General features: G+C 41.4%; 38 protein-coding genes (1 of these 38 running past the window's edge). 25 read left to right on the forward strand and 13 right to left on the reverse strand.

Annotated elements, in window-relative coordinates; all coding sequences use genetic code 11:
* The 3 genes from AC6CH7_RS22740 to AC6CH7_RS22750 all read left to right on the forward strand — a co-directional run.
* Nucleotides 1-331: transketolase C-terminal domain-containing protein (locus tag AC6CH7_RS22740; protein WP_498264884.1), on the forward strand; the 331-nt coding region annotated here is incomplete at its 5' end.
* A 138-nt stretch (nucleotides 332-469) separates the two neighbouring features.
* Nucleotides 470-2,083 (forward strand): xylulokinase, encoded by a 1,614-nt coding sequence (locus AC6CH7_RS22745; protein ID WP_498264885.1) that lies wholly within the window; start codon nucleotides 470-472, stop codon nucleotides 2,081-2,083.
* A 226-nt stretch (nucleotides 2,084-2,309) separates the two neighbouring features.
* A complete protein-coding gene (locus AC6CH7_RS22750) occupies nucleotides 2,310-2,507 on the forward strand; it encodes a hypothetical protein (protein WP_498264886.1) in 198 nt (65 codons plus the stop codon).
* Nucleotides 2,508-3,071: 564 nt separating this feature from the next.
* Here AC6CH7_RS22750 and AC6CH7_RS22755 read toward each other — a convergent pair.
* Nucleotides 3,072-3,518 (reverse strand): SRPBCC family protein, encoded by a 447-nt coding sequence (locus tag AC6CH7_RS22755; protein ID WP_498264887.1) that lies wholly within the window; start codon nucleotides 3,516-3,518, stop codon nucleotides 3,072-3,074.
* 2 nt (nucleotides 3,519-3,520) lie between these two features.
* A complete protein-coding gene (locus AC6CH7_RS22760; protein WP_498264888.1) occupies nucleotides 3,521-3,874 on the reverse strand; it encodes an ArsR/SmtB family transcription factor in 354 nt (117 codons plus the stop codon).
* A 167-nt stretch (nucleotides 3,875-4,041) separates the two neighbouring features.
* Between AC6CH7_RS22760 and AC6CH7_RS22765 the strand changes: the two genes are divergently transcribed.
* Nucleotides 4,042-5,097 (forward strand): L-dopachrome tautomerase-related protein, encoded by a 1,056-nt coding sequence (locus AC6CH7_RS22765; RefSeq protein WP_498264889.1) that lies wholly within the window; start codon nucleotides 4,042-4,044, stop codon nucleotides 5,095-5,097.
* Between the two features lie 153 nt (nucleotides 5,098-5,250).
* Here AC6CH7_RS22765 and AC6CH7_RS22770 read toward each other — a convergent pair whose 3' ends face one another.
* Nucleotides 5,251-5,628, reverse strand: a complete 378-nt coding sequence (locus AC6CH7_RS22770) for a DoxX family membrane protein (protein WP_498264890.1) — start codon at nucleotides 5,626-5,628, stop codon at nucleotides 5,251-5,253.
* Nucleotides 5,629-6,054: 426 nt separating this feature from the next.
* On the opposite strand from AC6CH7_RS22770, the gene AC6CH7_RS22775 reads away from it, so the two are divergent.
* The 4 genes from AC6CH7_RS22775 (at nucleotide 6,055) to AC6CH7_RS22790 (ending at nucleotide 13,593) form a co-directional block, all read left to right on the forward strand.
* Nucleotides 6,055-9,102, forward strand: a complete 3,048-nt coding sequence (locus tag AC6CH7_RS22775; RefSeq protein WP_498264891.1) for a SusC/RagA family TonB-linked outer membrane protein — start codon at nucleotides 6,055-6,057, stop codon at nucleotides 9,100-9,102.
* A 15-nt stretch (nucleotides 9,103-9,117) separates the two neighbouring features.
* On the forward strand, nucleotides 9,118-10,725 hold the full coding sequence (locus tag AC6CH7_RS22780; RefSeq protein WP_498264892.1) for a SusD/RagB family nutrient-binding outer membrane lipoprotein: 1,608 nt from the start codon (nucleotides 9,118-9,120) through the stop codon (nucleotides 10,723-10,725).
* 135 nt (nucleotides 10,726-10,860) lie between these two features.
* Nucleotides 10,861-11,946 (forward strand): T6SS phospholipase effector Tle1-like catalytic domain-containing protein, encoded by a 1,086-nt coding sequence (locus tag AC6CH7_RS22785; RefSeq protein WP_498264893.1) that lies wholly within the window; start codon nucleotides 10,861-10,863, stop codon nucleotides 11,944-11,946.
* A gap of 144 nt (nucleotides 11,947-12,090) precedes the next feature.
* The gene (locus tag AC6CH7_RS22790; RefSeq protein ID WP_498264894.1) at nucleotides 12,091-13,593 is read left to right on the forward strand and encodes an alpha-L-fucosidase; all 1,503 of its coding nucleotides are present in this window, start codon (nucleotides 12,091-12,093) and stop codon (nucleotides 13,591-13,593) included.
* Between the two features lie 24 nt (nucleotides 13,594-13,617).
* Here the strand turns inward: AC6CH7_RS22790 and AC6CH7_RS22795 are convergent, their stop codons facing one another.
* Nucleotides 13,618-14,205 (reverse strand): Crp/Fnr family transcriptional regulator, encoded by a 588-nt coding sequence (locus tag AC6CH7_RS22795; protein WP_498264895.1) that lies wholly within the window; start codon nucleotides 14,203-14,205, stop codon nucleotides 13,618-13,620.
* A 110-nt stretch (nucleotides 14,206-14,315) separates the two neighbouring features.
* The gene (locus AC6CH7_RS22800; RefSeq protein ID WP_498264896.1) at nucleotides 14,316-14,780 is read right to left on the reverse strand and encodes a hypothetical protein; all 465 of its coding nucleotides are present in this window, start codon (nucleotides 14,778-14,780) and stop codon (nucleotides 14,316-14,318) included.
* Nucleotides 14,781-14,954: 174 nt separating this feature from the next.
* On the opposite strand from AC6CH7_RS22800, the gene AC6CH7_RS22805 reads away from it, so the two are divergent.
* Nucleotides 14,955-16,337 carry an SGNH/GDSL hydrolase family protein gene (locus AC6CH7_RS22805; RefSeq protein WP_498264897.1) on the forward strand — a complete coding sequence of 461 codons (1,383 nt, stop codon included), beginning with the start codon at nucleotides 14,955-14,957 and terminating at the stop codon, nucleotides 16,335-16,337.
* A 75-nt stretch (nucleotides 16,338-16,412) separates the two neighbouring features.
* Here AC6CH7_RS22805 and AC6CH7_RS22810 read toward each other — a convergent pair whose 3' ends face one another.
* Nucleotides 16,413-16,871, reverse strand: a complete 459-nt coding sequence (locus tag AC6CH7_RS22810; protein ID WP_498264898.1) for a ferritin-like domain-containing protein — start codon at nucleotides 16,869-16,871, stop codon at nucleotides 16,413-16,415.
* 335 nt (nucleotides 16,872-17,206) lie between these two features.
* Here AC6CH7_RS22810 and AC6CH7_RS22815 point away from each other — a divergent pair, with 335 nt between their 5' ends.
* Nucleotides 17,207-17,413: a hypothetical protein gene (locus AC6CH7_RS22815; protein ID WP_498264899.1), complete on the forward strand. Its 207-nt coding sequence runs from the start codon at nucleotides 17,207-17,209 to the stop codon at nucleotides 17,411-17,413.
* Between the two features lie 18 nt (nucleotides 17,414-17,431).
* Here the strand turns inward: AC6CH7_RS22815 and AC6CH7_RS22820 are convergent, their stop codons facing one another.
* Complete coding sequence (locus AC6CH7_RS22820; RefSeq protein WP_498264900.1) at nucleotides 17,432-18,496, reverse strand: DUF2652 domain-containing protein; 1,065 nt, start codon at nucleotides 18,494-18,496, stop codon at nucleotides 17,432-17,434.
* 148 nt (nucleotides 18,497-18,644) lie between these two features.
* Here AC6CH7_RS22820 and AC6CH7_RS22825 point away from each other — a divergent pair, with 148 nt between their 5' ends.
* The gene (locus AC6CH7_RS22825) at nucleotides 18,645-21,077 is read left to right on the forward strand and encodes a TonB-dependent receptor domain-containing protein (RefSeq protein ID WP_498264901.1); all 2,433 of its coding nucleotides are present in this window, start codon (nucleotides 18,645-18,647) and stop codon (nucleotides 21,075-21,077) included.
* A gap of 123 nt (nucleotides 21,078-21,200) precedes the next feature.
* On the opposite strand, the gene AC6CH7_RS22830 is transcribed toward AC6CH7_RS22825, so the two are convergent.
* The 6 genes from AC6CH7_RS22830 to AC6CH7_RS22855 all read right to left on the reverse strand — a co-directional run bounded on the left by AC6CH7_RS22830 (nucleotide 21,201) and on the right by AC6CH7_RS22855 (nucleotide 29,000).
* Nucleotides 21,201-22,886 (reverse strand): sodium/sugar symporter, encoded by a 1,686-nt coding sequence (locus AC6CH7_RS22830; protein WP_498264902.1) that lies wholly within the window; start codon nucleotides 22,884-22,886, stop codon nucleotides 21,201-21,203.
* Between the two features lie 73 nt (nucleotides 22,887-22,959).
* A complete protein-coding gene (araA, locus tag AC6CH7_RS22835; protein ID WP_498264903.1) occupies nucleotides 22,960-24,450 on the reverse strand; it encodes an L-arabinose isomerase in 1,491 nt (496 codons plus the stop codon).
* Nucleotides 24,451-24,466: 16 nt separating this feature from the next.
* On the reverse strand, nucleotides 24,467-25,840 hold the full coding sequence (locus AC6CH7_RS22840; protein WP_498264904.1) for a glycoside hydrolase family 27 protein: 1,374 nt from the start codon (nucleotides 25,838-25,840) through the stop codon (nucleotides 24,467-24,469).
* Complete coding sequence (locus tag AC6CH7_RS22845; protein ID WP_498264905.1) at nucleotides 25,812-26,510, reverse strand: L-ribulose-5-phosphate 4-epimerase; 699 nt, start codon at nucleotides 26,508-26,510, stop codon at nucleotides 25,812-25,814. The genes AC6CH7_RS22840 and AC6CH7_RS22845 overlap by 29 nt, the downstream gene beginning before the upstream one ends.
* Nucleotides 26,507-28,207 carry a ribulokinase gene (locus AC6CH7_RS22850; RefSeq protein WP_498264906.1) on the reverse strand — a complete coding sequence of 567 codons (1,701 nt, stop codon included), beginning with the start codon at nucleotides 28,205-28,207 and terminating at the stop codon, nucleotides 26,507-26,509. Before AC6CH7_RS22850 ends, AC6CH7_RS22845 begins: the two co-directional genes overlap by 4 nt.
* A gap of 85 nt (nucleotides 28,208-28,292) precedes the next feature.
* On the reverse strand, nucleotides 28,293-29,000 hold the full coding sequence (locus AC6CH7_RS22855) for an NUDIX hydrolase (RefSeq protein ID WP_498264907.1): 708 nt from the start codon (nucleotides 28,998-29,000) through the stop codon (nucleotides 28,293-28,295).
* A 277-nt stretch (nucleotides 29,001-29,277) separates the two neighbouring features.
* Here AC6CH7_RS22855 and AC6CH7_RS22860 point away from each other — a divergent pair, with 277 nt between their 5' ends.
* The 14 genes from AC6CH7_RS22860 to AC6CH7_RS22925 form a co-directional block, all read left to right on the forward strand.
* Complete coding sequence (locus AC6CH7_RS22860) at nucleotides 29,278-31,260, forward strand: alpha-L-arabinofuranosidase family protein (RefSeq protein WP_498264908.1); 1,983 nt, start codon at nucleotides 29,278-29,280, stop codon at nucleotides 31,258-31,260.
* A gap of 1 nt (nucleotide 31,261) precedes the next feature.
* Nucleotides 31,262-33,655 (forward strand): beta-L-arabinofuranosidase domain-containing protein, encoded by a 2,394-nt coding sequence (locus tag AC6CH7_RS22865; protein ID WP_498264909.1) that lies wholly within the window; start codon nucleotides 31,262-31,264, stop codon nucleotides 33,653-33,655.
* A gap of 16 nt (nucleotides 33,656-33,671) precedes the next feature.
* A complete protein-coding gene (locus AC6CH7_RS22870) occupies nucleotides 33,672-35,831 on the forward strand; it encodes a glycoside hydrolase family 43 protein (RefSeq protein WP_498264910.1) in 2,160 nt (719 codons plus the stop codon).
* Nucleotides 35,832-36,475: 644 nt separating this feature from the next.
* On the forward strand, nucleotides 36,476-39,613 hold the full coding sequence (locus AC6CH7_RS22875; protein WP_498264911.1) for a SusC/RagA family TonB-linked outer membrane protein: 3,138 nt from the start codon (nucleotides 36,476-36,478) through the stop codon (nucleotides 39,611-39,613).
* A gap of 18 nt (nucleotides 39,614-39,631) precedes the next feature.
* The gene (locus AC6CH7_RS22880) at nucleotides 39,632-41,269 is read left to right on the forward strand and encodes a RagB/SusD family nutrient uptake outer membrane protein (RefSeq protein WP_498264912.1); all 1,638 of its coding nucleotides are present in this window, start codon (nucleotides 39,632-39,634) and stop codon (nucleotides 41,267-41,269) included.
* Between the two features lie 300 nt (nucleotides 41,270-41,569).
* A complete protein-coding gene (locus AC6CH7_RS22885; protein WP_498264913.1) occupies nucleotides 41,570-43,957 on the forward strand; it encodes a glycoside hydrolase family 127 protein in 2,388 nt (795 codons plus the stop codon).
* Between the two features lie 25 nt (nucleotides 43,958-43,982).
* Nucleotides 43,983-45,380: an aminopeptidase P family protein gene (locus AC6CH7_RS22890; RefSeq protein WP_498264914.1), complete on the forward strand. Its 1,398-nt coding sequence runs from the start codon at nucleotides 43,983-43,985 to the stop codon at nucleotides 45,378-45,380.
* Nucleotides 45,381-45,536: 156 nt separating this feature from the next.
* Complete coding sequence (locus AC6CH7_RS22895; protein WP_498264915.1) at nucleotides 45,537-48,512, forward strand: SusC/RagA family TonB-linked outer membrane protein; 2,976 nt, start codon at nucleotides 45,537-45,539, stop codon at nucleotides 48,510-48,512.
* A 12-nt stretch (nucleotides 48,513-48,524) separates the two neighbouring features.
* Nucleotides 48,525-50,126, forward strand: coding sequence for a RagB/SusD family nutrient uptake outer membrane protein (locus tag AC6CH7_RS22900; RefSeq protein WP_498264916.1), 1,602 nt, complete (start codon nucleotides 48,525-48,527; stop codon nucleotides 50,124-50,126).
* Between the two features lie 188 nt (nucleotides 50,127-50,314).
* Complete coding sequence (locus AC6CH7_RS22905; protein ID WP_498264917.1) at nucleotides 50,315-51,217, forward strand: AraC family transcriptional regulator; 903 nt, start codon at nucleotides 50,315-50,317, stop codon at nucleotides 51,215-51,217.
* 25 nt (nucleotides 51,218-51,242) lie between these two features.
* Nucleotides 51,243-53,015 (forward strand): DUF885 family protein, encoded by a 1,773-nt coding sequence (locus AC6CH7_RS22910; RefSeq protein ID WP_498264918.1) that lies wholly within the window; start codon nucleotides 51,243-51,245, stop codon nucleotides 53,013-53,015.
* 28 nt (nucleotides 53,016-53,043) lie between these two features.
* The gene (locus AC6CH7_RS22915) at nucleotides 53,044-54,462 is read left to right on the forward strand and encodes an APC family permease (protein WP_498264919.1); all 1,419 of its coding nucleotides are present in this window, start codon (nucleotides 53,044-53,046) and stop codon (nucleotides 54,460-54,462) included.
* Nucleotides 54,452-56,731, forward strand: a complete 2,280-nt coding sequence (locus tag AC6CH7_RS22920) for a S9 family peptidase (protein WP_498264920.1) — start codon at nucleotides 54,452-54,454, stop codon at nucleotides 56,729-56,731. Before AC6CH7_RS22915 ends, AC6CH7_RS22920 begins: the two co-directional genes overlap by 11 nt.
* Nucleotides 56,732-56,952: 221 nt before the next feature.
* On the forward strand, nucleotides 56,953-57,671 hold the beginning of the coding sequence (locus AC6CH7_RS22925; protein WP_498264921.1) for a sulfatase family protein. 790 nt of this gene lie beyond the right edge of the window; 719 of the gene's 1,509 nt are visible here — the first part of the coding sequence; its start codon is at nucleotides 56,953-56,955; the stop codon falls past the right edge of the window.

The raw sequence follows: 57,671 nt of genomic DNA on the forward strand, positions 1-57,671 counted from the left end.
AGAAGCCGGCGAAAAACTAGCAGAAATGGGAATTGATGCTGAAATTATCAATATCCACACCATTAAACCTTTGGACGAAGCAGCAGTGCTGAAATCTGTAAAGAAAACAGGATGTGTGGTTACCTGCGAAGAGCACAATAAGTTTGGTGGATTAGGAGAAAGCATCGCAAGATTACTTTCAACTGAACTTCCTTCTCCTCAGGAATTTGTTGCTGTTAACGACAGCTTTGGAGAAAGTGGTACTCCTGATCAGTTAATGACTAAATACGGATTAGATTCAATTAATATTATTGAAGCAGCTCAAAAAGTAATTAAAAGAGCAAAAAAATAATTACTTCTTAGCAGGGCATTTTCGGCCAACGCTGGTTGGCCGGAAATTACTCATTTGCCCTGATTTTATTGTTTCAGATTGTCCTGTTACCATGACTCCGTGAGCCGCGTCACTAGTCATTTATATAATTACATCATTATGGATAAAAATATCAAACAGACGATAGTCAGGGGGGGAACCTCGCTTGGCATCGAATTTGGATCGACACGAATCAAGGCTGTACTGATTGATCACAGTTTTGAAATCATTGCTTCCAGTAGCTATGAGTGGGAAAATCAATTGATAGATGGGTATTGGACCTACGATCTCAATGAAATGATTAACGGGTTGCAAAAAAGCTATCGCCAATTAAATCAAGAGGTTGAACGGAAATACGGCATACCACTGCAAAAGATTGGGTCAATTGGATGTTCTGCCATGATGCAGGGTTATATTGCACTAGATCAGGCGGGAGCGTTATTGGTCCCGTTCCGTACCTGGCGCAATTCCACAACGGGGACAGCTGCAACTGAGCTAACCGAGAAATTCCAGTTTAAAATCCCCCAACGCTGGAGCATTGCGCATTTGTACCAAGCGATTCTGAACGATGAGGAGCACGTCCCTAAAATAGGTTATGTTACTACGTTGTCGGGTTATATTCATTGGCTGTTGACTGGCAACAAGGCTATTGGTGTGGGAGATGCCTCGGGTATGTTCCCCATCGATGGATCTGCAAAACAATATAATGAAGGTATGCTAAAGCATTTTGCGGATTTAATTGCAGATAAAGACTACCCTTGGGACCTTAGAACTATCTTGCCCAAAGTTTATACGGCAGGCGAATGTGCTGGGTACCTCAATGAAGCTGGTGCCCGACTATTAGATCCATCAGGCAACCTGCAAGCAGGTATTCCGCTATGTCCTCCGGAAGGTGACGGCGGAACAGGAATGGTCGCGACAAATAGCGTCAGAAAGTCTACTGGCAACATTTCCGTTGGCACCTCTATTTTTGCAATGATAGTACTAAATAAAGAGCTGTCTACTGTATATCCTGAGATTGACATCATGAATACGCCTGATGGCAGCCCTGTCGGTCTGGTTCTTGCCAACAACTGTTCCAGTGATATTAATGCATGGCTTAGCTTGTTCCGTGAATTTTACGAAGCAATGGGGCTGAAACCCGATATGAACCAAATATTTAGCGTCCTGTTTAACAAAGCACTGGAAGCTGACGCTGATGGCGGCGGCTTACTAAGCTACGGCTACTATTCAGGTGAGAACATCACCGGGTTTGTAAAAGGCCGCCCGCTGTTTGTTCGCTCTCCAGAAAGCCATTTCAATCTGGCAAATTTCATGAGAGTACATCTGTTTACCGCATTTGCCGCACTAAGACTCGGGATGGATATTTTGACACAGAAGGAGCAGGTAACGATTGACCGTATTTTGGCGCATGGCGGACTGTTTAAAACGCCGCTAGTCGGTCAAAAAATGTGTGCTGCTGCACTGAATGTTCCCGTTTCGGTCTTGTCAACGGCTGGTGAGGGCGGTGCATGGGGGATGGCAATTTTAGCATCCTTTATGGTTAATAAAGAGCAGCACGAGGGCTTGGCTGATTATCTTACCACTAAAGTGTTCAATAATAAGGAAGGACAAGAGGTTTATCCTGACAGCGCAGATGTCGATGGCTTTGCCTTGTTTATGGAGCGTTACATTAAAGGTCTGGCAATTGAGCAGGCAGCGGTAGATCATTTTTCGGAAAATTGGAAGAAATGATATTTTGCAACAATTCGGCATATACCTGTGGTTTTAGCAAAAAGTGGTTTTCCCCCGGGGAAAGTTGTTATAAAAAAGATGCTCGCCAGCAAGACTTTTCTATAATGTGGAGAAGGGATTTGCCTGAGGTTGAAGGGGGGGGGTCATCGGTTTTGCTTTATTTAACTTATCGAATGTTTTGCCTAAATTCTTAACTTTAGTGCATCTACATGACTGAAAAATTCAAATGAAAAACGTGGTTACTTTAAGCGCTCTGGTATTCATGTTCGGGCTGGCAAAAGCGCAATCTAATCGGGAATATATAGATATCCGCTGGCCAAAAGCTGAACGGTGGGAACTTGACGAGAAATTATCTATGCAAACTGATTTTTCTCGTCGACGACAAGAAGGAAAGCTGGCAAAAAATGGTGATGATATTAAATGACGACATCACAAAAGATACCATTACGATGATTTGATTCATTTTCTAATATTGCATTAAGGAGTAGATTTAGTATGAAAATTCGTCATCTCGACATTAGTAGAGGTCTCTTGCCTGTCCTATTCAAGAGATCTCTCCTGACGGCACTTATTGTGGAACTAGTCAATCAGGATGATCGAATAAAGAATTGCTATACGTATTTCCATATCTAATATTCATGCTGATATTATATGGAACTTTGATTGAGGTAATTAGAAGCTTTTTAAAAGCAAAAGCCTGGTACCCGCTACATCCATTTAACGAGGTACTGGTATACCCATAACAACGAATAAGTGAGCCCACGCTTTCACACGTGAGCACCTTCACCTACCCCTTTGTTGTTATATAAAAAATACCAGTTTTCGTTAAACAAAGTTCTTGGTGCTAAATGCTCCAAATGTTTTGAAGATTCGGCAAAAATATATATTAGTCAATTACATACATATATTGTTTGGACTAATATATATAGGTTTGAATGAAACAAACTAGATGCTAAAAATTCTAATTTTTGAATCTATCCATTAAGGCTTATGGCTGATTGATATCCTGCTCCAGATATTTTTTTAGCGACTCTCCAAGTATAAAATTCCAACCGTCATTAAAGCTGGTAACAGCGAAATTCGGGCTGTCTTTAGGGAAGCTGCCAAGCCCTTCATGGGTCAGCTTTAACCGGGTTTTTTGTGCGCCTTCATTAAAAAGCTCCCAGGTGACCACGGAATATCCGTCGTTATGTTCAGGGTAAGTCCAGCTGTAACTTAGCTTATTAGGCGGATCCACAAAAATCACTTCGCATACATGGAGGTATTGCTCGTTTTCATCACCCCCGCTAAATTGGAATTTGAATCCCTTTTCTGCCTTGAATTCTTCAAGTTCAAAGTACCATTCTCTCATCTGATCCTTATTGGTAATGGCTTTCCATACCTTTTCAATTGGTGCATTATAGCTGCGTTCTACAATTAATGGTTTTGTTTCCATAATTACTTGTGTTTAATTGGGTTATCTCCTGATAATTTGTCGTTTTCCCCGTGCTCCAGAAAGTCGCCAAGGGCATCTAGTTTATGGTTCCAGAATTTCCTGTATCGATTCAGCCATTTGTCGATTTCTTTTAACTTATGTACATCAGCTCTGCAATAGCGCTCCCGGCCGTCCTGTTTCACAGTTATCAACCCGCACTCTTCCAGAATTTTGATGTGTTTGGATATGGCTGGCCGGGTGATACTGAAATGTCGGGCAACGGCATTGAGGTTCAACGACTGATCACTCAATAAATCGATAATCTCGCGCCTGGTGGGGTCGGAGATTGCCTGAAATACATCTCTTCTTAATTCCATATATTTGAAACCATGTGGTTACAAATATATAGGATACCATTTGGTTACACAAATTTAAAATCAATTTTTTGGCAATCATTTATATATTTATCGTTTCATGAAATTCGCCAGGATATCAATATGTTAAGAATTGTGTAATTTAGAAGATATTGAATAATCCCTTCAAGATGAAAGTAGTTTTATGCTTAATTGTAATTAGCATGGCTTTAAACGTGCGATCTCAATCTTACCATTCAGATAAATTGGAAGTAGCAGCTGAGTTTGGTCAGTCACAGCCTATCGGTGTTAGCGTTTCCTCCACTAACAGGGTCTTCGTTTCATTTCCCAAAAGAGAACCCTACCGGTATGGATTAATTGAGATTGTAAATGGAAAGTATATTGCCTATCCCGATGAGAGCTGGAACCGGAAAGAGGGAAAGGAAACAGAAACCTTTTTAAACGTTCAGGACATTTACATCGATACGAAAGACCAACTGTGGGTATTGGACCCTAAACCTGATCAGCATAAATTTAAACTGGTACAGATAGACCTTAAAAGTAATCAGGTGAAAAGAGTTTATCGGTTTGACGACCTGGCAAAAGATAAATCAGCATTAAATGATGTTAGAGTCGATACAGATAAACAACTAGCTTATCTTTCAGATCCCGGTCAGGCTGCGATTGTGGTACTAGATCTTAAAAGCGGTAAAACAAGGCTGGCACTTCAAAATAGGCCTCAAACATTGGCCGTTCCTGGATTTAGTTTGTCTTACGATGGAAAGACAATGGCAGACAAAAGTGGCAATATCTTTAAATCCAATGTAAATGGGATTGCAATAACTAAGGACAATAAATTCTTTTATTTCAGATCAATCAACACCATGCATCTTTATCGCATAGAAACAGAATATCTTGCAGATGCAAAATTAACAGCTGATGAATTGTCTAAATATGTTCAGGATTTAGGCGAAACAGGAGTTTGCCATGGTATGGAATCCGATAAAACTGGCAACATCTATCTCACTTCTTCTACAGATTATAGTATAAAATATTTTACCCCAAATGGCGAGCTTATCACACTGGTACAGGATAGTAGGTTAATATGGCCCGATTCCTTAGGAATTGGCAGCGACGGATATTTGTATTTCTCTTGTGCTCAGATGAACCGTTTGCCACAATGGAATGATGGGATGAATAAGACGAGCTATCCCTATCGCATTTATCGGGTAAAACTTCCAAAATAACCTTGGCTATTGTAAACAATAAATTACAAACAATTATATCCGGTTTTAGTCTGATGACTTTCAACAAAATATAATATCATGATTGAATTATCTCTGTAATAATCAAGCTGAAGATTGAGCATTGATAATTTAAATCTGGTGCTTAGATCAGCCCTACCTAATTAGCGGTAAATACTTGGCTCTATTGTCATAAATGATCCAAACTAACACTATTGCAAATGCTGCTGCGATAGGAAATCCGCTGGCGTCTGTAACCGTATTTGTTAATAAAATCCCTACCATTACCGGGAAAATAACTAAAGCACCCAATGCCCTTGTTTTTGGAAAAATGATCAATAATCCGCCCAGGATTTCGGCGACGGCTATCAGATGCATTAACCAGGTTACTGCCATCATTCCGGTCATTGCTTTGATCAACTCATCCGATATTTTCTCAGGCATAGGCATGTAATGAAAAAACTTGTCCAGGCCGGCGTTGATAAAGAAGAGTCCGAATATCAGGCTTAGAACGAATGTGATTTTCTGTTTCATGGTCTTAATTTTTAAGTCTTGCTAATAGTTTATCTGGTTTTTCAAGGCTACTCGTTGTGGTCAGTAAGGGGTGTCTTCCAATGTGCCCGCGGCAAATCTGGCTTGAACCTAACGTTTTCATCACAAAAAGCATCTCAACTAATAAATATATCTCTTTTTTCAATATATAATACTTTTAAACTAAAAAAAGACCTTGTAGAAATAAAAATGCAGGTATTTGCGGCTTTAAGCGAGAAATAAAGCGTTGGACTACTTGAAATAGTTTGTTGCTCGCTACTTTTTATTAAAATTATTATTGATATTTACTATAAGGATTACTATTCTGCGGGTTAATGCGTGTTATGTGGATCCCTGCGAGCCAAACAAAACCAACCAACAACCATTATTTAACTAAAACAGTTTAAATTTTACTAAAATTGGTATTTTATGAAAAGAAAACTACTCTTGTTATTTCTGTGTATAGGATTGTGTATTACACATGTCACCGCCCAGCAGATAACCGTATCAGGTAAAGTCACCTCGGCAAATGACAACAGCCCACTGCCGGGTGTTTCAGTGAAAATCAAAAACAAGTCCGGCGGATCCAGTACCAATGAATCGGGCAATTATTCCATCAGCGCGCAAACTGGGGATGTGCTGGTCTTTAGTTTTATCGGTACCATAAGCCAGGAGGTTCAGGTAACAGGAAACAAGGTGATCAATGTAAAGCTGGCTGAGGACAGCAGGATCTTAAATGAGGTTGCGGTGACGGCCTTTGGTGTAAAACAGGAAGTGAGGGGGCTGGGTTTTTCTACACAAAATGTTAAGGCCCAGGATATCGTAGATTCTCAACAGCCCAATATCGTAAATGCATTACAAGGTAAGGTTGCAGGGGTGCAGATCACCAATTCCAGCGGTGCTGCTGGTTCATCTGCCAACATCATGATCAGGGGAGGGAGTTCACTGAGCGGCAGTAATCAGCCCTTGTTTATCCTGGATGGTATTCCTGTAGATAACAGTACTCCCGTATCCCAGGGTGGCTTGGTGGCTTCAGTGGCTCCAGCCTCAAACCGGGCAATAGACATCAATCCGGAGGATATTGAAACGATCACTGTTTTGAAAGGACCTGCAGCTGCAGCGTTATATGGAATCAGGGCAGCTTCAGGAGCGATTGTTATTACCACCAAAAAAGGCTCGGGAGGGGCCGCCAGGATTGTGTATCAGAATAGTTTTTCATTTGATCACATCAACAAGCTTCCTGAACTTCAGTCGCAGTTCAAACAAGGTGAGCAGGGGGCAGCCAATGCAACAGCATTGGGCTCCTGGGGACCAGCATTTTCTGCAGGGGAACCAGTCTATGATAACCTGGGTGGTATTTTTAAAAATGCCTTTGCACAAACACACGATGTTTCGGTAAGTGGCAGCACAGACAATTCCCATTATTATACTTCCGGATCTTTTTTGGAACAGGGATCGATTATTGACAATTCAACTTTCGGGAAAAAATCGTTCAGGATAAATGCAGATACCAAAGTTGGAGAAAAATTAACCGTGGGAGCAAGTGCTAATTATATCCGTACAGACAGGAAGTACCTTTCTCAAGGAAGCTTTAATGGTATTATGGGAGCGCTTTCCTGGCCCCGAAGTCTAGATATGAAAGATTATCTGAATACTGATGGCTCACAAAAAATTATCAACTCTACAGGAACAGACAATCCTTACTGGACCATAAGCAACAAGCCTTTTACCAGTAAGGTGAACAGGATAATTGTACAGGGTAATCTGGATTATAATCCCTTTAGCTTTTTAAACTTTACCTATAGGATAGGTACAGACTATTATACAGAGAACTTTAAATCTGTAAGGATGCCGGGAACATTGGAACCCAATGTAATCAAAGGGTCTATTGCGCAATCTGTCGCCAATAACCAGATCACTACCTCAACAGCTATTCTGACAGGTAAAAAGAAAATAGGAGCAGACATTAATCTTAGCCTTTCTATCGGAAATAATATAGAAGTCAGCGCTTTGCAGACCGCTACCTCCAGTGCACTTAATTTTATTGACCCTACATTTGCCAGTCTTAATAATACTAAGCCTTCTGATAGAACCACTTCAGAAGATTTGAGACGCAGAAGGATATTCAGCTGGTTTGGAGATTTTAATGTGGATTGGAAAGGGATCGCTTATCTGAATTTTAAGGGAAGGAATGACTGGTCATCTACTTTACCGGTAAAAGATCAATCGTTTTTTTACCCTTCGTTAAGTGGGGCAGTGATTTTGACCGACCTGTTAAAAGAAATGGGGGCCAAATCTGATGACCGTGTTTTTTCATATGGTAAAATAAGGGCAGCTTATTCTAATGTGGGCAAGGATGCCCCGCCATATTCACTCACTACCTTATTGGCTACCCTAACAAATGATTTCACTATTAATCCACGAGGATTTATTATCAACTCAAATAATGCTTTCGGTAACCCGTTGCTGGTGCCTGAGTTTACACGTGCCTTTGAAGTAGGAGCAGACCTTAGGTTCATTAAAAACCGTTTGGGTATAGATGTGACCTATTATTCAAGCAAGTCTGATAACCAGATTTTGCAGTTGCGCACACCACCATCTTCAGGCTCTTTTTTAGCAACCCTAAACGGAGGGGCGATACGAAATAAGGGGATAGAGGTGATACTGAATGGAAGACCAATAGTTGGTAATGATTTTAAATGGTCAATAGACGTCAACTTTGCGCACAATACCTCTGTTGTTAAGGCATTACCCGCAAAAATTGACAGGATTGAACTGTCTGATGCCTGGGCCGCATCTAACGTAGCACAGGGAGCTGCTTTTTTAGACGGTAGTTTATTTGGTATAAATGGAAATATTTGGAAACGAAACGCACAGGGACAACTGTTGCTGAACAATGCGGGTTATCCACAAGTTCAGACAGCCCTGGCTAATATTGGCGACAGAAATCCTGATTTTACAATGGGAATAACCAATACTTTCAATTATAAGGACTTTATGTTCTCGTTTATGGTCGATGTCCGTTCCGGCGGACAGGTATTCAATGCAACAGAGAATGCCTTGGTAAGATCAGGCCTGAGCCTGAAAACCCTGGATAGAGGAACCAGGGTATTTGAGGGGATCATTGAATCTACCGGTGCTCAGAATACAATTGCAGTTCCTTTAAACCAGAATTACTATCAGACCATTTACGCCAATCAGGGTTACGATTTTGTAGAAGATGGAAGCTGGGTAAGACTGAGATATGCTACACTTAGCTACAATATGCCTACAAAGTACTTGGGTAAATTAAAAATCAAAGGACTTTCATTTACAGTAACAGGTCGTAACCTGTTACTGATCACAGATTATTCCGGTGTTGATCCGGAAGTTTCAGGTAGTGGCGCAGGAGTAGGTGGAACGGGTTCTTTTGGTTTTGATAATCTGGGTGTTCCGGCTACCAGAGGGTTTGATTTAGGTTTAAAATTAACATTGTAATAAGGAGGACTAATTATGAATACGATATGTAAAAAAGGGCTGGTTTGTCTGGTTTTGGTCGCTGCCATTATAGCCCCTTCATGTAAGAAATTTCTGGATGTAAATACAGATCCGAATAACCCCACTAAGGTAACTGCAGCAAACAGGCTGGTTGGTGCCATTACCACTTCTAATGGTGCTGCAATGTGGCGCGGAGGCAGGGAGATTGCCGGCCTAACTCAGTATGGGGTAACCAAACTTTTAACCGGAACCAACCTGAATGCAGAGACCTGGCGCTTTACCGCAAGCTATTTTGCCTGGCAAAATACCTATGTGTTTACGATGCCAAATTGTATCGATCTGATCAATCTGGGAGAAGAAGAGGGGAGCCCGTCTTTTGTTGGCGCCGGAAAAACTTTATTGGCCATGAACTTTGGGCTGCTTGCCGATCAGTATGGTGCCATTGTAATTGATGAATTTTATAATGGGAAGACCCAGCTTTCTTTGACACCTAAAATGCAGGACCAGCAAACCGTTTATCAACGGATAGATAAATTGCTGGATGAAGCCATTGTTGCATTTAATAATCCGACAAACAATACTACCTTAAATTCTGCTGCAGGTGACATCATATATCAGGGAAATGTAGATAAATGGAAACGTTTTGCCTGGGCCCTGAAAGCCCGGTACCTAAACCATCTTTCTAAAAAAGGAGCGCTTTATAATGCTGCAAAGATTATTGAAGCCTGCGGAAATGCCTTTAATGCTGATGGAATGGATGCCGAATTTCCATATCTGGCTGGCGCATTGCCGACTGATGAAAACCCATGGTACAGCTGGGGCGGATTTACCGTGCCGGTTGGCGCTAAGCCCAATGACAATAGCTATAATCCAAGATACTTCGCCTGGAGCCAGTTTTTTGTAAATATGCTTACAACATTGCCTGTCACCAATACCAGCCTTCAGGATCCAAGGATCAGCAAGATCATGCAGCCAGCCATTTCTGACGGTCAATACAGGGGTCTAAGGTCTGGGGGTGGCTTGGTTGGGGGACAAGGTATTTTAGCTAGTGGGCAGAATGGCGATGCTACAAAAAAGAACGCTGATGATTATGGGCTCTTTAGCAACAGCGGTTTCTACACCAAGCAAACTTCACCTTTTCCCTTCATCACTTACTCTGAAGTGAAATTGATTGAGTCGGAAGCTCGATTGAGATCGGGGGATATACCGGGAGCATTGGCGGCCTATGAGGAAGGTGTGAAATCTAACATGCGCAAGCTTGGGGTTACAGGTCCCGAAATTACTACTTACTGGATGGCGCAGCTGGCTGACGGCTTGAATGCGCATTTTGCGAACCTGACCCAAGGTTTAAGTCATATCATGAGACAGAAATACATTTCATTATGTTTAAATCCGGAAACCTGGGTAGATATGCGCAGGTCCGATTTTAGCCAGGCCATATACGGGCCTTCGCTGGTTAGGCCTTTAAACCTGAATACTGTTATATTTGATGCCAATAACCCAACTCAATGGATTAGAGGGATGGTTTACGAAAGTAATGAACAGACTCGTAACCCGGATAATGTTGGAGATAATTCTGAAAAATATCGATTGCTGACACCACTTTGGTGGGATACAAACTAATTGTGTAGCCTGCGCCTTTTGAATTAGGGGCGCAGGCTATTTCATGGATGCCAGTAGTCATAAATAACTATTGTAGTTGTGGTAAGGGATTGCTATGTTACCTAATGTTGAGTGTATTGATACTGGCTTTAGGAAATGAACGAGGCAAAGAATAAGAGAATTGTGATCTGTTGCGACGGCACCTGGAACGAACCCGGTAAAACCGATAAAGGCCTCCGGGTAAAAACCAATGTACAGAAGACCTTCGAGAGCATCTGTAACATTGGTAAAGATGGTGTAATGCAGATCAAATATTATACCGACGGGGTGGGTACCTCGGGGAGTAAACTTCGCAGGCTGATTGATGGTGCAACGGGATTTGGACTGGATGAGAATATTCTGAATGCTTATAAGTTTCTGGTCTGGAACTATCTTCCAGGGGATGAGATATACTTTTTCGGTTTCAGTCGGGGTGCTTATACCGCAAGAAGCATTGCAGGCCTGATCCGAAATTGCGGGATCATTAGGAACGATGACCTGACTTTGGCCAAAACAGCATATACACATTACCGTAGCAGAAACGAAGGCTGGGCACCTAACGGGAAGAAGGCCACGGACTTCAGAAAACAGAACAGCCACGAAACCAATATCAAATTCATTGGCGTTTGGGATACAGTGGGCTCACTTGGTATCCCGTTTTCAATCTTTAACCTGTATAACCATAGGAAATACCGTTTCCATGATACCGACCTTAGTTCGTATGTAGATAATGCTTTTCAGGCCCTTGCGATTGATGAACACCGGATGAGTTTTGAACCGGCCATATGGATTCAGCAGGGAGATTCACTTCAAAAAAATCCGGCACAGGTACTTGAACAGCGCTGGTTTCCTGGCGTACACTCCAATATAGGAGGGGGGTATCCGGATGCCGGAATAAGTGATATTGCCTTCAGATGGATGGTTAATCGTGCAAAAAAAACAGGACTCGCCTTTGATGAAAATATGCTCTCCAGGATCATCCTGGAAGACCCCGAGAATGGGGTATTATATGACTCACTGGGCTTTTGGTTTAAGTTGCTACCGAAAGTGAGGCGGGAATTGAGCAGACTGCCACAGTATTACCAGCGTGTGGACGCTTCTGCATTTTACCGCTGGCATAAAGATTCAGGTTACAGAGCCGAAAACCTGAATCGCGTGATTGATGAACTGAGCAGCGATGCGGCTGATAGTTATTGGTGCTGATCATCACATGGCTAGCATTTCGTCGGATAATTCATGAACTTAGCCATTTAGTCTATTTCTTATAACATGAATCTCATTTAATTTAGCTTTTTAATACTAAGCAATTAATATCAATCCTTTTACGTCAGATACCATTCACACCATATGAAACTTATAAGAAAGCAAATATTTACAATACTCCTATTGGCTTTGGCATGTAATTGCTGTGTTGCCCAATTATTGGTTCCGGCTACGAAACCTAATTCAGCACAACAGGCTATGATTAAAAGAGGTTATGGCATGTTTATCCACTTTGGTATTAATACATTTAACAATACGGAATGGTCTGACGGAACGTTGCCATTAGAGAGTTATAACCCTACAAATCTTGATCCTGATCAGTGGGTGCTCACCGCAAAAAAGGCGGGTTTCCGTTATGTCTTGCTGGTTACTAAGCACCATGATGGATTTTGTTTATGGGATAGTAAATATACAACTTATGATGTGGCCTCATCTCCCGTAAAAATGGATGTAGTAAAAGCAGTGTCGGATGCCTGTAAGAAATATGGAATCCAGTTTGCAGTTTATTATTCATTGTGGGACAGGAAAGAGCCTTCCTATAAGGATAAAGACCCGCAAAAATACATTAACTACATGCTCAGCCAGTTGACAGAATTGTTCACTAATTACGGAACAATTGGTGAGTTATGGCTGGATGGGGGATGGGATAAAAAGCCATCGGACTGGGGTATTGATCAGGTTTATAGTTTGGTAAAAAAATACAATCCTGATTGTGCGGTGAGTGTTAACCATACCATTGTAAATGAAGAAGGAAAACGCAACTACACGCCGCCAGCCAACATGACTGAGGATAATAAGTATTTCTTTCAGTACTTCCCTTCTGATTTTCGTTTATGGGACCCGGAATTAGCGGCCAAATCAGATAAGAAACAGTATCTGCACCAAGGGAAGTCGTATTACCTGCCTTTTGAACATACCATTTGTATCAGTAAGCGATTGAACTGGTTTGAAAAATCAGAACCACTACCAACCAGAGATTTAGATGAACTGGAGGAACTGTTTTACTGGAGTACAGACAATGACAATTGTCTGGTGATGAATGTTCCTCCGGATCAGACCGGGCGCATACGTGAATATGTGGTTAATACTGCCATTGGACTGGGTAAAAGACTTAATCTATCTTTGAATAAGGCCTTACCTAAAAATGGTAGATTCATTTCAATGAACAAGCCGGTTATAGCAAATAGCGTTTGGGATGATAAAAACGGGCAATATGCAGGTAATGCTATTAACGACGGGAAAATGAATAGTCGTTGGGCAGCTAAAGATACACTGGCTACTGTCGAAATGGAGTTAAATCCCTCAGAGTCGTTTAATAAGATCAGCATATTTGAATATCAGGATACAAAGAGATTACCTGATGGCTTTTCTCAGATAAGAGTATCGCGTATACAACAGTATAGTATCGATATTATGCAAAATGGGCAATGGAGAACCGTTTACCTTTCTGACGAACCTATGGGAGATTGTAAGGTGATTAGATTGCCATTGAGTTATACTGCAAGCAAGTTGAGACTGAGAGTACTCAAAGCAACTGCTCCACCTTCAATTTATGAATTGAGCGTGATCAACATGCCTGCAAATTAATATTTCTGTTCTTCTTATTAGAGCTTACCTTTTTATCCGTTTTCTGATCCGACTCAACGAAGGATTCGCTATACCCAAAAAAGAGGAGATATGATATGCGGGAATCCGTTCAATGATATTCGGATGTTCCTCCAATAACCTGAGGTATCGTTCTTCATGTGAGAAAAACATGAATTCCTCGGCGCGTGTCTGTGCATAAGCAAAAAACAATTCTGCCAGCAGCCTTCCGAATTTCAGCCAGTTGTTATTGGATTCATAAAGGTTGTTGAGATCTTTATAGGAAATAAAGACAATTTCAGCATCTTCCATAGCTTCTATGAAGTGCCAGCAAGGATTTTGAGAGATAAAACTTCTAAAAGAAACAACGAACTGATTCTCAGAAAAAAAGAAAATATTTTTGTCCGCTTTCGCTTTTGGGTCATGGTAATAAATACGAAAAATCCCTTTTATCACTGGCCCGAGGTCGTTGCAAACCATACTCTGCATATTGAAAAAATCGCCTTTATTGATTTTTCGCGGTTTCCAGAATGCCTGACCCTCCTCAATGTCTTTATCTGTCAACCCAGCGAAATCCCGCAGATGCTGTGCTATGATCTGGTTTTTTTCAGTCATGATCGTCTTATTAATAGATGAAGTGTTTTTACTGCTATTAATCCTAGCCTGCAAAACAACTCAACGAACAGGACCGGATCAAAAACTGATTCTAAGCCATTTGCAAGGGACTAAAACGGTCTGAAATACGGTCGGCTTGTCAATGGTGAAAATGCCCAGGGAACCGATGACAGTATAATTAAAAGGCCGGCACTAAACCACAATGCCATTGTTTGAAACTTTTCGCGGTCTGTTAGTTTGCGTTTTGCCCTGGCCGATCCGATGGTGATCACCACAATTGCTATTACCATCATCAGGCTGTGCTCCATGCCGAAAAAACGGATTTCCCTGCGATGAACTGCGTCATTGAAGTTGTGCAAAAAATAATTGACAATCGGGCTGATGAAGTAAAGCACAAGACCGAAAATAAGTTGGATATGTGCAATGGTCGCCGTCCAATGTCTCACGGCATTATCAACTCTGGAGAAACTTCTTTTTGAACTCCAGCCGCTAAAGGCTCGGAAAATGGCAAAAAGTAAACTTGCCAATACCACCCAGCGAACCAGAGAATGTAGTGCTAATACTGTTGAGTACATTTTATGTTATTGATCATTATTTGTTGAAGGAGCTAAAGTAAAACAAAAGTATATTGTACAGTGATCATTCTAAAATATCTAGAATGAATTGTTAAAAAAAGATGTATTGAGTAGTTTGCAAAAAAATAGCCATCTGCCGGGCAAAACCCCGCTAGCAAAAATTAATATATGATCATGAAAAAAATTATACTTGTTTTATTATTGGCTGTTTTAAGTAACACAACAACCAAAGCGCAGGTTCTTCAACCTTTTGCAGATGGAGATCGGGTGGCCTTTTTGGGGAATAGTATTACCGAGGCGGGATACTACGGATCCAATATTTGGCTGTATTACATGACACATTTTCCAGAGCGGAAGATTTCAATAATTAATGATGGGATAGGAGGCGACGTAGTAGGCCAAATGAACGACCGTTTTGAGCAGGATGTATTGCCGAAAAAGCCGAATATTGTGGTCCTTACCTTTGGCATGAACGATAGCGGTTATGCTGAGTTTAATGCAACAAATGCCGAGGAAACAGCAAAAAAGCGTGTAGCAAAATCACAGCAGAATTTCGTTCTGCTTACAGACAAGTTGAAGGCTCAAACCAAGATCAAACCTGTGATGATGTCCTCGTCGCCTTATGACGAGACCATGGAAAACAAGAATAATTATTTCAAGGGCAAAAGCAAGGCAATGCAACAGATCATCGCCTTTCAGCAAGAAGCCGCAAAAAATAACAGATGGGCCTATGTAGATCTGTTTCATCCCATGACCGAAATCAACGTTAGGGAGCAAAAGAAAAAACCTGATTTTACCATCACAGGTCCAGATCGTATCCATCCGGGCAGGGGTGGCCACTTGGTGATGGCAGCATTATTTCTTAAAAGCCAGGGCCTGGCGGGAAAACCCGTGGCCAGTGTTCACATCGATACAAAGAAAGGACTTGTTGAGGCAGAGAATGCAAAAGTTAACATCAATAAAAAAAGTGAGCAGGGATTAAGTTTCAACTATTTTGCCAATGCATTACCTTTTCCAATAGATTCTGTTAATGGGGTATGGGAAAATCCACAAACGCAGGCAGATGTATTGGCTGTATATCCTTTTATCCAGGAGTTCAATCAGGAAAATTTAAAGATCGAAAACCTGGAAAAAGGAAATTATCACCTGATGATCGATGGTGAAAAAATAAGGACATTTAGTGCTGATACACTTGCAAAGGGTATCAACATGGCTTTGTTGAGCAATACGCCACAATACCAGCAAGCGGTTTCGATCATGTATCTTAACGATTTAAGGCTGGAACTGGAGAAAAAGATAAGGGAGTATTATTGGTTGCACTTTAACTATTTCAAAGCACAAAACATGTTGTTTGATGATTCGCAGCAGGCATTTGAAAAAGTAGCTGAAAAAGCTAAAACAGACTGGTTTGTGAGAAGCAAGATGGGAACTTATCAAACTGCCCGTTTTCCGGAAGTACGGAAAATGTGGGAAGATAATATCAAACAATTAACCGAGAGGATCTACCAGATCAATAGGCCGAAATCGCACCTTGTAGAAATTGTGCAAGTGAAATAAGAAAATTGAAATCGTTATAACAAAGCCACCCATTAGGTGGCTTTGTTAGGAGAATACCCCCGAAAATAAAATTGCTTAATTCATTGATCTTGCAGCATCACGTAATGCCTTAATTGCATCATGTGCAGACTTAATCTCTGAGGCCTGGCTGCTAACGGTTTCTAATGCTGAACCGCTAAGCTCACCATTTTCCAATGCCACTTTGTAGGCTGCTTTTATAGCATCTTCTCCACGCTCAGCCTCAGAAAGTATGCTGGCACGGTCACTGCCACCAAAGAGCGATTTTACATCGATCCAGGCGCGATGTAGGGTACCTGCAACGCTGTTGCCTGTTTCCACATCTTCACCATATCCTGCGACAATCGCAGTCAATTCCTGGCTGAATTTACGGCTCTGGGTACTATACTCCTGGAATAAAGCTTTCAAATCCACATTTTCATCTTTGATGTCCGCTATAGCTTTTTCAAATCCCGCGATGCGGTCGTTGTTGATCTCTGTGAGATCGTTTAATACTGATATTGATTTTGTGCTCATGGTAAATAGTTTTAGGGTGATAGAACAACTGAAAACGCCGGCAGTTTTAAATAAAAAATTAATCTTAGATTTTGCTGAGGTTTTAAGCTTAGGCTAAAAGTCGCATTAGTCCCTACAAATGGTTCGGCCAGGCTTATAACCAAAGGTGTTTCATAGGTGTTAAGCTATTGCTTTCACGATTGTGTATCGTCCTGATATAGCTTTAAAAAAACACATGTTTCAATTATGCTTATAAGGTACAAAGATTAATATTTTTTAAAAAGCACTTTGTAATACAAAGTTATTTAATTACCTTCATATCGAAATAATTTGAAAAATCTTAACCATTATCAATCATGAGAAACAAAGCAGGTAAAATTAGCGGGTTTATCGTAGGGACAACAGGCTTCCTTTTGATGTTTAAAATGATTTTCCTTAGAAATATTCCTCCCTCAGATGAGCTGGCACCAGGAGTCGTAGTGATCACAGCTGGATTAATTGGATTGTTATTTGCCTTTATAGGCTCATTAATTCAAAACTATCTTGTTGGCAAGAGCACCTGAATGGTATTTTAGGACAGATTACAAAGGAATCTTTTTTAATAGCGGAATGATATTTTCTAATGACCTTTGAAGCATAGCTTCCTGTTCTTTTTGACCCGATGATCTTAAAAGAAAATCTGTAATCCAATTGCTGGCTTTATAGACATCTATGGTAAGTTTTGTTTCCTTGTCCGCTACTTTTATCAGCGTGAAGTAAGTCACCTGATCCCCTTTTTCGTCTGTTTCACTAAATTCAATTTTATCATCCGTATAGGAGTAGCTGCTCGAATAGTAAATTGTTTTTCCATTAGTTAATGTCCACTTGCTTTTCATACCCACCCGTGGTAAAAAGTGATTCAGTTCCTCTATTTTTTTTACGCCTTCCCACCAAAGGTGACGAAATTCAAATGCACCTGAAGCATGAAATAAGGTAATGATGTCAGTTTCGTATACTCTTGAAACGGAGTGTGTTTTCTTTTTGCCGGAAAGGTCTAATGGAGGTAAAGGGTCATCAGGTATTTCGTTTTTTAACTGGCTTAACTGTGTGTAATGAAAGTGTATTTCCCCGGCTTCTGTCTGCTTCATACTGTCAGTCCAACTCATCCAGTCTGTAAAATCAGCGGGTTGCTGATCATCCAGAAGGTCTTTGGTTACCAACCAATATTCATGTTGCGCGATGTCGTTCTTTAAAAGCTGGTGTGCCACAATAACATCTTTACCAATTAGTTTACTGAAATTCTTTACATTATATCCAGCAAATTCACCGTAGTGTGTAATTACTTTTAAAGAAAGGTTGGCAGCAGAAATACAGGCCTTGCACTGGCAATACCTCCTTTGGTCATAAGCCATAAGATTTTTGTGAAACAGGCAAAACATCTTTTCTACCTGCTTATACAACTCTTTAAGTTGCGGCGGTTCGCCAAATTTGTAAAAAAGAATGGCATCGCCTTCTATTTCGGAAACTTCCAGGCCTATTTGATTTGCATTAATGAGCAATTCAAGCAATTCCTGTATGATTACGCGGCTGTGGTTAATTTCTGATTCTGTTACAAATCGCGTGAAGCCACTAATATCAGGGATAAAAAGCAGACCTTTTGTTTCCATTTCATATTAAAGTTACAAACAATAAACCATTAGATAATCATCAGCACAGATCTAAGTTTGATAAACAGCTTTCGAAAAGAATTTTACATTTCCTGTGTAACCTATTCGCGTAGAATTCATCTTATTGTTATAAATACACACGTCAATAATGAAAACACATTTACTTTTTGTACTCTTTTTATGCTTATATATTTTGCCATTTGAAGCCACTGCGCAACAAAATGGCAAAATAACCGGAACGGTTAGGGATGATAAGCAAACCCTGCCTTCGGTAAGCGTACTTTTATATACGGCTAAAGATTCTGTATTGGTTACCACAGGAATGACCGATGGAGCCGGCAAATTTAATCTTCCAGCTGCTCCCGGGTCTTACTATGTTTTATCCACTTTTGTTGGTTATAACAAAGTGAAAACACCGGTATTTGAGCTTAAGGGCTCCACATATGAGCTGCCGGCAATCGTGCTTAAGGAAAATACGAATAAACTCAATGAGGTGAGTATTACGGCATCAAAGCCTGTTTTGGAACGAAAAGGGGATAAACTGATTTTCAATATTGAGGCTACACCCTCCGCCGCAGGACTTAATGGTCTGGAGGTGCTCAGAAAGGCTCCCGGAGTTACCATTGATCATAATGAGAATATCTCTCTTGCCGGCAAAGGCAATGTACTGGTGACTATCGACGGCAAACAGACTTATTTGAGTAGCGCCGAAGTAATAAGCCTGCTTAAGTCGATGCCAAGTTCAGAGATCGAAAGTATTGAGATCATCAACAATCCTGGCGCGCGATATGATGCAAATAGTACGGGTGGAATCATCAACATCAAAACAAAGAAAAGCCTTGCCATTGGCTTTAACGGTAATTTGACGCTCGGTGCTGGTTATAATAAACGTTTGCAAGCCAATCCAGGTGTTAATCTGAATTATCGCAGGCAATTTTTTAATGTGTTTGGGTCCTATGACTACAATAGATGGCCTTTTCAGGAGAACCTTACCATTGACAGGGTAACACCTGGTATGAATTCAAAACAATTGTATTTTAGCCAGAGAAATAAAGACACCTCGGTTTTTGCATCGAATAATTTTAAAATTGGAACAGATTTGTTTCTGACCAAAAACCATACACTTGGTGTTTTGTTTAAGGGTAATTTGAATGGATTTGATCAAAATGGTTTTAGCAGAATTGCTATTGGCGATTCGTTTGCAAAACCAGATTCTATATTGCAAACTCCAGGTAAAAACTCAACAGATCGCACAAATTTTTCGTACAATATCAACTATAAGGGGATATTGGATACTGCAGGGCAGGAAATTACTATTGATGCCGACTACTCAACATTTAATGGAAATAATAAGGCGAGTTTTGTAAACCGCTTTTTCCTTCCTGATGGAACTTTTTTTAAGGACGGACAGATATATAGGAATTTTTCGCCTTCGGATATCAACATTAAAGCCATTAAAGCAGATTATGTATTACCCCTTAGCAAAATGTTCAAGCTTGAAACAGGTATCAAGGTAGCCAGTGTGAAAAGTGATAACAATTTTGTGTATGAGAATGATGTTAATGGAGAGTGGATACAGGACAACAACCGTAGTAACCGCTTTAAGTACGACGAACAGGTAAGCGCAGCTTATGCCATTCTGAACATCAGTACAGGTAAGTTCTCGGTGCAAACCGGTCTTCGTGCAGAACGCACTCGATCTACAGGTAATTCGGTTACGATAAATCAGTTGAATAAGCGAACCTATACTGATTTTTTCCCTTCGGTAACATTTAGCCGAAATTTCGATGCGGACAACGTTGCAAGTTTATCTTATTCGAGAAAGATTAACAGGCCAAATTATCAGAACCTTAATCCATTTATTTTTTACCTTGATCAGTATACTTACAACGAGGGTAATCCTAATCTTAAACCGGAATACTCTACAAATTTTGAAGCGACTTATTTATGGAAGCAAAAATATAGCGTGGCGCTTGCCTATTCGCACACTTCGGATGTAATCACACAGATCTTATTGCAGAATGAAGCCAAAAAATCGATGTACCAGACGGTACTTAACCTTGCTTCTAATGATGTGGTATCACTTACGCTAAATTTCCCCGTAAAAATAAGTAAATGGTGGAACCTGAATAACAATCTGGTGGGTTATCATAAACAAATCCAGGCACCGGATCTTAACGGAACAGATCTTAACTCAAAGCAATTCAGCGCAAGTTTGTATACTCAGAATAATTTTACGCTAAACAAGCTCTTCAGCGCAGATGCTTCGATATATGCCAGTACCGCACAGATCGATGGGGGATTTAAAGTAAAAAGTATGCTAACTGCTGATGCTGGCCTGCGTTACAGCTTTCCAAACCAGAATGGTAATTTGAAACTCGGAGTTGGCGATATTTTTCATAGCCAGAGGAGCAGGGTATTTAGTACGTTGCCTGGTAACGTATACAGCCTGGAGCAATGGGGTACTTCGACTAATGTGAGGTTAACTTTAACATATCGTTTTGGAAAAACCAGTGTTAAGTCTGAAAGAAGCAGGCAGACAGGGCTTGATGCGGAACAAAAGAGACTGGGAGGAAAATAATACACAATACGTGGAAACATTGATGAGGGTGTGTTCTATGCTGAAAAACAAGCACAGGCTTAAGTTTTTTAACATAGAATACACCCTCATTTTTATAAAGTTACATGGCTAGTGAAGTATAGCCTACCAAAATTTCACATATAATGCAGCAATGATCAATAGCGTAACCACGATCAAAGCCAGGGTAGATGGAGAAACTTTGAACATGGATTTATCCAGTTCAAATGCTTTAGGATTTACTTTAGGACCAGCCAAACTCATTGCAATCATAATGGCCATGGTAAAGAAGAAAGAAAGACCCATACAAATATGGAATGGAATCTCAAAACCACCTTTGCCATTAGGATAGGCCGTATATAAGAAAGTATCGTTACCCAGCAGGCTTGGTGCCATTTCGTTGAAGAATACCGAAAACAGGAAACCTGCCAGTACGCCCGCGATGGCTGCACTACCAGTGGTTCTTTTCCAGAACATCCCAAGAATAAACATGGCAAATACACCTGGACTGATGAATCCGGTATATTTCTGAATGAAAGTAAAACCACCTTCGCCACCAATGCCTAACAAATCATTCCAGGTAAAGAGAACTGCCAGGATCATACCTATAAATACCGTTGATCTGCCAACTAATACCAGGTTCTTTTCTTCTGTACCTTTCTTGAAATATTTTGCATAAATATCGAGGGTAAAGATGGTGGAGATACTGTTTACTTTACCGGCAAGTGAAGCTACAATAGCTGCGGTAAGTGCCGCTACGGATAGTCCCTTAAGGCCTGTAGGTAAAAAGGTAAGGATGGCTGAATATGCACCATCTTTGCCGCCGATCAATTGAGGCAGGTGCCCACCTTTGTACAATACATAAGCTGCAATACCAGGCAACATGACGATCAATGGCATCATCAGCTTCAAAAGGCCAGCGAAAAGTATTCCCGTTCTTGCGGTTTGCAGATCTGCACCAAGTGCGCGCTGAGTGATATACTGGTTACATCCCCAATAGTTGAGGTTGATGATCCAGATACCAGCCACGTAAGAAGCCAGTCCAGGAAAAGTCAGGTATTTGCTGATCTCATTTTGGGTGGATTCTGCAGTTGGTTTTGGAATGATCATTTTGAAGTGCTCTGGGGCCTGTTCCATTAAAACATTGAAACCGGCAATGGCATTGGCGCCAACACCGAACTTCTCGCCGACAACTGTCAGTGCGATGTATGTGGTTACTAAACCACCAAAAATCAATACCGCCACCTGGATTACGTCTGTATAGGCAACTACTTTCATTCCCCCTAAAGAGATGATCAGTGCAAATACCGCAAGCCCGATCATAATCACATGCAGGTAATCCCCGCCTGTGAGTCCGTTAATGGCTACTGCACCCAAATAAAGAATAGACGTCAGGTTTACAAAGACGTATAAAAACAGCCAGAAAATGGCCATGATCAATGCTACCGACTCATTGTACCTGGTCTTTAGAAATTGCGGCATGGTGTAGATCTTGTTCTTAAGGTATACCGGAATGAACCATACGGCTACAATAATAAGCGCGATTGCGGCAATCCACTCGTACGCGGCCACTGCAATACCAAGAAAAAAACCTTCACCACTCATACCAATAAATTGCTCGGCAGAAATGTTAGAGGCGATAAGGGAGGCACCAATAGCCCACCAGGTGAGCGTTCCTTCTGCTAGAAAGAATGCTTTGGCATCATGCTCATTCTTTTTACGCTGGCGATAGATAAAATATCCATAACCGGAAACGATTAAAAAGTAGATGATGAAAACTACATAATCTGTAGTTACTAAATTGTTGTTCATATTGGGCTTATTTGGTTGTTTTGAACAAATGGTTAATGTGCCGGTAAATTACGTTTATCCGGCACATCTTCCTTTATTTATAAAAGATTTCATTCCATTGAAGTTCGTTTCTGAACTGGTTGATCCTGGTATCCGCTCCAATGTTTACGTATTCTATACCTGCAATGTTTGCAAAATCCAGTAAATGCGCTGTTGTCAGATTCTGGCTGTATGCCGTATGGTGTGCACCTCCGGCGTAGATCCAGGCTGCGCAGCCAGTCTTCATATCAGGGAGCGGCTTCCATAACACCTGTGCTACAGGGAGTTTTGGTAGCTTATGCTTGGGTTCCACTGCTTCTACCTCGTTTACGAGTAGCCGAAAGCGATTACCCATATCGATAATTGAAGCATTGAGTGCATTTCCGCCGGCTACAGTGAATACTAGTCTGGCAGGATCTGCTTTCCCGCCGATACCAAGGGGATGTACTTCAAGTCGTGGTTTTTCGTTGGCCAACGATGCATCTACTTCCAGCATGTGAGAACCTAATACCATTGAATTGGCGGGATCAAAGTGGTAGGTATAGTCCTCCATAAAGGCGTTTGCTCCAGGTAGTCCGGCACCCATTACTTTACAAGCACGTACTAGTGCAGCGGTTTTCCAGTCGCCTTCTCCGGCAAATCCATATCCTGCGGCCATTAATCGCTGTGCGGCAATGCCCGGTAGTTGAATCATACCATGCAGATCTTCAAAAGTATCGCTAAAACCTTTAAAACCACCGTCTTCCAGGAATTTCTTAAGACCCAGTTCTATCTTTGCAGCTTCATAAACAGAAGCATGTCTCTCCCCCCCACGGTGGAGGTCAGTTGTCATAAGGTAGCTTGCTTCATATTCTGTCAGCAGCTCTTGGATAGCTTCCTCTGGGATGCTGTTGATAACGGCAACAAGGTCACCAATGCCATAAGTATTGACCTGGAAACCAAACTTGAGTTCAGCCTCTACTTTATCTCCATCGGTAACGGCTACATAGCGCATATTGTCGCCAAAGCGCGCAAATTTCGCACCTTGCCAGTCATGCCAGCCAGCCGCGGCTCGTGTCCAGGTGTCAATTTCACTTAATACTTCCTGATCCTGCCAATGTCCAACCACTACTTTTCGGTCCTTGCGCATCCTGGTTACTATAAAGCCAAATTCACGATCTCCATGAGCACTCTGGTTCAGGTTCATGAAATCCATATCAATGGTGTCCCAGGGAATATCTCTGTTGAATTGGGTGTGTAGGTGTAATAAAGGCTTCTGAAGAATATTCAGTCCTCTTATCCACATTTTTGCAGGTGAGAAAGTATGCATCCATGTGATTACGCCAATGCAATTGGTGGTTAAGTTGGCCTGTTGCAAGGTTTCAAATATCTCCTCAGGTGTTTTTACTATTGGTTTATAAACAACTCTAACGGGAATTTGCGGAGCAGCATCTAGTGAGGATGCCACTTGTTTTGCGTGGTCAGCTACTTGCCTTAACGTCTCTTCTCCATACAGGTGCTGACTACCCGTGATGAACCAAATTTCTAATTCTTTTAAGTTTATCATATCTTAATGCTGTGTTTTACTTAATTGCTGAAATGCGGAACAGACCTGCTCCATGTTTATTGATTGCCGCTGTATATGTTCCTTTGGCCGTGCCCTTGTTCCTCTTGCTCCAAAGGTCTCTCACTCTGCAGGCCCCGGTAAACCCAAGCTCATTCAAGTTTACAGAAATGTTTACTGCCTGATTGCCATCGCCCGGGTTAAACAAAGCGACGTATTTATCCCCGGTTTTTGGATCATCTGCCACCCAGCAGATCCCACCCTCATTACGAAACAGTTGTTTGTTATTGGTGCTGTTGTTTAGGATATTGAGCACCTCTGTATTGTTTAGTAGTGAAAGGGTAAATGCATCATTACTCGGCAGGTCACCCCCAAACATTAATGGTGAACGGAATATCGTCCACAGTGTCATCAGTGTGTATTGCTCATCTTTGGTAAATGCCGTCATTCTTGGATTTCCTCGTTCTGCGCGGATTCCAATTTTCCCAAGAGGAAGCATGTCTCCATCAGGCCAGGCACCAGGTGCACGATATTTGTTCCATCGCTCAAATACATCAAAATGATCTTTCAGCATGGGCCAGTTGTCCCAGAAATCGTCTACTGTGCGCCACATATTGGCGTGACCCTGCACATGGGTAGCGCTTGCAATAGGTGTTTCTCCGGGCGAAGTACTCAGCACGATCTTTCTGCCTGTGAGTGCAATTGCTTTGCGGATCATTTCTACCTCCCCGGTATGATAAGGTCTGGAAAGGTCATCCACCTTAATGAAATCTACACCCCACGATGCATATAGCTTAAACAGCGAGTTGTAATATTCCTGCGCTCCATCACGTCCGGCTACCACAGTGTACATGTCATGTAGCCACTTACATTGCAGGTCTGTGCTGTAAATGTCTTTGGCGGTAGCTTTGCTCCCCATGATGGGTAGATTACGCTTTACGGCCTCCACCGGGATGCCCCGCATGATGTGGATACCAAATTTCAATCCCTTTTTATGGATGTAGTCTGCAAGGGGCTTAAATCCTTTACCGCCTGCTGCGGAAGGGAAGCGGTTTACTGCTGGTTGAAACCTGCCGTATTCATCCAGTACATAATCTGGATCCGTCTCATTATAGCCATGTGCTTTGTCGTTTCCAACATACCAGCGAATGTCTACCACCACATACTCCCATCCAAAAGCTTTCAGATTTTTAGACATATAATCCGCATTGCTTTTCACTTCAGCTTCCACTACCGTGGGGCCAAAGCAATCCCAACTGTTCCATCCCATCGGAGGGGTCTTAGCCCAATCATGAAAATCTTTTTGCTGCGCATTCACGCCCACAAGGACACCAATCAGGAGTACCCCTGTTAATATTATTTTTTTACTGACCATAATAACTGTCCGGGCCATGTTTACGTTCAAAATGCTTTTTTATTAATGCATCTTTTAATTTTGGTGATTGCATATTGATTTGCCTTGTCAGCAGGGCCATATGTGCAATTGATTCCAGTACGGCACTATTATACACTGCTTTTTCTGCTGTTTTACCCCAGGTAAACGGGGCATGATTTCCCACCAGTATCATTTCAACTTCATGATGACTATAACCGAGCGCTTTAAAATGATTGATGATCTGAAAACCCGTTTCGTATTCATAGTTTCCTTTAATCATCTCATCACTCATTGGTGGCGCACAGGGTACATCCACAGTAAGGTGATCGGCATGGGTAGTACCAAAAATGGGGATGTCCATTTGTGCCTGTGCCCAGGACGTGGCATAGGTTGAATGGGTATGTACAATGCCATTGATTCCTTCCCAATGTTTGTATAACACAGCGTGGGTTTTGGTGTCAGAAGATGGTCTGAGCGTTCCCTCTACGGTATTTCCGTCAAAGTCAACGATAACCATTTTATCTGGTGAAAGATCTTTGTATGGTACCCCACTTGGTTTGATAGCGAAAACACCTTCATTTCTGTCGGCTGCGCTAACATTTCCAAAAGTGAATAACACAAGGCCTAGCCTTGGTAACTCCATGTTGGCCTCATAGGCAGTTTCACGTATTATTTTATAAATGCTCATGACACATAAGGTTTGATTTCTCTCTTATTGTATTTCTCCAGATGTCTGCCTAAAGCCAGGTATTCCTGGTAATGCTGGCGATACATCCTTCGTTTGTTCAGATTGGGCTGATATTCTGCTTCGAATCCTGTTCCCATCGCGTCCATTGCAGTTTCAATATTTGAATGGATACCTGCTGCTACAGCGGCAAACATGGCTGCTCCGAGGGCACAGGTGTGCTCAAACCGGTGGATTTTTATTGGCATTTCTAATACATCGGCCATCATTTGCATGATGTAAGGTGATTTTTGGGCTACTCCGCCTATGCCAATTATTCCTTTTACAGGTACGCCCTGGTCTTCGAACCTGTCTACTATACTCTTTGCCCCAAAACAGGTCGCTGCAGCTAAGGCACGGAAAAATTTTGGTGCGTCGGTTCCCAGGCTTAAACCGGCTATGGCTCCTTTAAGTTCCTGGTTGGCATCAGGAGTTCGTCTTCCATTTAACCAGTCCACGGCAAGCTCTGCGTAATCTGCGTCGCCTAATTGTTCAGCCTGCTGGCTTAGACGGGAAATAATTTTTGCTTCCAGCTCATCTTTTAAAGCAATGGCTGTAGCCTGATCGATTAAAGCAGATTCAGTGAGCAGATGATTCAATGGCCAGCTGATTAAGTTTTTGAACCATGCATATACATCACCAAAGGCCGATTGACCCGCTTCAAGACCCATTGTCCCCGGGATAACTGAGCCATTTACTTGTCCGCAAATGCCTTTTACCAGTTTGCCTTCCAGGTCTTGCAAGGGGGCAACAAGAATGTCACAGGTACTTGTCCCCATGATTTTGCAAAGGTGATAGGGTAATATCTGTCCACCAACAGCGCCCATGTGTGCATCAAATGCGCCTACGCCAACAACAACATCTGTTGATAATCCTAATCTCTCGGCCCATTCCTCACTTAATCTTCCAGCAGGTTCGTCTGAAGTATAGGTGTCCTGAAATAGTCTTTCGGTAAATCCAGACAATAGGGGGTCTAATTTGCTGAAAAATTCATCAGGTGGAAGACCGTTAAACTCTTCTGCCCAAAGGGCTTTATGTCCTGCTGCACAGCGGCTCCTTTTCATCTTTCTGGCGTCATCGCCTCCGGTTAGCAAGAAAGGGATCCAGTCACAATGCTCTACCCATGAAAAGGTCGCATCACGAACAGCAGGATCTGCTCTTAACACATGAAGCAGTTTCGCCCAGAACCATTCTGAAGAGTAGATTCCACCCACGTATTTAAGGTAGTTTGTTTTAAATTTTGTAGCGTGCTCATTGATCTGCGCTGCTTCTTTGATTCCTGTATGATCTTTCCACAATACAAACATGGCATTTGGATTTTCTTCAAAGCCAGGAGTGAGGGCAAGGGGTGTTCCTGTTTTGTCAACTGCTACCGGAGTAGAACCTGTGGTATCCACGGCAATTCCTTTTATGGAATCAGCTATTGTTGTACCGCCCGCTTTTGCGATGCACTCTTTAATGGTATGCTCCAATCCCTCAATGTAATCGAGTGGATGTTGTCTGAACTGATTTACTGATGGCTCACAATAGAGATTTTTTTGCCACCTTTTGTAATAATAAACTGAAGAGGATACCTCTGCTCCATTTTCTGCATTAACAATTACAGAGCGAACAGAATCCGATCCGTAATCTATACCGATGACATATTTGGTTAAATTCATAGTAATTGTAATAAACGTCTAATTAACGTTTATTTTTTTAACAAAAGAAAATTATTATGAAATTATTTTTTCATTATTTTGATTATCAGCTAATAAGATTCTCTGGGTTGGGTATGAAATTTAAAAAGGATTGGAATTTAGCTTTGTATTTAGTCTTATCCAGCGTATAATAAAAAGCCCCACGTTTGGAACTGGACTTGTCTTTTTCAGTAAGTTTGATTAATAAGTCCGTTGAATTGACTTTGCGGATAAAATTCCGGTTATCAATTTTGGCATTATAAACCTGTTCATATAAATTCTGTAATTGCGGGATGGTGAATTTGGTCGGCATCAGCTCAAACAGAATGGGGTGTAGTGCGGCTTTATAACGTATCCTTTTTTTGGCTTCCTCAACCATATTGTTGTGGTCAAAGATAAGAGATGGAGCTTCATTGATGAGGAACCATTCGGCATGATACCTGTCACTGATCTGTGTTTTGTAAGTATTGATGTCTATTAATGCAAAGTAAGCTACTGATACGGTACGTTCAATTGGGTCTCGTTCCGGGTTTCCATAAGCGCTCAGCTGTTCCAGGTAAACATCCTTTAGTCCTGTAAGTTCAAACAGGATGCGTTCGGCTGCACCGTCCAGGGTTTCCTTCTTTCCCACAAAGCCACCCATTAGGCTCCATTGATCTTTTGCTGGTTGAAATCCTCTTTTAATCAATAATATTTGTAGTTGGTCGCCGTCAAAGCCAAAAATGATGCAGTCGACTGCAACCAGAACGCGCACTTGGTCAGAATAGGTTATCATGTTGAGGGGATCGTTTGTCAAAAGTAGTTTACTTGGTTTTCTTGAGTTATAAAAGCAATTTATAAAAATAATTAGCAAAGCTACAAAATTAATAATCGTTAATTTGACGTTTAATTTAAAATTCCTACATTAGCCCTTAGCTGAGCTGAAAATCCCCGGATTTCCTCGGTGAAGACAACCTGACAACAAGCAATGATAACCAAGTATGCGTTTTTACAATTTCGGTTAAGAATTATTGGGTGGGTTGTATCCATAATAACTGAAAGTATAACATAAGATGAAATACAAAAGCAATTTAATCGCTCTGCTCATTGCGGGGACTTTTTTTAAGGCGAGTGCACAACAAGCGGAGGTTATTGTGGTCAACGCAGCTAAATCTGAAGGAAAAATATCACCAACGATGTGGGGTGTTTTTTTTGAAGACATCAACATGGGAGCAGATGGTGGTATTTATGCCGAAATGGTAAAGAACCGGTCTTTTGAATTTTTAAAGCCATTGATGGGCTGGTCTGTAAAAGGGGATAAGATCAGAGAAGGTGACCTGCTTGTGCTGAATAGACAAGATGCTCACCTTGCTAATCCAAGGTTTCTTAGAGCGGCTATAAAAGATGCTGCAAAAGGACAGGCCGGGCTGACCAATGAGGGATTCAAAGGTGGGATGGGCATAAAAAAAGACCTTGAATATGAGTTTTCCCTGATGTACCGACAGCAGAATCCAGGAATCACATTGCACGTAGAATTGGTAGATGAGCAAAATAATATCTTAGGTACTGGTGTATTAAAACCGACTGATGTATCAGGGAAATGGGCGAAACAAGAGGTGAGTTTTAGCGCTAGCACTACAGCAGCAAAAGCTAAGATGAACATCTGGTTTGAAGGAAATGGCGTGTTGGATATGGATATGATCTCTTTATTTCCTGCAGATACCTGGAAGGGCCGTAAGAAAGGCATGCGAGCAGATATGATACAGATGCTGGCAGACATGAAGCCGGGTTTCATCCGTTTTCCGGGTGGTTGTATTGTAGAAGGAACCGATCTGGCCAACAGGTATCAGTGGAAGAAAACAATAGGACCAATAGAGGAGCGTCAATTAATCATGAACCGTTGGAATACGGAGTTTGCGCATCGTCCTTCACCTGATTACTTTCAAACCTTTGGACTGGGCTTTTTTGAGTATTTCCAATTGGCAGAAGATATAGGAGCTGAGCCATTACCAATTCTGAACTGTGGAATGGCATGTCAATTCAATACTGCCGAAGTAGTTCCTTTGGATCAGTTGGATCCTTATGTACAGGATGCTTTGGATCTGATTGAGTTTGCCAATGGTGATATCTCCTCTGAATGGGGTAAGATCCGGGCATCAATGGGACATGCTGAGCCCTTTAATTTGAAGTATTTGGGTGTAGGCAATGAGAATTGGGGACCACAGTATATTGAACGTGCCAAAGCCTTTCAAAAGGCTATCAAAGCAAAATATCCAAAGATAAACCTGATTTACAGTTCGGGTACAGATCCGGATAGTGAGCGATTCCATTTTCTGGACAAAGAACTGCGTACAATGGGGGCAGATATCATAGATGAACATTATTACCGTTCTCCTGAATGGTTTTTGAAAAATGCCTCCCGATATGACAGTTACGACCGTAAGGGAGCAAAGGTTTTTGCGGGTGAGTATGCTGCCCATGTAGATGGAAAAACTACAGGAAGTAACCGGAACATCTGGCAGGCGGCAATTGCCGAAGCAGCCTTTATGACCGGGCTGGAACGTAATGCCGCTGTGGTAAATATGGCATCTTATGCACCTTTGTTTGCCAATACAGAAGGTTGGCAGTGGGCTCCTGATTTAATTTGGGCAGACAATATGAATATCTATGGTACGCCAAATTACTACGTTCAAAAGTTGTTTTCTACCAACAAAGGAACCCAGGTAGTCTCCGCGCTGGCAGAAGGGAAATGGCTCTCCGGTCAGGATGGGTTGTATGTATCGGCAGTGGTCGACAGTGTGAAGAAAGAACTGATCGTGAAGCTGGTCAATACCAAGGAGACTGTGCAGGACAAACAACTTTCTTTGGAAGGATTAAAATCATTAGCAAGCGAAGCTCAATTGACTATATTGAAAGGTCTTTTAACTGATCAAAACACGATCGATAGCCCGTTCGCTATTGCTCCCACAGAGTTAAAGCTCAAATTAAAAGGGAAAACTGCTGCACTGAAATTGCCTGCAAATTCGTTTGTCATGTTGAAAGTTAGTTATCAATAAAATGGCTGGTAAGCAAACAATTCGAAGGTTTTTGAAATATGGCTTCTGCTTGTCGCTCAGTATTTCCTGGGGCTTATTATTTGCGCAGCAAAAGTATCCTTTTAAGCTGTTTAAATCACAAGAAGTAAGGTTGCTGGATGGTGTTTTTAAGCAAGCACAACAGACAGATCTGGATTATATGCTGGCACTGGATGTTGACCGCTTATTGATGCCTTATCTGAGAGAAGCAGGATTAAAGCCAACTGTACAAAGTTACCCTAATTGGGAAAATACCGGGTTGGATGGGCATATCGGTGGACATTATTTGACCGCATTGTCGTTGATGTATGCAGCTACCGGTGATCAAAGGATAGAAAAGCGGCTGAAAGACATGCTGGCGGAACTAAAGAAATGCCAGGATGTGAGTCCAACAGGCTACATCGGCGGGGTGCCAGGCAGTGTCAAATTATGGGAGGAAATCGCCCGGGGAAAAATAGACGCCGGAACTTTTAGCCTCAATGGTAAATGGGTGCCACTTTACAATATCCATAAGCTATTTGCTGGATTGCGTGACGCTTATCTGTATACAGGCGATGTTGAGGCAAAAAAAATGCTGATCAAATACTGCGATTGGTTTGTTTGGTTAACTTCTAAATTGAATGACCAGCAGATTCAGCAAATGCTGAAATCTGAGCATGGAGGCATCAATGAAGTATTGGCCGATGTATACGAAATCACTGGAGATCAGAAATACCTAAAATTGGCTTATCAGTTCTCAGATCATTCCATCCTGGATCCGTTGGCTCAGGGTAAAGATCAGTTGAATGGGATTCATGCCAACACACAAATACCAAAGGTAATTGGATTCAAGCGCATAGCTGATCTGAATAGAGACAGCGTTTATCAAAAAGCAGCTTCGTTCTTTTGGAATGAAGTGGTACACCATCGGACAGTAGCGAATGGAGGTAATAGTGTGAGGGAACACTTTAATCCATTAAACGACTTTTCGGGAATGATCAATAGTGTAGAAGGACCTGAAACCTGCAACAGCTATAATATGCTCAAACTCACAAAACTATTTTATGAGTCAGAGGGTCTGGCTGGTTATATCGATTATTACGAACGTACCGTTTACAACCATATTTTATCCTCGCAACATCCAGACAAAGGAGGGTTTGTCTATTTCACTCCTATGAGACCCGGACATTACCGGGTGTATTCCCAACCTGAAACGAGTTTTTGGTGTTGCGTAGGATCAGGGTTGGAAAATCACGCCAAATACAATGAGTTGATCTATGCGTTTCAGGATGATATGCTTTACCTGAACCTATTTATCCCTTCCAGTTTAAACTGGAAAGAGAAAGGACTAAGTTTTGAACAGCAGACTCAATTTCCGGAATCAGAAAAAACAATTTTTACCATGACCAGCGGAAAAGCGAGCCATTTTACCTTGAAAGTCAGGTATCCTGTATGGGTTTCGGCAGGAACGATGCAGGTGTTGGTGAATGGAAAAGCGGTAGCGGTTAATGCAAAGCCCGGTGGCTATATTTCCCTCACACGGACCTGGAAAAAAGGCGATCGGGTGGAACTGCTGCTCCCAATGAAGACTTATACCGAACAACTGCCGGATGGATCAAACTATGTGGCGGTGCTGCATGGACCTGTTCTGCTTGCTGCCAAAACAGATACTGCCAATTTGAAGGGCTTATTTGCTGATGAAAGCCGGATGGGGCATATTGCTTCCGGAAAACAATACCCTTTGCGGGACATGCCGATGTTTGTTCATGATGGTCAGGATAAAGAGTCATTGATCCAGCCGGTGAAGGGCAAGGCTTTGACATTTACAGCATCCGGTCTTATTTATCCCGAGCGATATAAGACGCTGGAATTGACACCTTTTTACAAGCTTCACGATTCCAGGTATGTCGTTTACTGGCAGGAGGAAACCAAAGCAGGGTTGGAGGCTTTAAAGAAGAAAATGGCGGAACAACAGCGGATTGCCGATGAACTTGCCCGTGTTACTATAGATATGGTATTTCCGGGCGAACAACAACCGGAGTCTGATCATTTTTTTAAAGCAGAACAGACTAGTAATGGGGTGTTCCGGGATCGACACTGGCGTACTGCAAAAGGTTGGTTCAGCTATGAACTGACAGACCAAAATAAGGAAGCCCATTGTCTGCGACTGACCTACTATGGAGGGGATAAGAACCGGAGGTTTAAGATATTGATCAATGACCTGTTGCTGGCTTCAGTGAACCTGGATGACAGTATTGGCGACAAATTTTATGAGGTAGACTACATTATTCCTCAGGAAATGCTAAAAATGACTTCTTCAAAATTAAGGGTTAAGTTTGTTGCAGGGGACGGCTCAGAGACCGCCGGCATCTACGAACTGCGGTTGGTGAAAAAATAACATAAGTGAACGACAAATGAATACACAAATCAGTTATTATCTACGTGTGCTGGTACTTGCTGCGCTGGTGCTTATCGTAAATTTAAGGGGCACTTCTGCACAGCAATCGAGAAACACAGCTTACCTTTTTACCTATTTTACGGGAAATAACGGAACAGAGGAATCCATCAGATTTGCCTTAAGCAACGATGGTTATACCTACCGGGCGCTAAATGGCGATCAGCCTGTGATCAGTTCGACAGCAATCAGTTCTACCGGTGGTGTACGTGATCCGCACATTTTACGCGGCGTAGATGGTAAGACCTTCTATATGGTGGTTACCGATATGGTATCTGCCAAAGGCTGGGATTCTAACCGGGCAATGGTATTGTTGAAATCTACCGATCTGGTTAACTGGACTTCAAGTATTGTCAATATCCAGAAACGTTTCCCTAATCAGGACAGCTTACTTCGCGTATGGGCACCTCAAACCATATACGATAAACAAGCAGGTAAGTATATGATCTATTGGTCTATGAAACATGGAGCAGGTCCTGATATCATCTATTGGGCTTATGCCAATAAAGATTTTACAGATCTGGAGACTGAGCCAAAACAACTCTTCTTTAGCCCGACAAATGGACCTTGCATTGATGGAGACATTATCTTCGACCAGGGAAAATACCACTTGTTTTACAAAACCGAAGACAGTGAAAAAGGTATTCGGGTGGCAGTGTCTGATAAGTTAAAAGAAGGTTATGTGGCGCGTCCGGGTACAGTACAACAAACTAAAGATCCGGTAGAAGGTGCGGGGGTATTTAAACTCAATAATGGAGAAGGGTATATCCTGATGTATGATGTATACACTAAGGGACGCTATCAGTTTACAAAGACCAAAGATCTGAAGCAATTTACAGTGGTTGATCATGAGGTAGGGATGAACTTTCACCCGCGCCATGGCACTGTATTGCCAATCACTAAAGCAGAAGCCGCAGCCTTATTAAAAAAATGGTACACCGGGGCGGATGTAATCGGATCCGGACAATCACCGGCGATTAAAAAAAATAACATTGTGATCGATACCCTAAACTCAAAGGTTTACCTTCCGGTAAAAAACGGGACTTCATTGAGGTCTTTCGATCCGGAATTTGTGATGTTCCCCGGGATGAGTATTAGCCCAAAAGGACCTTATGATTTTACGAAAGGACCTGTTAAAGTAAAAATCACATTGCCGGGGCATCAGCCCCTTGTGTATGAAGTGACGGCTTCTGTCGATCTGAATCCAGTATTGAATGGTTACTATGCAGACCCGGAAATCCTCTATTCTAAGAAAACTAAAAAATACCATTTATACCCTACCAGCGACGGTTTTCATGACTGGTCAGGAACTTATTTTAAGACCTTCTCTTCCCGAGACCTTGTGGACTGGAAAGATGAAGGGGTAATTGTCGATTTACTCAAAGACGTAAGTTGGGCTAAGAAAAATGCATGGGCACCTACCATCGCAGAAAAGAAGGTAGGTAATAGCTACAAATACTATTACTATTTTACCGCTGCACAAAAAATAGGGGTTGCCGTTTCTGAAGACCCATCCGGTCCTTTTAAGGATAGCGGTAAGGCGCTGATTGCAGGTAAGCCTGGAGGAATAAAAGGTGGGCAAGAGATCGATCCCGATGTATTTACCGATCCTAAAACAGGCAAAAGTTATTTGTATTGGGGTAATGGTTATATGGCTGTAGCTTTGTTGAATGAAGATATGATATCGATAGACTCTTCATCAATTAAAGTCATCACTCCAGATAAAACTTTCAGGGAAGGGACTGAAGTTTTTTACAGAAATGGAAAATACTATTTTTTATGGTCGCAGAATGATACGAGAGATGCGGATTATGGAGTGAGGTATGGTGTTTCCGATTCGCCAACAGGTAAAATCACTTTGCCGGAAAATAACCTGATTCTTTCTAAAGACGAATCACAGGCCATTTACGCTACCGGACATAATTCTGTTATCCAGGTGCCGGGTAAGGATGAATGGTATATTGTTTACCATCGCTTTACCCGTCCGGCAGGATTGAGCATGGGGCAGTCTGCAGGTTATAACCGTGAAGTGTGTATTGATAAAATGGAGTTCGATGCCCAGGGTAATATAAAAGTGGTACAGCCTACATTAAAGGGAATTAAATCAGTCAAGTATTGAAAGTATATGCAGTCAGGTATAAATTAGCTCGCAAAAAGATGGCGTAAGCTAATGAGCGTGTGGTAAGCTAATGAAGTGCCTGAAGGAGTAATTATAAGATTTGGGTTAAAATATGGTTGTTATCGGTTAAAATACGGTAATGCTTTAACAATAAAGGTGAGTACATTTAATAAACGTCAATTAGACGATTAATTAAAGAGCTATTCATTTTGAATCATTAATTAAGTTTCTAAACCGAGCTTTAACCAAATATAAATATGAACAGAAGTCAGCTAACTTATAGATAGGTCCCATTTAAAGTTAAATAATTAGTAATCCTCATTTTTCATTCAGTCTGTCTTATTAACCTGGGTAGATCAGTTTATTAAAATGGCGTAAGAATAACGCTTATGTCATCTTTATTTGATTAATCCGTTAAACGTTAATTTGACGTTTAACGGATTAAGTAGGAAATGATTCAATATTGCCATTATTTAATAGACCACTTATAAACAAAGAACAGTATGAACATAAGAGACATCTAACTGCCCGAAAACCAATTATCTCCCGAGAATAGATCCCTGTGCCAGAATTTGATGCCTTCTAATTAGAAGGTCAGGGGAATTTTATACTTCATTTTTTCACAAAAACTAACCATTTAACGTATGAAGATTTATTTACAAAACCATTTTGATCGGTCTAAAATTAGGAGTACATTTTTTACTCAATTGGTATTGTCTCTTATTTTTACAGGATTATCCCTTGCCACACCACTCAAGAAACCGGTGTCCTTATCAAAAAACGGATTTGATTTTAACGTCGAGGATTCAAGTATAACAAATGTAACCATAACTAGTGCTCTTGTAAAAGTGGTGCCGTTGGGTTTTACCGAAATACCGGTTAAATCAATATCGGGTAAGGTGACCGATGAGAACGACATGCCCATACCAGGTGTGAGTGTAGTACTAAAAGGGAGCACTATTGGTGGACAAACAGATCTAAATGGTAAATACACTTTAAATGTACCTGATGATGGCGCTATACTAATATTTTCTTATGTCGGCTATGTTCAACAGGAGGTGAATGTTAACGGGCGCAGTATAATTAATGTGGTACTTAAAGCAACACCTAACTCATTAAATGAAGTTGTAGTTGTAGGCTATGGCAGTCAAAAGCGAGGTGATGTCACCAGTTCTGTCGCTACTGTAAAAGCCGAAAACTTTGTAAAAGGGCCGGTTCTCGATGCCGGTCAGTTATTGCAGGGTAAGGTTGCTGGTCTGACTGTTGGAGCACCCAGCGGTAATCCAACTGACGGAACACAGATTTTATTGCGTGGAAATACTACGTTGTTGGGTGCTAACTCGAACCCGTTGGTAATTATTGATGGTATTCCAGGCGATCTGAAAACTGTTGCCCCTGAAGATATTGAATCTATTGATGTGTTGAAAGATGGTTCTTCAGCAGCCATCTATGGGGTAAGAGGATCAAATGGTGTGATCATCATTACCACTAAGCGTGCAAAAGATTCCAATACCAATCGCGTAGATTATAGTGGTTACGCTACTACCCAAATGGTAACCAAAAAGTTAGACATGTTAACAGCGCAGGACTACCGCGACCAGATAAAAGAAGGCATAAGAGACGCAACATGGGATGGAGGAGCCACTACTGATTGGCTTAAAGAAGCAACCCGTACGCCAATAACACAGGTTCACAACTTGACAGTAAGGGGCGGAAATAGCACTACAAACTATTTGGCCTCTGCTAATTACCGCTCGTTGCAAGGTATCTATAAAAAAAGTGAGAATGAAACATTTACCGGTAGGGTAGATGTAAATCATAGCATGTGGGATGACAAGTTAAAGATCAATATAGGGATACTCAATCAAACGAATAATTATACCCGTAATAACAATGGGTCAAATAGTTTTAATGGCTGGATATACAGGCAAACAGTTATTCGTAACCCTACCGAACCAGTATACAATGCCGACGGCAATTTCTATGAACAATCTGGAAACTTTGATTACGAAAATCCACTTGCGCTGATGTATGAAAGCAAGGGTAAATCAGAGAATGTAAACTCCAGGATGAATGGTAGCATTATTTACCGCCCTATGTCCGATTTAAAGTTTTCTGCCCTGTTCTCTTACTCAAGATTTAACGGGACCAATGGCTATGCGGAATCAAAAAAGCATATTTCTAATATAAAAAACGGCTTAAATGGCTTTGCCTCGGTGGGTTCAAATCTATCTGTTGACAGGCTCACAGAGTGGACTGCTGAATACACTAAATCACTTAAGGACCACAACTTTACGGTATTAGCAGGCTATGGCTATCAGGAAAATGTGAGCTCGAATTCTTATGCTGATAACCAGGATTTTCCAACTGACATTTTTGACTGGAATAACCTTGGTCTGGGTGAAGGAATCAAGAACAAAAAAGCTACAGTAAGCAGTGGCAAATCAGAAAGCAATCTGATCAGCTTTTTCGGAAGGTTGAATTACAATTTTAAAGAAAAATACCTGTTAATGGCCAGCTTGCGTCATGAAGGTGCCAGCCAGTTATACGGTGCGAACAGTCCTTGGGGTAATTTTTGGGCGGTATCTGGCGGATGGAGAATTAATAAGGAGAACTTTCTGAAAAATAGCGATCTGTTTGATGACCTGAAACTGCGTGCAGGTTACGGAATTACCGGTAATCCACCTTCAGCGGGATTTTTAAGCCAGCCACTGATTAATTATACAGATTATGTATATACCAATGGTAAATGGACCCGAATACTGGTTCCGGCTACAAATGCCAATCCTTTTATCAGATGGGAAGAAAAGCATGAAACTAACATCGGAATTGACTTTAGTATGCTAAAAGGGCGCATAGGTGGTACTATTGATGTTTATAACCGCCGCATATCAGGTTTACTTTATGAGTATTCCGTACCTAGTCCTCCAAACCTGTATGACCGTACCCAAGCGAATGTAGGGGAAATGGAGAACAGGGGTATTGAGGTCATGCTGAACTTTATGCCTTTAAAATCCGATACATTTAAATGGAATAGCAGTATAAATTTTTCAACCAATACAAATAAATTAATAAGCCTTTCTAACGAATTGTATCAAACCACCACACCGTATTTTACCACAGGCTTTGCAGGTATACCGGTACAAACATTTACAAATATTGTAACGATTGGCAAAGGCATCGGTGATTTTTATGGCTATAAGGTTATCGACATAGGCGATGATGGTAAATGGATATATGAAGGCAGAAACGGTGAACCTGTTAAATATGATGACCTGGCACATAGTTTTGAAGATAAAAAGGTAATAGGTAACGGTTTGCCAAAATACTATGCAGGCTGGAACAACAGCTTTTCGTACAAAAATTTTGACTTAAATATCACCATGCGTGGCGCCTTTGGTTACCAGATCATTAATTCACAAAGAATGTACATGGAGAATCCTGCTATTCAGAACTACAATATCCTAAAAACAGCGTATGATCCAGTACTAGGCAAAACGCCATTAAAAGTGAATGCACTTGAGTTTAACAGCTACTATGTGGAGGACGGCGATTTCTGGAAGATAGATAACATTACCCTTGGCTATAACTTTAACAACCTCAAAACCGGGTATTTAAAAGGTGCACGCATTTATATATCAACGTTAAACACCTTCACTTTTACCAAATACAAAGGTTTGGATCCAGAAGTAAACAGGATAGGACTGGCTCCGGGTTTGGATGACCGTGACAAGTACCCTACCACCCGCTCAATTACCTTGGGTGTGAATATGAATTTTTAATATTTAAATAACTCAGAAATGAAGAAGTTAAGGAATATATATCTAGCTATTGGTGTTTTTTTATCGTTAACAATAGTTGCCAGCTGTACAAAATTAAAAGATACACCCTATTCTGCCATTATATCTACAAAGTTTAATCCCACTAAAGATGACATTGCCGCTCTGGTTGGTGCCGGTTATTCACAATGGCGCTTTATACTGCTTGATTGGAATGGACTCTGGCGTGCACAGGAAGTTACCGGTGATCAACTGGTGATACCTAAACGCCCGTGGGGATGGTTTGATGATGGAGTTTATCAGCGTTTACACAAACACACCTGGACAACAGATGATGACGTCGTTAATCAAACCTGGGGCAGAACTTATGCCGGTATTACCAACTGTAACCGCATTATATTTCAAATAGAATCGGGACTGATACCTATTGCAGAAGGTAAAGAGGCTACACTTGCTGAGTTAAAAGTTCTGCGAGCGTCATACTACGCTATTCTGTGCGATTTTTATGGTAATGTGCCGATAGTAACACAGTTTGATTTACCAGTTGGCTTTCTGCCCAAACAAAACACACGTACGGAAGTATTTAATTTCATAGTTAAGGAGCTCAATGATAACATTCCACTTCTGAGTAATGAAAATAGTGTGGCTACTTATGGGAAGTTTAATAAATGGGCAGCCTATACCTTGCTTGCAAAAATGTATCTTAATGCAGGTGTTTACACAGGTACTGCGAATTGGACAGCGTGCATAACCGCATGCGATGCGGTCATCAACTCCGGTGCAGGATATATACTTGAACCGGCTCAAAAGAATGTCTTTGTGACTGAAAATCAAGGTTCTAAGGAGATTATTTTTGCATTGCCTATGGATGAAGATTATACCAACAACTGGAATGCTTTTGACTTGCATATGCAAACCCTGCAGCAGGAAAATCAAGCCACATACAACCTTAAAAATACTCCCTGGGGTGGTATATGTGCTATTCCACAGTTTATAAATACTTTTGATCAAAGCGATGCACGTTATATCAATAACTGGATAAAAGGCCAGCAATATACCTCGGCCGGACAAATGCTTTATGTGGCTCAAGGAGATTTTACCGGCAAACCATTGGCTTTTGTTAATGAATTGCCGGGTCTGGAAAAAGGTGAATCCATTCATGGTTTTCGTCTGAATAAGTTCGAGATCAAAATGGGTTCAACGAATAGGCTGAGTAACGATTTTCCTATTTATCGGTATGCGGATGTCTTGATGATGAAGGCAGAATGTCTGCTACGCAGCGGAGATGCCAGCACTGCCGCTACCCTGGTTACCCAAATCAGACAGCGTAATTTTGCAACCGATCCCACTAAAGCTATTGTTACGGGTGCACAACTATTGCAAGGCAGTTCATATGCATACGGTTTGAAAGATCAGGTTAATAATCAAAGTACCAATGAGGGTGGCGCTGATATTCAATATGGTCGTTTCCTTGATGAGTTGGGATGGGAGTTTGATCAGGAAGGACATCGGCGTACAGATATGATTAGATTTGGCGCATTTACCAAAAAATCTTGGTTGTCGCATGCTGCAACCAATAACATTAACCGGACGCTTTTTCCAATACCTCGTACACAGCTTGAAAAAAACAGTAATCTGAAACAGAATCCGGGTTATTAGGTGACACGAACAGACAGGGGGTTAGTGAGTGCCCCCTGTTTGTTGTTTTGCAAAAGATGGGACAGTATCTGCCATTCCAAGAAGACTATTGTATCCCCAAACGGAAATGAGGACCGATCCCAGCCTCAGCAATCTGCTAAATTAACATATAGGGTCTGGTGTACGCTGCCTATAAAAATTTTGAGTTAATTTTCACGTGGTAACTGTTAAGAAACGTCTCATTAGTACTGGTTAATAAACCTATTTTTGAAGGGAAATAAGTCAATACAACCGGTTTTTTGAGAATTTAAATAGATTAAAATGAAATCATCACTCCTGATACTGGCTGTCGGAATCGCTGTTCTACCTGCCGGCGCGCAGCAGAAGAAAGACTACCCTATACAGCCCGTAGCTTTTACGCATGTCCATGTAAACGATCAATTCTGGGCCCCAAAAATGCAAGTTAACGCAACTGTCACGATCCCTTATACTTTACAAAAATGTGAAGAGAATGGAAGGATAGATAATTTTTTAATGGCTGCACATGAGATGGAAGGTAAGCTTTCTCAATTTACGTTTGATGATACGGATGTCTACAAGGTAATTGAGGGGGCCTCATATGCGATGCAGGTGAAGAAAGATCCGGCCCTGGAGCATTATATAGATTCGCTGATTACTATCATTGGCAAGGCACAGGAAAAGGACGGTTACTTATTTACTTTCCGTACGGCAAATGCAAAGAAACCTCATGAATGGATAGGAACCAAACGATGGGAAAAGGAAGAGGAACTGAGTCATGAACTGTACAACTCAGGCCATTTATTTGAGTCGGCAGCAGCTTATTATGAGGCAACTGGAAAAAAAACTTTACTTGATATTGCCCTAAAGAATGCTGATTTGCTGGTCAAAGATTTCGGCCCCGGTAAACTCCAGATCTATCCGGGCCATCAAATAGTTGAAATAGGTCTTGTTCGTCTTTATCGCATTACGGGCAATCAGAAATATCTGGATCTTGCAAAGTTTTTTCTGGACGTAAGGGGGCCTAAGGGTGATGCATATAACCAGGCAAACGCCAAAGTTATAGACCAGCGTACTGCCGTTGGACATGCAGTAAGGGCAACTTATATGTATACAGGGATGGCTGATGTGGCCGCATTGACCGGCGATCAGAACTATCTTAACGCCATAGACAAGATCTGGGAAGACGTGGTTTATAAAAAACTGTACATCACGGGCGGTATTGGGGCTACGGGTGCAGGAGAGGCATTTGGAGCGGCTTATCAATTGGCAAATATGTCTGCCTATGCAGAAACTTGTGCCGCCATCGCTAATATCTACTGGAATAGCAGAATGTTCCAGTTGCATGGTGATGCCAAATACATGGATGTTTTAGAGAGAACACTTTACAATGGCTTACTTTCCGGTGTATCTTTAAGTGGCGATCGTTTCTTTTACCCCAATCCCCTGGCTTCGATGCACCAACATCAGCGCAGTGCCTGGTTTGCCTGTGCCTGCTGTATTTCTAATATGACCCGTTTTTTGCCCTCTGTACCGGGCTATGTTTATGCACAGAACAACAATGACCTCTATGTGAATTTGTTTATGAGTAATACGGCCGATGTTAATCTTAAAGCAACTAAAGTTACGCTTACCCAAACAACAGGCTATCCCTGGAACGGAAAAGTAGAGCTCATCATCAAACCGGAGAAATCATCCACATTTGCCCTCAATATTCGGATTCCGGGATGGGCTGCTCAGTCGCCTGTACCGGGCGATTTGTATGCCTATATGGATCAGGCTAAGTCGCCCTTCAAATTACTGCTGAACGGAAAGCCGGCGGTTTATAAAATGATCAAGGGTTATGCCGTTGTGGAGCGTCAATGGAAAAAAGGAGACCAACTTATACTCGATCTGCCAATGGAAGTTCAAAAGGTGATTGCCAATGCGAAGGTAAAAGATGATGTTGGCAGATTTGCTTTTCAGCGTGGACCAATTGTATACTGCCTTGAGGGGCAAGACAACAAAGACGGGCTGGTTCAAAATATCATGGTCGATAAAGATGCCAAAGCTACTACAGCATTTAATAAAGAAAAATTAAACGAAATCCAGGAGATCTCAGTTGAAGGGACAGGTACTAAAAGACAAGTGAACTCCGATGAATTGGTGCAGGTAAAACAAAAGGTTACTGCAATTCCATATTACGCCTGGGCAAATCGCGGATCAAGTGATATGACCGTTTGGATTCCTTATGAGGCCTCCTCGGCCAGACCACAGCCTGCGCCAACTATTGCCTCTTTAAGTAAGGTGAGTTCTTCGTTAGATAACCCGCGTTTACTGGAGGCAATCAAAGATCAATATGAGCCTGCCGATTCAAAGGATACCAATTATCCATACTTGCATTGGTGGCCAAAAAAGAACACCACCGAATATGTACAATATGATTTTTCGGAAAACCACACCGTTTCAGAATCTGGAGTTTACTGGTATGATGATGGACCATGGGGCGGTTGCCGGATTCCGCTTTCATATAAGGTGTTGTATTTGAAAGACGGCACCTGGATACCTGTTGAAATATTAAGTGATTCAGGAATCGCTAAGGACCGGTTTAATGTTCTTAAATTTGAACCTGTAAATACCAAAGCCTTGAAACTTGAAGTTCAGCTACCCGTGGAACACTCATCGGGTATCCATGAGTGGAAGGTGAAATGATTGGTAGTTAATTAAATATCATCTTATGTTCAATAAATCGATCTACATCAAAAGAAGACAGGTTCTCAAATCTAAATTTAATAACGGGATTCTACTTTTCATGGGCAACAACGAAAGCCCGATGAATTACAGAGATAATACTTATCACTTTAGACAGGATAGTACGTTCCTGTATTACTTTGGGGTCAACGCACCAGCGCTGTCGGCGATCATAGATATTGATGAAGACAGGGAAATCATTTTTGGTGCAGAAATGACTTTAGATGAACTGGTGTGGATGGGAAGAGAGCAGTCATTGAAGAGTAAGTGTGAAAATTGCGGAATAAATGAAGTTCAGATACCTGGTGCACTTAAAAATTATGTGGAGCAGGCTGAACATGGTGGAAGAAGTGTTCATTTCCTACCCCCTTATCGTGCAGACAATGAGATCAAGCTGGCTGCCCTGCTAAAGATTAATATTGAGGAATTGAATGCAGCTTCTTCGGTTGAGTTGGTGAAAGCTGTTGTTTCACAAAGGTCTGTAAAGTCAACCGAGGAGCTCCTAGAGATAGATAAGGCAGCGTCACTATCTGCAGATATTCACCTGAGCGTGATGCAGACCACCAGACCCGGAATGTACGAAAGAGAAGTTGCGGCAGCCATCCATCAGGCAGCCCTGGCCTCAGGAGGTAACCTGGCCTACCCAATTATATTAACAGTAAACGGAGAGATCCTGCACAACCACTATCAGGGCAACCTATTGAAGGAGGGACAACTCGTACTGAATGATTCGGGCGTGGAAACCGCAGGCGGTTATGCCAGTGATCTTACCCGTACTTTCCCTGTTTCCAAACGATTTACCCTGGAACAAAAAGATATTTATGAAATTGTACTGCAGGCTTACCGGGATGCTTCGGCAATGCTCTCGCCAGGAACCAGGTATCTTGATGTCCATTTTCAGGCTTGCAAGAGCTTGACTCTCGGACTGAAAGCGTTGGGATTAATGAAAGGGAATGTTGAAGATGCAGTAGCCGCCGGAGCACATACTTTATTCTTTCAATGTGGCACCGGGCATATGATGGGACTTGATGTTCACGATATGGAAGATCTTGGTGAACAATATGTGGGGTATTCAGATGAATTGAAAAAAAACACCACTCAGTTCGGTCTAAAGTCCTTACGGATGGGCAAGGAGCTACATCCGGGTTATGTGGTCACAGTTGAGCCGGGGATTTATTTTAATAAAGAATTAATTGACCGCTATTCCGCTTCAGGTTTGTTCGCGGATTTTATAAACTACCCCGTTGTAGAAAAGTTTCGGAATTTTGGCGGTGTCAGGATTGAGGATGATTTTGTGATCGGAGAGGGAGGAGCCCGCATGCTGGGTAAACACCTGGCAAACACTGTTTCAGAAATTGAAGACATCAGAGCCTCAGCCTTTTAATTAACAAGCCGCCAAAAACACTTATTTAAATCCACGGCCGCAAACGGGGTAAAAATGGATTGATACCTGATAAAATACGAAAACTATCCTCATTTATTTGCTTCTAACTTTAACCGAGTTAAATATATCAGTCAATTAACCAAACTAGGTTTAAGTATGAAAGCAAAAAATGAGTGTTACAAACACCGTAGCAATGGATTATGGTTTCTTTTGCTCCTCCTTCTTCCCTGTCAATTGTATGCCCAAAATACAATTACAATAAAAGGAACAGTCTATGATTCTGCAGACGGAACTACGCTGGTTGGGGTCTCTGTTAATGAAAAAGGTACAACAAATGCGTCAAGTACAGACAATAAAGGTAGTTTTATCCTTAAGGTTTCGAATGCCAATGCGCAGCTTGTATTTAGTTATCTTGGGTATAAACTTCAGGAAATTTCACTCAATGGGCAAAACACAGTCAGTGTGAGGCTGGAACCCGAAAGCAGAGGGTTAAATGAAGTTGTGGTAGTGGGTTACGGTACCCAAAAAAGAGGAGAGGTAACCAGCTCCATCGCCACAGTAAAATCTGAGGATTTTACAAAAGGGGCAGTAAGAGATGCTGCACAGCTGATTCAGGGTAAAGTTGCGGGGCTAAGAATCACAACTCCTTCTGGTGATCCCACGGCCAGCACACAAATCAACCTGAGGGGGTTGAACTCCATCAATGGATCTTCTGAACCTTTAGTCCTGGTGGATGGAATTCCGGGGAGTTTAAATACCGTTTCTCCCGAAGATATTGAATCCATAGATGTCTTAAAAGATGGTTCGGCTGCAGCGATATATGGAACACGTGCAACTGGGGGTGTAATCCTGATCACTACCCGGAAAAATCGTGGTAAATCCAAGTCAACAATTGAATATACGAATTATGTAAACGTTCAAAAGATTGCAAGAAGGCCTGAACTGATGACTGCCGATGATTACAGGCGATTAATTGCTGAGGGTAAGAATTATACAGATCTTGGAAGTAATACCGATTGGCTGGATGAGATTCTACAAAATCCGGTTAGTCAGAATCACAACCTAAGTTTTTTTGGTGGTACCGGAACTACAAATTTAACGGGGTCGGTAAACTATCGAAACTGGGAAGGCATATTTCTGCGTACCGGTCAGGAGCGACTTACCATTCGCGCCGATTTAAATCATGCGATGTTTGATGATAAGCTAAAAACCAATATTCAGGTAATTAACCGAACCACATCCTCTACTCAGGGGGGAGCCGATGGATATGCTTACAGACAGGCGATGATACGTAATCCTACGGACAGAATTTTAACTGAGGATGGAGAATGGCAGGAAAGAGCAGTTTATTTTTACGATAACCCTCTTTCCAGAATCAACGAGGCAACAAACGACAACACTTTTCGGGAGATGCGGGTTAGCGGAAGTCTAGACTATCGCCCCATAAAGGATCTGAGCCTAAAAATACTGGTTTCTAATGTGCAAAACAATAATCTGAATGGCAATAGTACTACTTTCGATCATGTAAATACCACCAAAAGTCAGTTGAATGGAACTGCATCCCGGTCTACTTATTCTAATAAAGAAAATCTGATTGAGTTAACTGCTAATTATACAAAGAGCATCAATAATCACAATTTTACATTGCTTGGTGGGTATAGCTGGCAAGATGCAACTTTTGAAAATTTCAGTGCTTATAATTTTGATTTTCCTACAGACGCATATACCTGGAATCAATTGGAAGCAGGTTCCGCATTAAAAAGAGGACTGGCGGAAATGACCAGTTTTAAAAGCAAATGGCAGCTTGCCGGTTTTTTCGGACGTCTTACCTATAACTGGGATGAAAAATATCTTTTTATGGCAAGTGTGAGAAGAGAGGGATCGTCAAAATTTGGCGTGAACAATCAATGGGGAACTTTCCCGGCTGCGTCTATTGGCTGGAGAATAAACAAGGAGAATTTCATGCATGATATTGCAGTGGTATCTGACTTGAAGTTAAGGGCAGGCTATGGTGTTACAGGAACAATTGCCAATGAACCCTATATGTCTCAGAGCAGTTACGATTTTACTTATAATGAAGGTGCATTTATTAATGGTAAATGGGTTCAGGGATTTGTTCCAACAAGAAACTTTAATCCGGACTTGCGATGGGAGAAAAAGAAAGAATATAATGTTGGCCTCGACTTTGGTTTATTCGAAAACAGGGTTACTGGGTCCCTTGACTACTATACACGGAATGTAGAAGACCTGCTTTATAATTTCCCGGTGCCTGTACCTCCATATTTAACTGGTAACATGTTTCTTAATGCGGGAACAATGAAAAATTCTGGATTTGAAGCACTTTTAAATATTAAAGCAGTAGACAGCAAATTGCTAAAATGGAACACTAACCTTACCTATTCGACTAATAAGAATAAGTTGGTCGACCTGTCTAATAAGCAGTTTGACGTAACCACTGAATTTTTTGATGCAGGGTACACTGGTGAGCCCATTCAGTCATCAACCCATCGTGTAAAAGTCGGTGGTCCCATCGGCCAGTTCTTTGTGCTTAAAAGTGTCGGTGTAGATGACAATGGGAAATGGTTGGTAGAGAACAAGGATGGACAGGTTATACCCATTGCAGAATCGACTGCTGAAGACCGTCAGTATTATGGGAACGGGATTCCTAAATACCTGATGGGCTGGAATAACTCTTTTCAGATCAAGAACTTTGATCTGCAGGTAAACATTAGGGGAGCCTTTGGTCATGATGTGCTGAATATGCAAAGAATGTATTATGAAAACCCCGTTAACAAGGCCTATAATGTCTTAAAAACCGCATATGATCCGGTATATGGTAAACAACTCAATACAGACCTGGTTTATGTTAGCCATTATATTGAAAAAGGCGATTACATTAAAATAGATAACATCACACTTGGCTATACCTTACCTAAAGATTTTATCAAAAAGATAAGTAACCTCAGGATCTATGTTTCCGGACTTAATCTATTTACCATTACAAAGTATAAAGGTCTTGATCCAGAAGGGGTAAGCTATTCAGGTGATTTCACCTTTGCACCTGGAATTGAACACCGGGATACTTATCCTACTACACGGACTTTTACTGCCGGACTTAATGTTTCATTTTAAGTTATAAATATCATGAAAAAGAAAATTTTCCAATATATAATAATCGCAACGCTTGTTTCTGGCGTTATCCTTTCCTGTACCAAATTGGATGAGGAAGTATATTCCGAAGTCCTTCCATCTAAGTTCAATCCCTCAGAGAAAGACCTCCCATCTATTCTGGCACCTACCTACGCTTCTTTAAGAACAGTTATGTGCGGATGGCAGGGATATTTTGATTTGCAGGAAGAAGCTGCCGACTGTATCATCACACCAGTTCGTCCTAATGGTTGGGACGATGCCGGAACATACCGCCGGATGCATCAGCATACCTGGACTACCCAGGAATACCAACCTTTCAATACCTGGCAAAATGCCTATTCGAGTATCACAAAATGCAACATGATACTCTCACAGATTGAAGAAGGTACCCTCAAGTTAGAAGCGATTAAAGAAAGCGCGGTTGCAGAGCTTAGGGCTGTACGGGCACTTGCTTATTATCTTTTAATGGACAACCATGGCAATGTTCCAATAGTTACAAGTTTTAAGGATGTTTCTTTGCCTAAACAAAATACAAGGGCCGAAGTGTATGCATTTGTGTTAAAAGAATTAAATGAAGTATTGCCTGTGCTTAGTGAAGATGCTGCCACTACTTATGGAAGAATGAATAAATGGGGTGCAAAGGCGCTTCTTGCTAAAATATACCTCAATTCGCAGATCTATGTGGGAACACCTGAATACGAAAAATGTATTAAGGAAGCCGATGATGTGATAAACAGCAATAAGTACCAGCTAGATAATAATTACAGCGATGTATTTACCTATACCAATCAGAACTCAAAAGAAATCATATTTGCCATTCCATATGATGAAATTTATGGAGTAGGAAACCAGATTCATTTAAAAACGCTTGATCCGCTAAGCCAGAGTGTATACCAGATGACCGCCCAGCCATGGGGTGGGAATTGTGCGGTGCCACAATTTATCGATACTTATGATGCTGATGACAGCCGTATGAAAGATTCCTGGATACAGGGGCCACAGATCAACCCTGCCTCTGGTCAGGTGATGATCAATTACGTGAAATTTGTTCCTGGTATGGGGGGAACTGACGGAATTGTTGCAGCCAGTAACCAGGGTTTTCGAATAGGTAAGTATGTAATTAAACCTAAAGCCACGGGAGCTATGGATAACGATTTTCCATTTTTAAGATATGGGGATGTTTTGATGATGAAGGCAGAAGCACTGCTAAGGACGGGCAAATCAAATGAGGCCGCTTTAATTGTAACTGAAATCAGGAAACGTGCTTTCAAAGATAATCCGGGAAAAGCAACTGTTACCGGCGCCGATCTTTTAAAAGGCAGTAACTATCAGTACGGATTACAGGCACCTGATGGAAAAGTATCTGTGGTAAACGGGGGTGCAGATATTGTCTATGGTCGATTTTTAGATGAACTTGGTTGGGAGTTTGCAGCAGAAGCTCATCGCAGGCAGGATCTGATCCGTTTCGGGGTATTCCAAACCAAGCGATGGTTCAACCATTCTCCGCACCCACAGGCACAAACACGTACATTATTTCCAATACCGCAAGACGAGCTGGCAAAAAATCCCAATTTGAAGCAGAATCCGGGTTATTAAGCCATGTTTATTGGGTGGATGGTAGAAAGATTTATGTTTTTTAATAAGCGTTACTTTGACGTATATTAGCAATGTGTCACCATATCTTAACCAATTTAATCTGCTTGTAGTCAGCTAGGTGGTAATATTTGTATATTAACACTCAACAACTAATCAACCAACTTAATCCACCAACTAAACAACCGACCATGAAAGTACTCCCGTTTACTTTACTTGTACCTAATGACAAGAGTGTGATATCTGAACAAATTGAATTACCTCATTTCTATCAATATCTTCACAGGCATGACGAGTGGCAGATAACCTGGGTAGAGCGTGGTGAAGGTACACTGATCGCAGGCAACAACATGCATGCGTTTCGTTCCGGAGATCTGTTTTTAATAGGAGCTAATCTTCCGCATTTATTCAAAAGCAACCCCGAATATTTTATGGGTGATGAAAGTAAAAGTATCAAGGCATGTTCTATTTATTTCAATCCTTCAGGAATATTAGCTGGTTTGTTTAATCTACCCGAGTTAAAAACAGCCAGTTCTTTTTTGAGGAATAATAAGCATGGTTTTAAAATTCCTGAAAAATACAAGAAACAGTTAGCATCAAAGATGCTTGAAGTTCATTTGGCGTCTGGAACCGATGTATTATTTAATTTTTTGAGCCTGTTTGAACTACTACTGAATATTGGGGAAAGTGCAGAGGAGCTTTGTTCGGACTTTTATTCTTCAAATCTGTCGGAACGTGAGGGGATGAGGTTGAGTAATATTATCAATTTTATTATGCGTAATTATAACAACCAGATTGATCTTGAAGATGTGGCAAATGCTGCTTATATGACCCCACAGGCATTTTGCAGGTACTTTAAAAAACATACTGGACATACTTTTATTTCTTTTTTAAACGAAGTGAGGATCAATGATGCATGTAAAAGCCTGGTATCAGGCGAAAAGCCGGATTGTATCTCAGGAGTCGCCTATAAGGCTGGTTTTAATAGCATTACCAACTTCAACCGTGTTTTCAAGAACATTATAGGACAGTCGCCACGGGCATACATAGATGCTTATAATAATGTAAGTAGAGTAGGTCTTATCGCAGTATAATAAGGCAAATATTACTATGCTTGTTATGAAAAAACAATTATACAGACTCTTAATCATGTGTTTATTGCCATCACCCATTTTTGCGCAGGAAAAAATGGCCTCTGCTCTATACGAGCAAACCAGCGAGATGGGAACCACAATCATTACTTACCAAAGGGACCTAAAAGCGATTCAGGATTTCTATTCACCATATATTATAGAAGGTACTTACCCCCAGGTAGAGCGTGTTTATTATTCACCTGAGCAGCGGGAGCGATTGCTTGCCGTCCATAAAGAATACCTGAAAGGGCTGGAACATCTGAATTTTGATTCTTTTAGTATTTATGGTAAGGTTGATTATCTGTTGCTAAAAAAGGAGATCGGCAAAGAAATTGGCCAATTGGAGAATGCGGAAATTAGCGATCAGGCTATCCTTAAATATATTCCTTTTGCCCCGGATACCTATGCATTAGAAAAGGAAAGACGAAGGGGGAAAGCGATGGATTGGCAGGCAGTGGCTGCAAAGCTAAAGGCAATACTGAAAGTAGTGGAGGCCTCAAATGCATCCTTAGTAAAAGAGATGACATTGGATAAGAAATTATCAGGAACTGCAAATGAGGCAATTTCTGGTTTGAAAATGAGACTAAGAGGCTTTTACGAATTTTATAAAGGATATGATCCGCTATTCGATTGGTGGGTGCCAAAGCCTTATGATGCTTTAACCGTGGCTTTAACTAATTACGCATCATTATTTTCTGGGAAAACCATTAAAGAACCCATTCAAAAGGATAGTGATTACGGAATAAAAGGAACCCCAATTGGACAAACGGAACTTATCAGGCAATTAAGCGCGGAAATGATCCCCTATACGCCAGAAGAACTCGTTAAAATTGCAGAAAAAGAGTTTGCATTTTGTGATCAGGAGTTATTAAAAGCCTCGGCAGATATGGGTTTTGGGAAAGATTGGAAAAAAGCCCAGGAGAAAGTCAAAGAAAGCTTTGTTGCTCCCGGTAAACAGCCTGAACTAATTGTGCAGTTGCAGAAAGAGGCGCTTGATTTCATAAGAGAACATAATTTAATTAAAATTCCTGCTCTTGCAGAAGAAACCTGGGGGATGGTCATGATGTCGGCTGAAAGACAACTGGTCAATCCGTTTTTTACCGGAGGGAGAGAAATTAGTGTATCGTATCCAACAAACACAATGAATGAAGGCGATAAGCTGATGAGCATGCGTGGCAACAATCCATATTTTTCAAGAGGTACCGTACAGCATGAATTACTCCCCGGCCATCATCTGCAGTATTATATGAATAGCCGCTACAAGAACTACAGGGAGCTTTTTACTACGCCCTTCGGAATTGAGGGATGGACCCTGTATTGGGAGCTTCTTTTGTATGATAAAGGTTTTGCTAAAAGCCCCGAAGAGCGTATCGGTATGCTGTTCTGGCGGATGCATCGCTGTGCAAGGATTATTTTTTCGCTAAATTATCATTTAGGGAAATGGACCCCGGGACAGTGTGTCGACTTTCTTGTAAATCGAGTGGGCCATGAGCCTGCCAATGCAGAGGGAGAAGTCAGAAGATCATTTGAAGGTGGCTATAGTCCCTTATATCAGGTTGCCTATATGATTGGTGGGCTACAATTGATGGCTTTGAAACACGAACTCGTAGATAGTGGGAAAATGAGCTACAATGAATTTCATGAACGGGTGATGAAAGAGAACCTGATTCCGATGGAAATGGTGAGGGCAACATTAATTGGTCAGTCATTGAAAAGGGATTTTACAACCCAATGGAAATTCTACAATTTCAATAAGTAATCTATAGCCTTAAACCACCAAACAAATTATGAAACAGGAACCCTCAGGATTTAAGTCTTCACTCAGGTTAATTGATGCAACAATGCTTGTTGCCGGCAGTATGATCGGATCAGGAATATTTATTGTAAGTGCGGATATTACCAGGAATGTAGGGAGCTCAGGCTGGTTAATGGTGGTCTGGTTGATAACGGGGTTTATGACACTAACTGCAGCTTTAAGCTATGGCGAATTAAGTTCCATGTATCCCAAAGCAGGTGGACAATACGTGTATTTAAAAGAAGCATATAATCCATTAATAAGTTTCTTATATGGCTGGAGTTTTTTTACGGTTATTCAGACAGCAACTATTGCTGCTGTTGGTGTAGCTTTTGCAAAGTTCACCGCTTATTTATTGCCTCAGCTTAGTGAAGATCATATAGCTATTGATCTTGGTTTTTTACATGTTTCACCCGCACAGCTGCTCGCAATAGTTGTCATCATTATTTTAACTTACGTAAACAGCCGGGGTGTTAATGCAGGCAAGTCAATACAAACAGTTTTTACGATGGCCAAACTATTGAGCCTTTTTGGTTTGATTGTATTCGGTTTGTTTTTTTTACAAAAAGATATCTGGCAAAGTAACTGGAAAGATGCCTGGGATTTGAAACCACTGGCCGGATCCTCAGCTGTAAGCTCTTATACTACAATGGCTGCTTTTGGTGCGATTGCCGCTGCTATGGTAGGCTCTATTTTTAGTAGCGACTCCTGGCATAATGTCACATTTGTTGCCGGTGAGATCAGGAATCCAAAAAGAAATGTTGGGCTGAGCCTTGCACTCGGTACGGTCATGGTCACCATATTATATATTTTAACCAATATCATGTATACCGGTGTACTTTCGCTCAACGACATGGCCCATGCAGATAAAGACAGGGTTGCTGTCTCCGCCTCGCAGGTAATATTCGGATCATCCGGCACTGTTATTATTGCGTTAATGATCATGGTGTCTACCTTTGGATGTAATAATGGGCTGATCATGGCGGGCGCCAGGGTTTACTATTCTATGGCTAAAGACGGCCTTTTTTTTAAGAAAGTGGCTACCTTAAACAGAAATGCTGTACCTGCCTTTGGCCTTTGGATCCAGTGTTTGGTTGCTTCATTGTGGTGCCTTAGCGGCAGGTATGGTGATCTGCTTGATATGATTTCCTTTGTTGTGGTGATGTTTTATATGCTTACAATTGGTGGTATTTTTATTCTCCGAAAAAAGCGCCCTGATATTGAACGTCCATATAAGGCTTTTGGGTATCCGATTTTGCCACTTATTTATATCATTATGGGGTTAGCATTTTGTGTTCTGCTGATCCTATATAAACCCCGTTTCACCTGGCCAGGCTTGATCATCACCTTGATGGGTATCCCGGTTTACTTTGTGATTGGAAAATTTAAAAATAATAAACATGAAAATTAGTAGTATCTATCTCTTTTTAATAGTTATTGCCTTCAGTTCCAAAGCTCAACAAAATCAATTACTACCCTTTAGCCCATCAGGTGCAGATATGGAACGAGCCTATTCTCAGGCAGGACAGCTGGACAGTACGGTGAGAAAGGTGGCCGTAAATAATGAAATAATTCCATTTTGGAACCAAGACGGACATTCGTTTTGGTACAAAAGAAACTTAGCCGATCGTAACTGGGAGTTTATTTATGCAGATATAGCAGGCGGTGTACATAAACCGGCTTTTGATCATGCCAGAGTTGCCATGATATCAAACAAGTTCTTTGGTAAAGTGCAGGAAGCTACAAGGCTAAAATTTGATAGGCTATTTTTTGGCAATTCGGGAACCCTATTGACACTCAAGTTAAATGGGAAATGGCTTGATATTAATTTGGACGATTACAGTTTTAAGCAGGCTAAAGATACCGGCTTTGTTAATTATGATCCAAGGAAGCCACTGCAAAGAAAAAGGTCGAGATGGGAGGGAACCCCTTCGCGCTTCTTATCCCCGGATGGGAAAAAAGCACTTAGTTTAAAGGCTGGGAATCTTTTTATAACAGATACCGGAAGTAAAGCAGAAGTTCAGTTAACAACCGACGGGACAGAAAAAAGACCTTATGCTGAATTCAGTTGGTCGCCGGATAGCAAAAATGTGATAGGGTACCTGGTGAATCCTAAGCGGATAGATAGTGTTTATTATGTGTTGAGCGCAGTAGCAGGAACAACCAGAGGAAAGTTGAAATCACATGAGTATGCGCAACCGGGGGATGCCTTCACCAGTTATGAGCCTTTTATTTTCAATATTGCCACAAACAAGAGAATGAAGGTAGATACAGAGCAAATCGATTTTTTTGGGCCACAGCCTTTGCATTGGCGGGATAATAACAACAGGTATTATCTCTATGAGAAAGTAGATCGCGGCCACCAGCGTTTTAGAGTGATTGAAGTAGACATACAAACGGGGAAAACCAGGAATATCATAGATGAGAAAGCAAAAACGTTTATTTATGAAGATCGTATTTACACGCACTATTTGCCCAAAACCAATGAAGTAATTTGGACAAGCGAGCAAGACGGTTACCGCCATATTTATTTGGTAAATACGCTAACAGGTAAACAATTTCAGGTCACAAAGGGGGATTTTGTAGTGCGTGCTATTGATAGTGTTGACCTGGAGAAAAGGGAGATATGGTTTAGTGCCAGTGGCGTGAATACAAAAGAAGATCCTTATTTTGTACATCAGTATAGGGTTAATTTTAATGGCAAAAATACAATAGCGCTCAATCTAGAGCAGGGCAATCACCGGGTAGTATTTTCTCCCGACAGACGCTACTATGTGGATACCTATTCACAGATCAATGTAGCGCCTGTAACCGTTGTTAAAGCAACTGCTGATGCCAAAAATATCATGGAATTAGAGCGAGGTACTACCACTGGTTTTACTCAAGCAGGGCTTAAATTACCAGAGGTATTTGTTGCTAAAGCAAGAGATGCCAAAACAGATATTTGGGGAGTAGTATGGCAGCCCTCTAAAATGAATAACAATAAGACCTACCCGGTTATTGAATATATTTATGCCGGCCCTCAGGATAGCTTTGTACCAAAGAATTTTACGCCTTACAGCGAAATGCAGAGTCTTGCTGAACTGGGTTTTATTGTTGTGCAGATGGATGGGATGGGCACTGCGAACCGCTCAAAAGCTTTTCATGACGTATGCTGGAAAAATCTGGCTGATGCGGGATTTCCGGATCGTATATTATGGATAAAGGCAATGGCAGAAAAATATCCTAACGCAGATATCAGCAGAGTGGGTATTTATGGCACTTCAGCTGGCGGGCAAAATTCAACGGGTGCTTTGCTGTTCCATCCTGAATTTTATAAAGCTGCGGTCTCGGCTTGTGGCTGTCACGATAACAGGATAGATAAGCAATGGTGGAATGAGCAGTGGATGGGTTATCCGGTTGGACCTCATTATGATGCGCAGTCCAATATCACCAATGCAGTGAAATTACAAGGTGACTTGTTTCTGATTGTTGGCGAGGCAGACGAAAATGTGCCACCGGAATCTACTTACCGCCTGGCAGATGCCTTGATCAAAGCAAACAAAGATTTTGAATTCCTATCTATACCTGGAATGGGGCACGGTGATGGTGGCGCATACGGAAGACGAAGAAAAAGAGATTTTTTTGTGAAGCATTTATTGCATGCAGAACCACCCAAACGCAATGTTGTGATTAATTAATTGCAGACATTTCAATAACTTCTATCATCTTTTCACATTAGTGCGTTGACAGGGTATTGACAGGGCCTAGAAAGGCCTTGCAGAGACCCTCAGCCTATCTAATAGTTAACCCGCTTAAACCATTCTAGATTTATTGATATAAAGAACGTTATCTAATATTTTGTAATTTGGGCAGGGGAATGTATAAGCATGCATATCCATCCCAATTTAAAATAATAAAAATGAAAAAAATATTAGTTATTCTATTGTCCCTCCTGGCTAATTTAAGTTTTGCCCAAAAAGGAGAGAAGCCAAATGTTATTTATATATACGCTGATGATCTTGGCTATGGCGATTTGAGCTGTTACGGTGCTACCCGAATAAAGACACCAAATTTAGATAAGCTGGCTGCATCTGGTATCCGTTTTACCGATGGACATTGTACTTCGGCAACCTGCACACCTTCACGTTATGCCTTAATGACCGGTGAATATCCATGGCGTAAAAAAGGAACAGGCATTTTGCCGGGAGATGCTGCATTAATTATACCTACTGATAGAACAACCTTGCCTAATCTCTTTAAAAAAGCAGGCTACCAAACGGGTATTGTAGGTAAATGGCATCTGGGACTTGGTGAGGCCGTGGCAAAAGATTGGAATAATGAAATTAAGCCCGGACCAAATGAGGTCGGTTTTGGTTATTCCTTCATCTTTCCGGCTACAGCCGATCGTGTTCCTACTGTCTTCCTGGAAAATCATAATGTGGTTGCATTGGATACTAAAGATCCGATAAGCGTGAATTATGTAGAGAAAGTGGGGGATGAGCCAACGGGGAAAGAACATCCGGAGTTGTTAAAATTGCAATCTTCCTCAGGGCATGGCCATAACAATACGATTGTGAACGGGATTGGCCGTATTGGTTACATGAGCGGAGGAAAACTCGCACGATGGGTAGATGAGGA

Source organism: Pedobacter sp. GQ55, from assembly GCF_059758925.1.

Coding starts and splice junctions, on each gene's coding strand:
- AC6CH7_RS22745 (WP_498264885.1), top strand. CDS start 470: ATGGATAAAAATATCAAACAGACGATAGTCAGGGGGGGAACCTCGCTT.
- AC6CH7_RS22750 (WP_498264886.1), top strand. CDS start 2,310: ATGAAAAACGTGGTTACTTTAAGCGCTCTGGTATTCATGTTCGGGCTG.
- AC6CH7_RS22755 (WP_498264887.1), bottom strand. CDS start 3,518: ATGGAAACAAAACCATTAATTGTAGAACGCAGCTATAATGCACCAATT.
- AC6CH7_RS22760 (WP_498264888.1), bottom strand. CDS start 3,874: ATGGAATTAAGAAGAGATGTATTTCAGGCAATCTCCGACCCCACCAGG.
- AC6CH7_RS22765 (WP_498264889.1), top strand. CDS start 4,042: ATGAAAGTAGTTTTATGCTTAATTGTAATTAGCATGGCTTTAAACGTG.
- AC6CH7_RS22770 (WP_498264890.1), bottom strand. CDS start 5,628: ATGAAACAGAAAATCACATTCGTTCTAAGCCTGATATTCGGACTCTTC.
- AC6CH7_RS22775 (WP_498264891.1), top strand. CDS start 6,055: ATGAAAAGAAAACTACTCTTGTTATTTCTGTGTATAGGATTGTGTATT.
- AC6CH7_RS22780 (WP_498264892.1), top strand. CDS start 9,118: ATGAATACGATATGTAAAAAAGGGCTGGTTTGTCTGGTTTTGGTCGCT.
- AC6CH7_RS22785 (WP_498264893.1), top strand. CDS start 10,861: ATGAACGAGGCAAAGAATAAGAGAATTGTGATCTGTTGCGACGGCACC.
- AC6CH7_RS22790 (WP_498264894.1), top strand. CDS start 12,091: ATGAAACTTATAAGAAAGCAAATATTTACAATACTCCTATTGGCTTTG.
- AC6CH7_RS22795 (WP_498264895.1), bottom strand. CDS start 14,205: ATGACTGAAAAAAACCAGATCATAGCACAGCATCTGCGGGATTTCGCT.
- AC6CH7_RS22800 (WP_498264896.1), bottom strand. CDS start 14,780: ATGTACTCAACAGTATTAGCACTACATTCTCTGGTTCGCTGGGTGGTA.
- AC6CH7_RS22805 (WP_498264897.1), top strand. CDS start 14,955: ATGAAAAAAATTATACTTGTTTTATTATTGGCTGTTTTAAGTAACACA.
- AC6CH7_RS22810 (WP_498264898.1), bottom strand. CDS start 16,871: ATGAGCACAAAATCAATATCAGTATTAAACGATCTCACAGAGATCAAC.
- AC6CH7_RS22815 (WP_498264899.1), top strand. CDS start 17,207: ATGAGAAACAAAGCAGGTAAAATTAGCGGGTTTATCGTAGGGACAACA.
- AC6CH7_RS22820 (WP_498264900.1), bottom strand. CDS start 18,496: ATGGAAACAAAAGGTCTGCTTTTTATCCCTGATATTAGTGGCTTCACG.
- AC6CH7_RS22825 (WP_498264901.1), top strand. CDS start 18,645: ATGAAAACACATTTACTTTTTGTACTCTTTTTATGCTTATATATTTTG.
- AC6CH7_RS22830 (WP_498264902.1), bottom strand. CDS start 22,886: ATGAACAACAATTTAGTAACTACAGATTATGTAGTTTTCATCATCTAC.
- araA (WP_498264903.1), bottom strand. CDS start 24,450: ATGATAAACTTAAAAGAATTAGAAATTTGGTTCATCACGGGTAGTCAG.
- AC6CH7_RS22840 (WP_498264904.1), bottom strand. CDS start 25,840: ATGGCCCGGACAGTTATTATGGTCAGTAAAAAAATAATATTAACAGGG.
- AC6CH7_RS22845 (WP_498264905.1), bottom strand. CDS start 26,510: ATGAGCATTTATAAAATAATACGTGAAACTGCCTATGAGGCCAACATG.
- AC6CH7_RS22850 (WP_498264906.1), bottom strand. CDS start 28,207: ATGAATTTAACCAAATATGTCATCGGTATAGATTACGGATCGGATTCT.
- AC6CH7_RS22855 (WP_498264907.1), bottom strand. CDS start 29,000: ATGATAACCTATTCTGACCAAGTGCGCGTTCTGGTTGCAGTCGACTGC.
- AC6CH7_RS22860 (WP_498264908.1), top strand. CDS start 29,278: ATGAAATACAAAAGCAATTTAATCGCTCTGCTCATTGCGGGGACTTTT.
- AC6CH7_RS22865 (WP_498264909.1), top strand. CDS start 31,262: ATGGCTGGTAAGCAAACAATTCGAAGGTTTTTGAAATATGGCTTCTGC.
- AC6CH7_RS22870 (WP_498264910.1), top strand. CDS start 33,672: ATGAATACACAAATCAGTTATTATCTACGTGTGCTGGTACTTGCTGCG.
- AC6CH7_RS22875 (WP_498264911.1), top strand. CDS start 36,476: ATGAAGATTTATTTACAAAACCATTTTGATCGGTCTAAAATTAGGAGT.
- AC6CH7_RS22880 (WP_498264912.1), top strand. CDS start 39,632: ATGAAGAAGTTAAGGAATATATATCTAGCTATTGGTGTTTTTTTATCG.
- AC6CH7_RS22885 (WP_498264913.1), top strand. CDS start 41,570: ATGAAATCATCACTCCTGATACTGGCTGTCGGAATCGCTGTTCTACCT.
- AC6CH7_RS22890 (WP_498264914.1), top strand. CDS start 43,983: ATGTTCAATAAATCGATCTACATCAAAAGAAGACAGGTTCTCAAATCT.
- AC6CH7_RS22895 (WP_498264915.1), top strand. CDS start 45,537: ATGAAAGCAAAAAATGAGTGTTACAAACACCGTAGCAATGGATTATGG.
- AC6CH7_RS22900 (WP_498264916.1), top strand. CDS start 48,525: ATGAAAAAGAAAATTTTCCAATATATAATAATCGCAACGCTTGTTTCT.
- AC6CH7_RS22905 (WP_498264917.1), top strand. CDS start 50,315: ATGAAAGTACTCCCGTTTACTTTACTTGTACCTAATGACAAGAGTGTG.
- AC6CH7_RS22910 (WP_498264918.1), top strand. CDS start 51,243: ATGAAAAAACAATTATACAGACTCTTAATCATGTGTTTATTGCCATCA.
- AC6CH7_RS22915 (WP_498264919.1), top strand. CDS start 53,044: ATGAAACAGGAACCCTCAGGATTTAAGTCTTCACTCAGGTTAATTGAT.
- AC6CH7_RS22920 (WP_498264920.1), top strand. CDS start 54,452: ATGAAAATTAGTAGTATCTATCTCTTTTTAATAGTTATTGCCTTCAGT.